The 57,671-nt window shown below is 69.6% G+C and carries 50 protein-coding genes and 4 pseudogenes (2 of these 54 cut by a window edge); 22 read left to right on the top strand and 32 right to left on the bottom strand.

The genetic code is table 11. From position 1 onward, the window contains the following. Window positions 1–2,029 carry the 3' portion of a formate C-acetyltransferase gene (gene pflB / locus KXC43_RS36370; RefSeq protein WP_221380755.1) on the top strand. Its footprint begins 212 nt before the window's first position, so only the last 2,029 of its 2,241 coding nucleotides appear in the window; its start codon lies off the left edge, out of view; the stop codon is at window positions 2,027–2,029. Next, entirely contained in the window at window positions 2,029–2,781 is a 753-nt protein-coding gene (gene pflA / locus KXC43_RS36365) for a pyruvate formate-lyase-activating protein (protein WP_221380754.1), read from the top strand. Before pflB ends, pflA begins: the two co-directional genes overlap by 1 nt. Window positions 2,782–3,018: 237 nt before the next feature. Here pflA and KXC43_RS36360 read toward each other — a convergent pair whose 3' ends face one another. Further along, window positions 3,019–3,351 (bottom strand): WS/DGAT domain-containing protein, encoded by a 333-nt coding sequence (locus tag KXC43_RS36360; protein WP_221380753.1) that lies wholly within the window; start codon window positions 3,349–3,351, stop codon window positions 3,019–3,021. Between the two features lie 125 nt (window positions 3,352–3,476). On the opposite strand from KXC43_RS36360, the gene KXC43_RS36355 reads away from it, so the two are divergent. Continuing rightward, complete coding sequence (locus tag KXC43_RS36355) at window positions 3,477–4,451, top strand: Acg family FMN-binding oxidoreductase (RefSeq protein ID WP_221380752.1); 975 nt, start codon at window positions 3,477–3,479, stop codon at window positions 4,449–4,451. Window positions 4,452–4,936: 485 nt separating this feature from the next. On the opposite strand, the gene KXC43_RS36350 is transcribed toward KXC43_RS36355, so the two are convergent. From KXC43_RS36350 to KXC43_RS36310, 9 genes and pseudogenes are all read right to left on the bottom strand, one after another. Further along, a complete protein-coding gene (locus KXC43_RS36350) occupies window positions 4,937–5,200 on the bottom strand; it encodes a hypothetical protein (protein ID WP_308129421.1) in 264 nt (87 codons plus the stop codon). A 26-nt stretch (window positions 5,201–5,226) separates the two neighbouring features. After that, window positions 5,227–5,511 (bottom strand): annotated as a pseudogene (locus KXC43_RS53340) (hypothetical protein); the annotation flags it as partial. A gap of 161 nt (window positions 5,512–5,672) precedes the next feature. After that, window positions 5,673–7,331 carry a thiol reductant ABC exporter subunit CydC gene (gene cydC / locus KXC43_RS36340; RefSeq protein ID WP_221380750.1) on the bottom strand — a complete coding sequence of 553 codons (1,659 nt, stop codon included), beginning with the start codon at window positions 7,329–7,331 and terminating at the stop codon, window positions 5,673–5,675. Next, on the bottom strand, window positions 7,328–9,019 hold the full coding sequence (gene cydD, locus KXC43_RS36335; RefSeq protein WP_221380749.1) for a thiol reductant ABC exporter subunit CydD: 1,692 nt from the start codon (window positions 9,017–9,019) through the stop codon (window positions 7,328–7,330). Before cydD ends, cydC begins: the two co-directional genes overlap by 4 nt. After that, window positions 9,016–10,011 (bottom strand): cytochrome d ubiquinol oxidase subunit II, encoded by a 996-nt coding sequence (cydB, locus tag KXC43_RS36330; RefSeq protein ID WP_221380748.1) that lies wholly within the window; start codon window positions 10,009–10,011, stop codon window positions 9,016–9,018. Before cydB ends, cydD begins: the two co-directional genes overlap by 4 nt. Before the next feature lie 19 nt (window positions 10,012–10,030). After that, window positions 10,031–11,425, bottom strand: a complete 1,395-nt coding sequence (locus tag KXC43_RS36325; protein ID WP_221380747.1) for a cytochrome ubiquinol oxidase subunit I — start codon at window positions 11,423–11,425, stop codon at window positions 10,031–10,033. Between the two features lie 94 nt (window positions 11,426–11,519). Next, window positions 11,520–13,694: pseudogene (gene adhE, locus KXC43_RS36320) on the bottom strand (bifunctional acetaldehyde-CoA/alcohol dehydrogenase); the annotation flags it as partial. Window positions 13,695–13,775: 81 nt separating this feature from the next. Continuing rightward, window positions 13,776–14,465: a CBS domain-containing protein gene (locus tag KXC43_RS36315; protein WP_221380746.1), complete on the bottom strand. Its 690-nt coding sequence runs from the start codon at window positions 14,463–14,465 to the stop codon at window positions 13,776–13,778. A 31-nt stretch (window positions 14,466–14,496) separates the two neighbouring features. Beyond that, window positions 14,497–15,504: a universal stress protein gene (locus KXC43_RS36310; protein ID WP_221380745.1), complete on the bottom strand. Its 1,008-nt coding sequence runs from the start codon at window positions 15,502–15,504 to the stop codon at window positions 14,497–14,499. A 258-nt stretch (window positions 15,505–15,762) separates the two neighbouring features. Between KXC43_RS36310 and KXC43_RS36305 the strand changes: the two genes are divergently transcribed. The 4 genes from KXC43_RS36305 to KXC43_RS36290 all read left to right on the top strand — a co-directional run bounded on the left by KXC43_RS36305 (window position 15,763) and on the right by KXC43_RS36290 (window position 20,413). Then, entirely contained in the window at window positions 15,763–16,353 is a 591-nt protein-coding gene (locus KXC43_RS36305) for a DoxX family membrane protein (RefSeq protein WP_221380744.1), read from the top strand. Window positions 16,354–16,357: 4 nt separating this feature from the next. Continuing rightward, window positions 16,358–17,317 carry an ABC transporter ATP-binding protein gene (locus KXC43_RS36300; protein WP_221380743.1) on the top strand — a complete coding sequence of 320 codons (960 nt, stop codon included), beginning with the start codon at window positions 16,358–16,360 and terminating at the stop codon, window positions 17,315–17,317. Beyond that, complete coding sequence (locus tag KXC43_RS36295; RefSeq protein WP_221380742.1) at window positions 17,310–18,920, top strand: ABC transporter permease; 1,611 nt, start codon at window positions 17,310–17,312, stop codon at window positions 18,918–18,920. Before KXC43_RS36300 ends, KXC43_RS36295 begins: the two co-directional genes overlap by 8 nt. Before the next feature lie 86 nt (window positions 18,921–19,006). Then, on the top strand, window positions 19,007–20,413 hold the full coding sequence (locus KXC43_RS36290; protein ID WP_221380741.1) for a DUF4389 domain-containing protein: 1,407 nt from the start codon (window positions 19,007–19,009) through the stop codon (window positions 20,411–20,413). A gap of 363 nt (window positions 20,414–20,776) precedes the next feature. Here KXC43_RS36290 and KXC43_RS36285 read toward each other — a convergent pair whose 3' ends face one another. Further along, complete coding sequence (locus tag KXC43_RS36285) at window positions 20,777–21,421, bottom strand: response regulator (protein ID WP_221380740.1); 645 nt, start codon at window positions 21,419–21,421, stop codon at window positions 20,777–20,779. A 132-nt stretch (window positions 21,422–21,553) separates the two neighbouring features. Here KXC43_RS36285 and KXC43_RS36280 point away from each other — a divergent pair, with 132 nt between their 5' ends. The 8 genes from KXC43_RS36280 to KXC43_RS36245 all read left to right on the top strand — a co-directional run bounded on the left by KXC43_RS36280 (window position 21,554) and on the right by KXC43_RS36245 (window position 30,215). Next, window positions 21,554–23,278, top strand: a complete 1,725-nt coding sequence (locus tag KXC43_RS36280) for a GAF domain-containing sensor histidine kinase (RefSeq protein WP_221380739.1) — start codon at window positions 21,554–21,556, stop codon at window positions 23,276–23,278. An 81-nt stretch (window positions 23,279–23,359) separates the two neighbouring features. After that, window positions 23,360–24,319 (top strand): Acg family FMN-binding oxidoreductase, encoded by a 960-nt coding sequence (locus KXC43_RS36275; RefSeq protein ID WP_221380738.1) that lies wholly within the window; start codon window positions 23,360–23,362, stop codon window positions 24,317–24,319. 347 nt (window positions 24,320–24,666) lie between these two features. Continuing rightward, complete coding sequence (locus KXC43_RS36270) at window positions 24,667–25,647, top strand: Acg family FMN-binding oxidoreductase (RefSeq protein WP_221380737.1); 981 nt, start codon at window positions 24,667–24,669, stop codon at window positions 25,645–25,647. Between the two features lie 344 nt (window positions 25,648–25,991). Further along, window positions 25,992–26,210 (top strand): SHOCT domain-containing protein, encoded by a 219-nt coding sequence (locus tag KXC43_RS36265; protein WP_221380736.1) that lies wholly within the window; start codon window positions 25,992–25,994, stop codon window positions 26,208–26,210. Window positions 26,211–26,298: 88 nt separating this feature from the next. After that, a complete protein-coding gene (locus KXC43_RS36260; protein ID WP_308129420.1) occupies window positions 26,299–28,794 on the top strand; it encodes a cation-translocating P-type ATPase in 2,496 nt (831 codons plus the stop codon). Between the two features lie 149 nt (window positions 28,795–28,943). Next, complete coding sequence (locus KXC43_RS36255; protein WP_221380791.1) at window positions 28,944–29,180, top strand: universal stress protein; 237 nt, start codon at window positions 28,944–28,946, stop codon at window positions 29,178–29,180. 10 nt (window positions 29,181–29,190) lie between these two features. Then, the gene (locus tag KXC43_RS36250; RefSeq protein WP_221380735.1) at window positions 29,191–29,355 is read left to right on the top strand and encodes an acetate--CoA ligase family protein; all 165 of its coding nucleotides are present in this window, start codon (window positions 29,191–29,193) and stop codon (window positions 29,353–29,355) included. Further along, the gene (locus KXC43_RS36245; RefSeq protein ID WP_221380734.1) at window positions 29,352–30,215 is read left to right on the top strand and encodes a universal stress protein; all 864 of its coding nucleotides are present in this window, start codon (window positions 29,352–29,354) and stop codon (window positions 30,213–30,215) included. The genes KXC43_RS36250 and KXC43_RS36245 overlap by 4 nt, the downstream gene beginning before the upstream one ends. Window positions 30,216–30,261: 46 nt before the next feature. On the opposite strand, the gene KXC43_RS36240 is transcribed toward KXC43_RS36245, so the two are convergent. Beyond that, the gene (locus KXC43_RS36240) at window positions 30,262–31,185 is read right to left on the bottom strand and encodes a TerC family protein (RefSeq protein ID WP_221380733.1); all 924 of its coding nucleotides are present in this window, start codon (window positions 31,183–31,185) and stop codon (window positions 30,262–30,264) included. A gap of 205 nt (window positions 31,186–31,390) precedes the next feature. Between KXC43_RS36240 and KXC43_RS36235 the strand changes: the two genes are divergently transcribed. After that, window positions 31,391–31,696, top strand: coding sequence for a helix-turn-helix transcriptional regulator (locus KXC43_RS36235; RefSeq protein WP_221380732.1), 306 nt, complete (start codon window positions 31,391–31,393; stop codon window positions 31,694–31,696). Window positions 31,697–31,726: 30 nt separating this feature from the next. Here KXC43_RS36235 and KXC43_RS36230 read toward each other — a convergent pair whose 3' ends face one another. From KXC43_RS36230 to KXC43_RS36160, 15 genes are all read right to left on the bottom strand, one after another. After that, complete coding sequence (locus tag KXC43_RS36230) at window positions 31,727–32,338, bottom strand: CBS domain-containing protein (protein WP_221380731.1); 612 nt, start codon at window positions 32,336–32,338, stop codon at window positions 31,727–31,729. Window positions 32,339–32,342: 4 nt separating this feature from the next. Beyond that, a complete protein-coding gene (gene gap, locus KXC43_RS36225) occupies window positions 32,343–33,359 on the bottom strand; it encodes a type I glyceraldehyde-3-phosphate dehydrogenase (protein ID WP_221380730.1) in 1,017 nt (338 codons plus the stop codon). A 29-nt stretch (window positions 33,360–33,388) separates the two neighbouring features. Continuing rightward, entirely contained in the window at window positions 33,389–33,727 is a 339-nt protein-coding gene (locus tag KXC43_RS36220) for a cation transporting ATPase C-terminal domain-containing protein (protein WP_221380729.1), read from the bottom strand. Further along, a complete protein-coding gene (locus KXC43_RS36215; protein WP_221380728.1) occupies window positions 33,724–33,900 on the bottom strand; it encodes a hypothetical protein in 177 nt (58 codons plus the stop codon). The genes KXC43_RS36220 and KXC43_RS36215 overlap by 4 nt, the downstream gene beginning before the upstream one ends. Window positions 33,901–34,015: 115 nt before the next feature. After that, window positions 34,016–34,855: a cytochrome P450 gene (locus KXC43_RS36210; RefSeq protein WP_221380727.1), complete on the bottom strand. Its 840-nt coding sequence runs from the start codon at window positions 34,853–34,855 to the stop codon at window positions 34,016–34,018. Between the two features lie 378 nt (window positions 34,856–35,233). Beyond that, entirely contained in the window at window positions 35,234–36,223 is a 990-nt protein-coding gene (locus tag KXC43_RS36205; RefSeq protein ID WP_221380726.1) for an alpha/beta hydrolase, read from the bottom strand. Window positions 36,224–36,355: 132 nt separating this feature from the next. Further along, window positions 36,356–37,375, bottom strand: coding sequence for an alcohol dehydrogenase catalytic domain-containing protein (locus tag KXC43_RS36200; protein ID WP_308129419.1), 1,020 nt, complete (start codon window positions 37,373–37,375; stop codon window positions 36,356–36,358). Between the two features lie 244 nt (window positions 37,376–37,619). Then, the gene (locus KXC43_RS36195; protein WP_221380725.1) at window positions 37,620–38,612 is read right to left on the bottom strand and encodes an AraC family transcriptional regulator; all 993 of its coding nucleotides are present in this window, start codon (window positions 38,610–38,612) and stop codon (window positions 37,620–37,622) included. Window positions 38,613–38,692: 80 nt separating this feature from the next. Continuing rightward, window positions 38,693–40,030, bottom strand: a complete 1,338-nt coding sequence (locus KXC43_RS36190; protein ID WP_221380724.1) for an MFS transporter — start codon at window positions 40,028–40,030, stop codon at window positions 38,693–38,695. 101 nt (window positions 40,031–40,131) lie between these two features. After that, window positions 40,132–41,616, bottom strand: a complete 1,485-nt coding sequence (locus tag KXC43_RS36185) for an NAD-dependent succinate-semialdehyde dehydrogenase (protein ID WP_255645426.1) — start codon at window positions 41,614–41,616, stop codon at window positions 40,132–40,134. Further along, entirely contained in the window at window positions 41,589–42,494 is a 906-nt protein-coding gene (locus tag KXC43_RS36180; RefSeq protein ID WP_221380723.1) for a LysR family transcriptional regulator, read from the bottom strand. Before KXC43_RS36180 ends, KXC43_RS36185 begins: the two co-directional genes overlap by 28 nt. Before the next feature lie 188 nt (window positions 42,495–42,682). Next, window positions 42,683–43,546: a helix-turn-helix transcriptional regulator gene (locus KXC43_RS36175; RefSeq protein WP_255645425.1), complete on the bottom strand. Its 864-nt coding sequence runs from the start codon at window positions 43,544–43,546 to the stop codon at window positions 42,683–42,685. Window positions 43,547–43,808: 262 nt separating this feature from the next. Further along, window positions 43,809–44,981 (bottom strand): LysR family transcriptional regulator, encoded by a 1,173-nt coding sequence (locus KXC43_RS36170; protein ID WP_221380721.1) that lies wholly within the window; start codon window positions 44,979–44,981, stop codon window positions 43,809–43,811. A gap of 221 nt (window positions 44,982–45,202) precedes the next feature. Further along, on the bottom strand, window positions 45,203–46,051 hold the full coding sequence (locus tag KXC43_RS36165; RefSeq protein ID WP_221380720.1) for an enoyl-CoA hydratase/isomerase family protein: 849 nt from the start codon (window positions 46,049–46,051) through the stop codon (window positions 45,203–45,205). A gap of 30 nt (window positions 46,052–46,081) precedes the next feature. After that, the gene (locus tag KXC43_RS36160) at window positions 46,082–47,614 is read right to left on the bottom strand and encodes an amidohydrolase family protein (RefSeq protein WP_221380719.1); all 1,533 of its coding nucleotides are present in this window, start codon (window positions 47,612–47,614) and stop codon (window positions 46,082–46,084) included. Here KXC43_RS36160 and KXC43_RS36155 point away from each other — a divergent pair. Continuing rightward, window positions 47,502–48,107 carry an SDR family oxidoreductase gene (locus KXC43_RS36155; protein WP_308129418.1) on the top strand — a complete coding sequence of 202 codons (606 nt, stop codon included), beginning with the start codon at window positions 47,502–47,504 and terminating at the stop codon, window positions 48,105–48,107. The two genes, KXC43_RS36160 and KXC43_RS36155, sit on opposite strands and share 113 nt — an antisense overlap. Before the next feature lie 442 nt (window positions 48,108–48,549). Next, window positions 48,550–49,410, top strand: a complete 861-nt coding sequence (locus tag KXC43_RS36150) for an NAD(P)-dependent oxidoreductase (protein ID WP_221380717.1) — start codon at window positions 48,550–48,552, stop codon at window positions 49,408–49,410. On the opposite strand, the gene KXC43_RS36145 is transcribed toward KXC43_RS36150, so the two are convergent. Then, entirely contained in the window at window positions 49,388–50,371 is a 984-nt protein-coding gene (locus KXC43_RS36145; RefSeq protein WP_221380716.1) for a LysR family transcriptional regulator, read from the bottom strand. The two genes, KXC43_RS36150 and KXC43_RS36145, sit on opposite strands and share 23 nt — an antisense overlap. Before the next feature lie 315 nt (window positions 50,372–50,686). Between KXC43_RS36145 and KXC43_RS36140 the strand changes: the two genes are divergently transcribed. Both KXC43_RS36140 and KXC43_RS36135 read left to right on the top strand, forming a co-directional pair. Continuing rightward, the gene (locus KXC43_RS36140; RefSeq protein ID WP_221380715.1) at window positions 50,687–52,084 is read left to right on the top strand and encodes a class II fumarate hydratase; all 1,398 of its coding nucleotides are present in this window, start codon (window positions 50,687–50,689) and stop codon (window positions 52,082–52,084) included. A 95-nt stretch (window positions 52,085–52,179) separates the two neighbouring features. After that, entirely contained in the window at window positions 52,180–53,061 is an 882-nt protein-coding gene (locus tag KXC43_RS36135; protein ID WP_221380714.1) for a LysR family transcriptional regulator, read from the top strand. A gap of 184 nt (window positions 53,062–53,245) precedes the next feature. Here KXC43_RS36135 and KXC43_RS36130 read toward each other — a convergent pair whose 3' ends face one another. Next, on the bottom strand, window positions 53,246–55,078 hold the full coding sequence (locus KXC43_RS36130; RefSeq protein WP_221380713.1) for a serine/threonine-protein kinase: 1,833 nt from the start codon (window positions 55,076–55,078) through the stop codon (window positions 53,246–53,248). A gap of 1,058 nt (window positions 55,079–56,136) precedes the next feature. Between KXC43_RS36130 and KXC43_RS51675 the strand changes: the two are divergent. Continuing rightward, window positions 56,137–56,399: pseudogene (locus KXC43_RS51675) on the top strand (transposase); the annotation flags it as partial. A 69-nt stretch (window positions 56,400–56,468) separates the two neighbouring features. Here the strand turns inward: KXC43_RS51675 and KXC43_RS53335 are convergent. After that, window positions 56,469–56,651 carry a hypothetical protein gene (locus KXC43_RS53335; protein ID WP_369076972.1) on the bottom strand — a complete coding sequence of 61 codons (183 nt, stop codon included), beginning with the start codon at window positions 56,649–56,651 and terminating at the stop codon, window positions 56,469–56,471. Between the two features lie 40 nt (window positions 56,652–56,691). Next, window positions 56,692–56,964: pseudogene (locus KXC43_RS53330) on the bottom strand (CHAT domain-containing protein); the annotation flags it as partial. Window positions 56,965–57,052: 88 nt separating this feature from the next. Between KXC43_RS53330 and KXC43_RS36115 the strand changes: the two are divergent. Further along, on the top strand, window positions 57,053–57,325 hold the full coding sequence (locus KXC43_RS36115) for a hypothetical protein (protein WP_221380710.1): 273 nt from the start codon (window positions 57,053–57,055) through the stop codon (window positions 57,323–57,325). 157 nt (window positions 57,326–57,482) lie between these two features. On the opposite strand, the gene KXC43_RS36110 is transcribed toward KXC43_RS36115, so the two are convergent. Beyond that, a protein-coding gene (locus KXC43_RS36110) for a winged helix-turn-helix transcriptional regulator (RefSeq protein WP_438870935.1) crosses the window boundary here: on the bottom strand, window positions 57,483–57,671 show its 3' portion. It continues 234 nt past the right edge of the window; only the last 189 of its 423 coding nucleotides appear in the window; the start codon falls outside the window, past its right edge; the stop codon is at window positions 57,483–57,485.

The following is a 57,671-nucleotide window of genomic DNA, read 5'->3' as shown; positions in this document are numbered from 1 at the left end:
CACGCACACCCCCTCCACGATCACCGCGCACGAGCCGGGCTACCTCGACCAGGATCACGAGCTGATCGTGGGCCTGCAGACCAGCGCCCCGCTGCGCCGGGCCATCATGCCGAACGGCGGACTGCGCATGGTGGAGGCCGGTCTCAAGGCGTACGGCTTCAGGCTCGACCCGACCGTGAAGACCATCTTCAGCCAGTACCGCAAGACCCACAACGACGGCGTGTTCGACGCCTACCCCGCCGACGTCAAGGCTGCACGCCGCTCGCACATCATCACCGGGCTGCCCGACGCGTACGGCCGCGGCCGCATCATCGGCGACTACCGGCGCGTCGCCCTCTACGGCGTGGACCACCTGATCGACGAGCGCCGCGCGGTCAAAAGCTCGCTCGACGGACGACTGTCGTCGGAAAAGGTGATCCGCGACCGGGAAGAGCTCGCCGAGCAGATCCGGGCGCTGGAGGAGCTGCGGTTCATGGCCGACCGCTACGGCCACGACATCTCCGGCCCCGCCACCACCGGACGCGAAGCGATTCAATGGTTGTACTTCGCCTACCTGGCCGCGACCAAAGAACAGAACGGCGCCGCCATGTCGCTCGGCCGCACGGCGTCCTTCATCGACGTCTACCTGCAGCGCGACATCGCCGAGGGCCGACTCACCGAGCAGCAGGCGCAGGAGCTCGTCGACGACTTCGTCATCAAGCTGCGCATCATCCGCTTCCTGCGCACGCCCTCATACGACGAACTCTTCTCCGGTGACCCGACGTGGGTGACCGAGGCACTCGGCGGCATCGGCTGCGACGGCCGCCCGCTGGTGACCCGCACCAGCTTCCGCTACCTGCAGACCCTCTACAACCTCGGCGCGGCACCCGAACCCAACCTGACCGTGCTCTGGTCCCCGCGCCTGCCCGAGGGCTTCAAGCGGTTCTGCGCCCAGGTCTCGATCGACACCAGCGCCATCCAGTACGAGAACGACGAACTCATCCGGCCCGACTACAGCGACGACACCGCGATCGCCTGCTGCGTCTCGGCCATGCGCGTCGGCAAGGACATGCAGTTCTTCGGCGCCCGCGCCAACCTCGCCAAGACCCTGCTCTACGCCATCAACGGCGGCCGCGACGAGCTCACCGGCGAGCAGATCGCGCCGGCCGCCGAGCCGATCACCGAAGACGTGCTCGACTACGACCGCGTGATGGTCGCCTTCGACGGCATGCTCGACTGGCTCGCCGAGACCTACGTCGACGCGCTCAACGTCATCCACTACATGCACGACAAATACGCCTACGAGCGCCTCGAGATGGCCCTGCACGACTATCCCGTGCATCGCTTCCTGGCCACCGGCATCGCCGGCCTTTCGGTTGCCGCGGACAGCCTCTCCGCCATCAAGCACGCGCATGTCAAGGTGCTGCGCGACGAGAACGGCCTAGCCGTTGACTACGCGGTGGACGGCGACTTCCCGGCCTTCGGCAACAACGACGACCGCGCCGACGCAATCGCCGTCGACCTGGTCGAACGATTCATGGCCAAGATCCGCCGGCAGCCCACGTACCGGAATGCCGAGCCCTCGTTGTCGGTCCTGACGATCACCTCGAATGTCGTCTACGGCAAGCACACCGGCAACACCCCCGACGGCCGCCGCTCCGGCGAACCCTTCGCCCCTGGCGCCAACCCGATGAACGGCCGCGACACGCACGGCATGGTCGCCGCCGCCCTCTCGGTCGCGAAGCTGCCCTACCGGTCCGCCCGTGACGGCATCTCACTGACGATCACGGTCACGCCCGACGGCCTCGGCCACTCCCGCGACGAGCGGATCGGCAACCTGGCCGGTGTGCTGGACGGCTACACCGACGGCGGCGGCTTCCACATGAACGTCAACGTGCTCGACCGGAAGACCCTCGAGGACGCCATGGCACACCCGGAGAACTACCCCCAGCTGACGATCCGGGTCTCCGGCTACGCGGTGAACTTCGTCAAGCTCACCCCGGAGCAGCAGCGCGACGTCATCTCCCGCACCTTCCACGGATCGCTGTGATGACTGCCGTCGTCTCGGCGCCGGTGACCGGCTCGCTCCACTCCTTCGACATCTCGACCGGAGTGGACGGGCCGGGCACCCGGTTCGTGGCCTTCCTCGCCGGATGCCCGCTGCGCTGCCTCTACTGCCACAGCCCCGACACTCAGTACCGCCGCTACGGTCGACACACCTCGGCCGACGACCTGATGATCGAGATCCGGCGGTATGAACGCTTCCTCAAAGTCGCCCACGGCGGCGTCACGCTCAGCGGCGGCGAGCCGTTGCAGCAGCCCGCCTTCACCCGCGAGGTGCTGCGCCGCTGCCACGACATCGGCCTGCACACCGCGCTGGACACCAGCGGCTTCCTCGGCGACCGTGCCGACGACGCCCTGCTCGACGCCACCGACCTGGTGCTCCTGGACATCAAGTCCGGCGACCCTGGCACGTACCGGAAGGTGACCGGGACCGGACGGCTGGAGCCCACCGTGCGCTTCGCCCACCGCCTCGCCGACCGCGGCAAGCCCATCTGGGTCCGCTTCGTGCTCGTTCCGGGCCTCACCGACGAACCCGCCAACGTCGACGCCGTCGCCGCGATCGCGGCCGGCGTGCCCACCGTCGAACGCGTCGAAGTGCTGCCGTTCCACCGGCTCGGCGCCCAGAAGTACGCGGCCCTCGGCCTGCCGTTCCCGCTGGCCGACACGCCTGCGCCGGACGAGGCGCTGCTACGCCGGGCCCGCGCACAGTTCCGCAACCACGGCCTGACGGTCTACTGACGACGCGACAACGCCTGTGCACCACGAGGGCCTCGCAGGTCCCGGCCGAGCTCGCCATGACGTGAATCCGTTGCACAGTGACGATCCTGTGGTTCGGGTCGGGCTTTCGTTGGGTGCTTCGATACTACGGCTGGTCACCTTTCGTCCCCGTCCAGTCCAATCGGACTGCACGGCGTTTACCCCCGCCGGAGGTGAGCCGACCACGCGAAGCTACGGGCGGAGGCCGCCTGACCACGCTCATCGCGCTCGCATCTCGTGCTTCCGGGCCAGGACGGTCAAGGTCCTTCGGACAGCGGCGGCCAGCGCGTCGTACTCGGGCACGATGCCGGGATCGGCGATCACGCTGATGGTCAGTTTGCCCGCGTAGGACAACGCGGCGAAGGTGACACCCGTATCGCCGGGGGTCGCCACCATCGGCACCAGCTGGCCGATCCGGTGGCGTACCAGTGCACGGCAACGGGACGTCGGTCGCACAAGGGAGATGAGCTCGGCCAGCTGCGGACGCACCCGCCCGATGCCGAGTTCGCGCAAGCCCGCCACCGCACGCCGCAGGCCGCCGGATGACTTCATCGTTCCAGCAGCACGGCGCCGTCGGGCGGGGCCGATCGACTCCCGCACCGGCTCGGTGAACTCGGGTCCAACGACTCTGCCGGTCCCGGTCTCGACCGCATAGCGTCACTGCAGGAGGTAGGTTCATGAACGCGTCCGTCCTTGCCACACCGGAGCTCATGCGCTGCGTACATGCGGCGACCCTGGCGCCCTCCCTGCACAACAGTCAGCCGTGGCGGTTCGCGCTGACGGGCGAGGCGATCGAGGTGTACGCGGACCGCGATCGGCAACTCGACGTGCTCGACCCGGACGGCCGGGAACTCATGGTCAGCGTCGGCGCGGCCGTCTTCACGCTGCGGCTGGCGCTGCGCCGGGCCGGCCGCATGCCGGAACTGGCCGTCCTGCCCGACCCGGACCGCCCTGACCTGGTGGCCGTGATCCGGCCCGGCCAACCCGCCGAGCCGTCCGCGGCGGTGCTCGAACTCGCCGACGCGATCGAGCGACGGCACACCAACCGGCAACCGTTCCTGCCCAAGGTGGTACCGGCCGACGTCCTCGAGGAGCTACGCGCGGCGGCAGGCCACGAGGGCGCAGCGCTGACCGTGGCCGGGGCGGCGAGCCGTACCATCATCGCCGGTCTGGGCCGGGAGGCGGAGCGACGCCTGCGTGCCCGCGACGGCTACCGCGCGGAGATGGGCAAGTGGACCCGCCCCGCGGCTCGCCGCCGCGACGGCGTCCCGACCGCCGCGTACGGCCCGTGGGACGCCCTGGAACGGCTACCGATGCGCGACTTCGGCATCGTGCATCCGCAGCGGCAACGTCGCGCTGAGAAGTTTGAGAGCCATCCGACCATCGCCGTGCTCACCACCGGCGGCGACGACCCGGCCGACTGGATCCGGGCGGGCCAGGCCCTGCAGCGGGTGCTGCTCACCGCGACCACGCGGCATCTGGCCACCACCCCGATCAGCCAGCCGGTGGAGATTCCGGGCATCCGCGAGGTGCTCACCGACCGGCGCGCCGGCCGGTTCGCGCAGATGGTGATCCGGCTCGGTTACGGCCAGCCGGCACCGGCCACGCCTCGGCGTCCGGTCGGCGAGGTCGTCCAGCAGGCCGCATCCTGAGCTACGGTCCGGGTCCTCACTGGAGCCGGAGAGTCCACGCCCGGTCGACGGAGTTCACACCGCCCGAGCGTCCATCCCCAGTCGGCGAGCACGACGGCGTCAGTCCCGCTCGAGCATCCGGCCGACGACAGCAGGGCGGCCGAAGGCCGGACGGTGCTGAAGGAGCTCCTGAGGTCCCGCCGGGCCGGCTGGTCCCGGGACCACCGGTCCGCTGGTCGCCGGAGAGCTGGACCGCGCCCGGAAGTGGGCCGTGGAGCTGGCCGCTTCCCTGCTGGATGCCCGGCATCCCGCGTGAGCCGACCGGCACGCCGCCGTGCTGCTGTCCCGATCAGACTGAGGGCAGCAACTCGGCGGTGTCGATGACCCGGCTCAGCGGCGAGCACACCTCAACTCTCAGCGGGTGCTTCTCCGCAAAGGTCGGCAGCGTCAGACACGTGGTCGACCACGTGTCTGACGCTGCCGCGCATACATGGCATTCACAACTTTCAGACGTCCGCGGCGCCCGTCTCCGGCGGCACCGCGAGAGGGTGGCGCTCGTCGTCTCGAGCAGCGACCTTTGCCATGGCTCGGATGTACTGACCGCGGTTGATCTCATCGGCGGTCAGCTGCGCGACCAGAACACCCTCCAGGCTTTCCGGCCGCGACGGTACGGTGGCCGCCAGCTCTTTGGCCTCGGCGACGTCGCGATGCTTTTTCGCTTCGTCATACCAGTCGAAGACGGCAGGCAGCGCGCAGATCGCAATGAGCACTAGGAATACCGTGAGAGCGAACAACATCATTTCTCACCTCCCGGCTTCCATGCTCGCCGCTCCAGACGGTGCGCGGCAGGGACGAAAGTCCCTCCCGCGCACGCCGATCTGCCCTGGCTCGATCCGCTCGGCTTCCGCGGCTCAGACGTGCTCCGCCAGCCGAGCGGATCGGTCGGCTCGCGCGGCGCGCGAAGCTTGCCGACCTCGCCTCGCATGTTCGCCAGATGCACGATCTCGTCCTCGCCTTCGCCAACCCGCACGACGTGTCCGGTCACCTGGAGGATCCGCACCGTCACGTTGCCTTCGAACGCGAGCGCCGAGCCGGCGACCGTTACGGGTGAGGTGACGACTTGCCCAGCGCGTTCAACGTCGTGCGGCCCTTACCGAGGACGACCGTGGTCACCGGTCCGCGAGCCGTGTTCGCGCCGCGGACGGAGGAACGGAAGTCCGCGGTGGTGACGAAGTCGCTGACTCATACCGGCGCCGGAACGCGGTGACGGCCGAGGTCGACGAGCCGGTCCACGTGACCGGCGATGTCGGCCCGGTGGGTGATGACCAGGACGGTGCGGTCGCCGGCCGCGGCCAGCAGGTCGTCGAGGAGTGCGACGGCGGTCTCGTCGTCGAGGTGCTCGGTGGGCTCGTCGAGGATCAGCACCTGGAATCCGGCCAGCAGCGCCCGGGCCAGCGCGAGGCGGCGCCGCTGGCCGCCGGACAGTGCCCGGCCGTGCTCGCCGACCAGCGTCTCGACCCCGTCGGGCAGGGTGTCGATCCAGTCCAGCAAGCGGGCCTGCGCGAGGACACCGCGCAGCTGCTCGGCGGTGGCGTCAGGCCGGGCGACGCGCAGGTTCGCCGCGATGGTGGTGTCGAACAGGTAGGCGTCCTCGGGCAGGTAGCCGACGACCTGCCGCACTTGTTCGGGAGCGATCCGGCGCAGGTCGATGCCGTCGAGGGTGACCCGACCGGCAGTGGGGTCGAGGAAGCGGACCAGCAGCGCCGCCACGGTGCTCTTGCCACTGCCGCTGGGACCCACCAGCGCGACTCGGGCGCCGGGCAGCAGCTCGAGGTCAACGCCGTGCAGCACGGTGCGGCCCGGCGTCCAGGCGGCGGCGACCGCCTCGAGGCGCAGCGTGTGCGGGCCGTCCGGGACGTCGACCGGCGCGGGTGGGGCGGTGACCGGCGCCGGTGTGGACAGCACGTCGGCCAGTCGGCGCAGCGAGGCACGGGCGGCCGCGAAGTGCTGCGCCGCAGCGGGCAGAACGGCGGCGGTCTCGAACACCGCGAGAGGGGTCAGCACGACGACGGCCAGCAGCTCGCCGGAGAGGGCGCCGGAGCGGACCGCGACCGCGCCGGCGGCGAGACCGACGAGCAGGCAGATGCCGGTGGCCAGCGCGGTGACGGCGGCGGAGACGCCGGCCAGGGCGCTGGAGCGCTGCTCGGCCCGGCGCAGCTTCGCATCGGACTCGGCCAGCCCGGCGAGCCGGCTGCCGGCTGCGCCGTACGCGAGCAGGTCCGGCAGTCCGTGCACCAGGTCGACGGTGCCGGCGGCCAGTTCGGCGCGCAGCGGCGCCCGGCGCCCGTCGGCGAGGCGTGCGGCGCGGGACTGCAGCACCGGCACGACAGCGCCGACCAGCAGCAGCCCGCCGGCGAGGGCCAGTCCCGCCACCGGCGAGTACGCACCGACCAGCAGCACGGAGCCGAGACCGACGAGGGCCGCGACCGCATACGGCAGCAGCACCCGGGTCAGCATGTCGAGCACGGCGTCCACGTCGGCGGACAGCCGTTGGGCGAGGTCGGCGTGGCGGTAGCCGGCGAGCCCGGCCGGGGCCAGCTCGGCCAGCCGGGCGAAGACGCGGGCCCGCAGCCGCTCTAGGACCCGCAGGGCCGCGTCGTGCCCGGCCAGCCGTTCGGCGTAGCGCAGGACGCCGCGGCTGAGGCCGAAGGCGCGCACGGCGACGATGGCGACCATCAGGTGCAGCACCGGCGGGTGCAGGGCGGCGCGGGAGATCAGCCACGCGGAGACGGCCATCAGGCCGACCGCCGCGCCGGCCGCGCCGGTTCCGGCCAGGACGGCCAGCACCAGTCCCCCGGCGGCGGGCGAGGCCGCGGTCCGCAGCAACCGGATCCAGCTCATCGGACACCCACCGGCTGCGGGACCACGTCGACGACGCGGTCGGCCAAGGCGATCAGTTCTGGGCGGTGCGCGGCGATGACGACCGTACGGCCACGGGCGAGGTGCCGGATGGCGGCCATCACCTCGGCTGCGGTGCCGGCATCCAGGTTGGCGGTCGGTTCGTCGAGCAGCACGATCGGAGCGTCGCGCAGGAACGCGCGCGCCAGGGCGATCCGCTGTCGCTGCCCGGCCGAGAGCCCGGCGCCGTTGTCGCCCAGCGCGGCGTCGTAGCCGTCCGGCAGCTCGGCGATGAAGCCGTCGGCGCCGGCGAGTCGCGCCGCGGCCGTCACATCGGGGGCGGGTGCGTCGGGCAAGGCGCCGGTGAAGCAGTACGCGAACGCCGTAGGCGGCGCAGGGGTGCGCGTGGGCGGCCCGCCGAGGGCGATGTTGTCGCGGATGCTGCCGGCGAACAGGTACGGCCGCTGCGGCACCCATGCGATCGTGGACCGCCAGGCGGCCGGGTCGACTTCGCCCAGGTCGACGCCGCCGACGGTGACCCGGCCGTGGTCCGGGGCGACGAAGCCGAGCAGGACGTCGAGCGCGGTGGACTTGCCACAGCCGCTCGGCCCGATCAGGGCCACGATCTGGCCGGGTTCGATCGTCGCGGACAGGCGCAGCGCGTCCCGGTCGCGGTAGCGGACCACCACGTCGTCGAAGACGATCGTCCCGGTCGGCGCCTGCGCCGTCCCGCGTGCGGGCGCCGGGGTTTCGAGGATCGCGAAGGCCTCCTCGGCGGCCGCCAGCCCTTCGGCGCTGGCGTGGTAGTGCGCGCCCACCTGACGCAGCGGCAGATACGCCTCCGGCGCCAGGATCAGGACGAGCAGCGCCGTGGTCAGGTCGAGATGGCCGGAGACCAGGCGCAGGCCGATGCCGACCGCGACCAGCGCCACCGACAGCGTGGCCAGCAGTTCGAGGACGAGCGAGGACAGGAACGCGACGCGCAGCGTTCGCATGGTGAGCCGGCGCTGCTCCGTGCTGATCCGCCGGATCGTGGCCACTTGGGCGCCGGCTCGGCCGAAGATCTTGAGTGTGGTCAGGCCGGCGACCACGTCGAGGAAGTGGTGCGAGAGCCGGCTGAGCAGGCGGAACTGGCGGCGGTTGGCGGCTTCGGTGTGCAGGCCGACCAGGGCCATGAAGACCGGGATGAGGGGCAGGGTCAGCGCGATGGTGATGGTGGCGGTCAGGTCGGCCGGCAGCAGCCGGGCCAGCACGACCGCCGGTACCAGCGCCGCGAGCACTAGTTGGGGCAGGTAGCGGGCGAAGTAGGCGTCGAGGGCGTCGAGTCCCCGGGTGATCAGCGTCGTGACCGCCCCGGTGTCGCCTCCGCGGGCCGGCCCGACGGCCGCCAGGTGCGCCAGCAGGCGGCTGCGCAGCTCGCTCTTGACCGACGCGGAGGACCGGACCGCGACGGTCTCCTGTGCCCACGCGACCACCGCCCGGCCGGCGACCACGGCGGCGAGCGCGACCAGAGTCGGCGTCAGCGTCCGCAGATCGGCGCCGTCGAGGAACACTGCGGTGATGCCGTGCGCCAGCAGGGTCGCTTGGGCGACGATCAGCGCGGCGAGCACCACCCCGAGGGCGACGGTTGCAGCCAGGTAGACGCGGGTACTGCGGGCGTACCGCAGCAGCCGCGGGTCGAGGGGCTTCACGCGGGGATCCGCTCGATCGTGAGCCGCTTGCGGAACACCCAGTAGGTCCAGCCCTGGTAGGCCAGCACGATCGGGGTGAAGGCCACCGCCACCCAGGTCATCACCTTCAGCGTGTACGGCGTGGACGACGCGTTGTCGACGGTCAAACTGTTGGCCGCGGCGATGCTGGACGGCATCACGTCCGGGAACAGCGTCACGAACAGCCCCGCGACCGCGAGCACGAGCGTCACGCCGGTGGCCAGGAAGGCCCAGCCTTCGCGGCGGAATCGGGTGGCGAACGCCGCTCCGGCCAGGGCGAGCGCCGCGGCTGCGAAGATCAGCCAGCCGATGAGGTCGTGGTGGGTCCCCGCAGTCCAGGCCAGGAACCCGCCGGCGACCAGGATCGCCACCGGCGCCAGCCGCTCGGCGAGCCGGCCGGCCCGCTCGCGCATCTCGCCGTCGGTCTTCAGGGCCAGGAACACCGCGCCGTGCAGCACGAACAGCGTCAGGGTGGTCAGGCCACCGAGCAACGCGTACGGGTTGAGCAGGTCGAAGAAGCCGCCGACGTACTCGTGATTCGCGTCGAGTTTCACGCCGCGCACGATGTTGCCGAAGGCCACGCCCCAGAGGATCGCCGGGACAAGGCTGCCGCCGATGATGCAGAGGTCCCAGCGGCGCCGCCAGGTGTCGTCGTCGCGCTTGCCGCGGTACTCGAACGCGACGCCGCGCAGGATCAGCGCGACCAGGATGAGCAGCAGCGGCAGGTAGAAGCCGGAGAACAGGGTGGCGTACCACTCCGGGAAGGCGGCGAAGGTGGCCCCACCGGCGACCAGCAGCCAGACCTCGTTGCCGTCCCAGACCGGGCCGATCGTGTTGATGAGCAGGCGGCGTTCGCGGTTGTCGCGAGCGAGGACCGGCAGCAGGATGCCGACGCCGAAGTCGAAGCCTTCGAGCAGGAAGTAGCCGGCCCAGAGGGTCGCGATGAGCGCGAACCAGACAGTCGTGAGTTCCATGTCAGAGTCTCCGTGGGCGTCAGTAGGCGAAGGCGAGGGGGCGGTCTTCGGAGTCGTCGTCGCTCGCCGGTGGCAGCTCCGGAGCGCCGGCCCGGGCGTACCGGACGAAAAGCCCGACCTCGACGACGGCGAGCACTCCGTAGAGCAGGGTGAGCACGATCAACGAAGTGGCGACCGACCCGGCTCCGACCGAGGGTGAGACGCTGTCCGCGGTCTTGAAGACGCCGAAGACCGTCCACGGCTGGCGGCCCATCTCGGTGAAGATCCAGCCGAACGAGTTGGCCGCCAGCGGCATGCCGATCGAGGTGATCGCGGCGAGCCACAGCCACCGGTTGGTGGGTGCCCGGCCGCGGCGGGTGGCCCAGAGCGCGGCGAGGGCCACGAGCATGGCGAGCCCACCGAAGCCGATCATGAGGCGGAACGACCAGTAGGTGACCGGCACATAGGGCGTGTAGTCGCCGGGTCCGTACTTCTCGGCGTACTCGGCCTGGAGGTTGTTGATGCCCTCGACCTCGCCGCCCGGGCTGCCGGTGGCCATGAACGACAGCAGCGACGGGATACGCACGCTTGCCATCTCCTCGCGCCCGTCGAGCGACCCGATCGTGAAAATCGAGAAGCTCGCCGGCTTGGACGTGTCGTACAGCGCTTCGGCCGCGGCCATCTTCATCGGCTGCTGCTCGGTCATGATGCGCGCCTGCAAGTCACCGGTGATCAGCACGCCGACCCCGGCGATCAGCACCACCCAGGCGCCGAGCTTGAGGCCCGGGCGGAACACGTCCTCCTGGTTGCGGCGCTTGAGGTGCCAGGCGCTCACCGCGAGCAGCACGGCCCCGGCGGTCAGGAAGCACGCCGTGATGGTGTGCGGGAAGGTGACCAGCGTCGTGGAGTTGGTCAGCACCGCCCAGATGCTGGTGAGCTCGGCCCGGCCCGATACGGGGTTCACGGTGTAACCGACCGGGTGCTGCATCCACGAATTGGCCGCCAGGATGAAGTACGCCGACAGCAGCGTGCCGATCGAGGCCAGCCAGATCGTGGCGAGGTGCAGGCGCTTCGGCAGGCGATCCCAGCCGAAGATCCACAGGCCGAGGAAGGTCGACTCGAGGAAGAAGGCGAGCAGCCCCTCGATCGCCAGCGGGGCTCCGAAGACGTCGCCGACGAAGCGCGAGTAGTCGCTCCAGTTCATGCCGAACTGGAACTCCTGCACGATGCCGGTGACCACGCCCATCGCGAAGTTGATCAGGAAGAGCTTGCCCCAGAACCTGGTGGCGCGCAGATAGTGCTCCTTGCCGGTCCGCACCCAGGCGGTCTGCAGGCCGGCTACCAGAGCGGACATGCCGATGGTGATCGGCACGAACAGGAAGTGGTAAACGGTGGTGATGCCGAACTGCCATCGGGCCAGATCGAGCGCGTCCACGAGCGGGTCCTTTCCACGGATGACACCGAGTCTGTTGATCGCTCCGCCCGGCGGTCAGGGCCGAAAGTCCCGTCCGGTCCCGACCGTGGTCCCGTCAGCCGTCGTAGGCGTCCCTCATCAACTGCTGCATGTCGTCGAGCATCGGCATCCGCGGGTTGGCCGGCGCGCACTGGTCCTCGTACGCGTTGAGGGCCTGCCGGGGCAGGGCGACGAGGAAGTCGCTCTCCTCGACGCCGAGCTTGGCGAACGACGGTTCGATACCGACCGCGTCGCGCAGCGTCTCGACGGCCCGGGCGAGGGACTCGACCGCCTCGGCCGGTGTGGCGGCGGGCAGCCCGAGCATCCGGGCGATGTCGGCGAAGCGTTCGGGCGCCCGGTAGCTCTCGTACTTGGGCCAGCCGGACAGCTTCGACGGCATCGAGCCGTTGTAGCGGATCACGTGCGGCAGCAGCACCGCGTTGGTGCGCCCATGGGCGATCTGGAAGGTGGCGCCCAGCGTGTGCGACATGGCGTGCACGATGCCCAGGAAGGCGCTGCCGAACGCCATCCCGGCGATTGTGCCGGCGTTGTGCATGTGCTCGCGCGCTCCCGCGTCCCCGGCCACGACGGACTGCTCGAGGTTCGCGAAGATCAGACGGATGGCATGCAGGGCGAGCCCGTCGGTGAAGTCGCCGGCGTAGACCGACACGTACGCCTCGATGGCGTGCGTCAGCGCGTCGAAGCCACTGTCGGCCGCGATTGCGCGAGGAAGGCTCGCGGCGAGTTCCGGGTCGACGATGGCGACGGTGGGGGTGAGCGCGTAGTCGGCCAGCGGATACTTCTTGCCGGTGACGTGGTCGGTGATGACCGCGAACGGCGTGACCTCCGCCCCGGTGCCCGAGGTCGTCGGAATGCACACCAGCTGCGCCTGCGCCCCCAGCGCCGGGAACGCGAACGCCCGCTTGCGGATGTCGAAGAACTTCTCCCGCATGTCGTCGAAGTCGACCTCGGGGTGCTCGTACTTCAGCCACATCACCTTGGCCGCGTCCATGGCCGAGCCGCCGCCGAGCGCGATGATCGTGTCCGGCCGGAACGAGCGCATCAGCGCCGCGCCCCGGTCCACGGTCGTCATCCGCGGCTCCGGTTCGACATCGTCGATGATCTGCAGGGTCACCCTGCCGGGGCGAGCCTGCAGCACCCGGTTGATCCGGTCGACGAAGCCGAGCCGGGTCATCGTCTCGTCGGTGACGACGGTGACCCGCTGGACGTCGGGCATGTCGGTGAGGTAACGGATCGCGTACGGCTCGAAGTAGATCTTCGAGGGGACCTTGAACCACTGGAGGTTGTTGGTCCGCCGGCCGATCCGCTTGACGTTGATGAGGTTGACCGCCGAGACGTTGTTCGACACCGAGTTGCCGCCGTAGCTGCCGCACCCGAGGGTGAGCGACGGGAGGAACGCGTTGTACATATCGCCGATGCCGCCTTGCGAGGCCGGCGAGTTCCAGATGATCCGGACGGCCTTCATCCGGCGGCCGAACTCCTTGACCAGGTCGTCGTCCTCGGTGTGGATGACGGCGCTGTGCCCGAGGCCGTGGAACTCCACCATCTGGGCGGCGTAACGCAGGCCCTCGTCGTGGGATCGGGCGCGCAGCACGGCAAGCACGGGGGCGAGCTTCTCGCGCGTCAGCGGCTCGATCGGACCCACCTCGCCCACCTCGGCGAGGATGATCGACGTCTGGGGCGGCACGGCGAAGCCCGCCTGCTCGGCGATCCAGGCCGCGGTCCGGCCCACGACATCGGGGTTGAGCCGGTCGCCGTCGCATCCGGTGCCCCCGGCCGCAACGCCGAAGATGAACTGTTCGAGCTGCGCCTTCTCGGCGGGCGTGGCGACGTACGCGTGCAGGTTGCCGAACTCGGCGAGCGCGTCGTCGTAGACGGTGTCATCGAGGATGACAGTCTGCTCGGAAGCGCAGACCATGCCGTTGTCGAACGACTTGGACAGCACGATGTCGTGCACGGCCCACTTGAGGTTCGCGCTCGCCTCCACGTACGCCGGAACGTTGCCCGCGCCCACGCCGAGCGCCGGTTTGCCGGCGGAGTAGGCCGCACGGACCATGCTGTTGCCGCCGGTGGCCAGGATCGTCGCGATGCCGGGGTGGTGCATGAGCGCGGTGGTCGTCTCAACCGACGGCTGCTCGATCCACTGGATGCAGTGCGCGGGCGCGCCCGCCGCCACAGCTGCGTCGCGCACCACTCGAGCCGCCTCGGCGCTGCACCGCTGCGCCGCCGGGTGGAAGGCGAAGGCCCTGGGCCACGAGACCGTCCACCGTTACGGCGGCAGTCATCACCTCTCCTCTCCCTGTCGCCGCGGTCACGCGACGCCGAAGAACATGCCCGCCGTCAGCGCCTCACGGTCGTCGTAGGCGAACTCGATCGTGGAGATCACGTCCACGACACCCGGGATGCGCCGGGTCAGACGGGTGGCGATGTCGACGGACGAGCCACGGTCGACCTTGCCGCTCAAGGTGACAACGCCGTGCACGACGGCAGCAATCACCTTCGCCGAGTCCTCGACGAGGAACTGGTTGATCACTTCGTTCTCGACGTCGGCCAGGATCTCGTCGTCCGGCCGCAGGTGCACCTTGAGCAGGTCGCCGCGGGACACGATGCCGATCAGGCGACCCAGGTCGTCGTTCACCGGCAGGCGTTTGACGTCCTCGGTGTCCATTTGGCGCGCCGCCGCGGCGATCGCGGTTCCGCTCAGGACGGTGACCGGGGGCCTGCTCATGAGGTCCGCCACCGTCCGCAAGCCCGCCTTGGCCCGCTCGCCGCGCCGGCGCCGGGACTCGAACAGCCGCGGTGTTCCGTCACCCTCATACTCGATCTTGCGCAGCAGGTCGGCCTCGGACACCACGCCCACTACGTGCTGGAAGGCATCGACGACGGGCACGGCGCTGAAACGGTGCCGGGTCAGCACATCGACGACGTCCCGATAGGTGGCAGCGCTGTCCACGGACACGACTGCTTCGGTCATCACGTCGTTCACGGTCCAGTTCTTCATGTCGTCCTCCTCGTTCGGTCTCAACCCGACGCTAGGACCGATCTGTGGACCAGGGCAGAACCGACGGTCCCGCCATAACGGGACCTTCGACCCCGTAGGCCGCGCCTTTCCCAGGGGCGTTGGGGCTGATCACGGAAGCCGTGAGCGGATCCGGCATCATCGACGTCGATGGCGGAACGAGCAAGGTCGGGCTTGTGCGCCGCACGCCCGCGGTGGCTTGTCGCGCGCTGCACAGAAGTTCGGCGAAGCTGCCGCTCCGGCCGATCCCGGCCACCATCAGACGACCACGCCGCAGCGCGCGTTCGATGGTGTACGCCCTCTCGAAGTCATTGACCACGAGACGCTCGACCGCCACGTCGGGGAACCGCGTGGTCCAGCGCGCCAACGTCTCGGCCAGGGCTTGCGCGGCAACCGCCCGTTCCTCGGCGTACGCGCCCGGTCGCACGGCCGGCGGGGTGCCGTCGGCAGCGCCCGGCCTGGCCCACATGTGCAGTGCGACAAGCGGGGCCTTCACCAGCGCGGCGCGCTCGAAGGCGAAGCCAAGCGTGGCGTCACTGTCCGGCCGGGCCGAGGTCGCCACCACGATCGGCCCCTCGGACGGCACCGCCCCGCGATAGATCAACAGCGGGCAGGCACTGTGGTACGCCAGATAGGCAGTGGTCGACCCCCAGGCCGGTCGGGTGTACGCCTCGTCGCGATGCCCCAGCACGAGTAGGCGAGCGTGGCCTGAGGCCTCGGTCAGCAGATTGGCGGCACCGCCGTCCAGGAGTTCGGTGCTCACTGGCACATGCGCCTGGATCAACCGGGCCCGGCCGGCCACCAGATTGAGGAGCCGTTGCGCGTCGGCGCGCGACGGCACGGTCCCTCGGCCGCGGTAGGCGCCGGTGTACCGGCCGGGCCAGACATGCACGATGATCAGCGGGACCTGATACCGGGCCGCTTCCGTCACCGCAACGTCGACCAGCGCCGGACAGATGCGCGAGCCGTTCACGCCGACCATGACCGGCCGGTTCCGGGGTGTCGAGACATCGCTGCGCATAGTCGCAAGTTAGGCGCCCGGCGGCGGCCCACGGCACAGGCGGTGGACACCATCTGCCGGGCCGTTCGGCCCTGACGTCCATGTCCGTGTCCGACCGCCGAGACGATGGCGGAACCATCAGCGACCGCCGTGGTGGCGCCGGCCTCCGGACAGCCGACAACGGGACCTTCGTCCCCTCCAGGTCGAGCCCATGGCCTCGGGACTCCCACCCGCGACCGGTGCAGGCTCAAGGTACAGACATCGATGAAGGAGGACACCATGACAACCATCGGCCGGGGTACCGCCACTCACCTGGAGCACGTCGAGGCCCCCGGCGCCATGCTCACCAAGACCGCCGCGCGGGCGCTTGCAGTGCTGCGCATCTCCACCGGCTTCGTCTTCCTGTGGGCATTCTTCGACAAGCTGTTCGGCTGGGGATTCGCCACCACCTCCGAGCGCGCCTGGATCAACGGCGGCTCACCCACCAAGGGCTTCCTGGCCAACGTCGAAGTCGGCCCGAGCTGGCTGCAGACGTTCTTCCACAACATCGCCGGCGACCCGTGGGCGAACTGGGCCTTCATGCTCGGCCTGCTGGCCATCGGCCTCGCCTTCACGCTGGGCATCGGCATGCGTCTGGCCGCCGGCGCCGGCGCACTCATGATGCTGCTCATGTGGGCCGCCGAATGGCCGCTCGACCGGACCACCGCCGCCGGTGAGCCCAGCGGATCGACCAACCCCGTCGTCGACTACCACATCATCTACGGCCTCGCCGGCGTCGTCCTGGCCCTGACCTACGCCGGCCACACCTGGGGCCTGGGCAAGTGGTGGGCCTCCCTGCCCCTCGTCCAGAAGAACCGCTGGCTCATCTGACGCCATGCGCACTCATCGACGGGACACCACCGTCCGGCCGCGCCCGCCGCGACCGGACGGTAGCGCGCCCCGCATCACCGTCGAGGACCTGACCAAGGCGTATGGGCGGGTGCGCGCCGTCGACGGGGTCAGCTTCACCGTCGGCGACGGTGAGATCTTCGCGTTGCTCGGCCCGAACGGCGCCGGCAAGACCACCACTGTGGAGATCCTGGAGGGCTACCGCACGCGGGACTCCGGCTCCGTCGACGTGCTGGGATTCGATCCATCGACCGGTGGTTCGGCCTACCGCGCACGGATCGGAGTCGTGCTCCAGTCCGCCGGGTTCGAGGAGGAGTTCACCGTTCGCGAGCTGGTCCGGCTGCAATGCGGGCTGTTCCCCCGCCGACACGACCCGGACGAGCTGATCGACCTGGTCGGCCTCGGCGACAAGCGGACGACGCGGGTGAAAGGCCTGTCCGGTGGCCAGCGACGCCGCCTCGACCTCGCGCTCGGCCTCGCAGGGGCCCCGGAGTTGCTCTTCCTGGACGAGCCGACCACCGGCTTCGACCCGGCAGCCCGGCACCACGCCTGGGACCTCGTGACACGGCTGCGTGAGCTGGGCACGACCATCCTGCTCACCACCCACTATCTCGAGGAGGCACAACGCCTCGCCGACCGGGTGGGCGTCCTTCGCGGAGGGCGGTTGCTGACGATCGGCACGCCGGACGAGCTGCGGGCGAAGAGCGGGCTGCCCACCCTGATCAGCTTCCGGCTGGCGTCGTCAGCCGACCTGCCGGCGACGAGCACTGCGCCGGAGATTCATGGGGACCATGTGCGGGTCGTCTCCCGCGACCCGGTGACGGACACCTGCCGGCTCACGCGGTGGGCGGAGGAGCACCGCATCCCGCTGCTCGACTTCGCCGTCGCGCCGCCGACGCTGGAGGACGCCTATCTCGCGCTGACCGAGGAGGCACCCGATGACTGACGTGATCGTCCGGCCGCCGAAGCCGGTGCCGGCGCTCACCGGTCACGCCGTCCGCGCCTTCCTCCGCAACCCGCCGGCCGCGTTCTTCACGCTGGCCTTTCCTCTCGCCTTCCTGATCATCGTGGGAGCGATCGTCGGTGACGCGACCACCGGAGAAGGTGCGCGGGTGACCCAGTTCCTCGTCGCGCCGTTCGCCGTCTTCGGTGTGGCGCAGGCATCCTTCACGATGGTCGCGGTCGACACGGCGGTACTGCGTGAGAGCGGCGTCCTGTTGCGCCTGCGCGCCGCACCCGTACCGGCCGGGGCCGTGCTCGCCGCGCGTCTGTGTGCCTCGGCCTTCGCGGCCGGCTCCGCCGTACTGCTGCTGGCGTTCGCGGGCGTGCTGGCGTACGACGTCGAGATCGTGTGGAACAAGCTTCCGGCGCTGCTGGTCACGCTGGCGCTCGGCGTCGCCTGTTGCGCCGCGCTGGGCGTCGCCCTGGCGTCGTCGGTCCGGACCGTGACGGCTACCCAGGCGCTGGCGCAAGGCATCCTCATCCCGCTGGCATTCGTCTCCGACGTCTTCATCGTGGATGCCGACCTGCCGCGGCCGCTGGAAATCATCGGATCTGCGCTGCCGCTCAAACACCTCGCCCTGGCGACAGCCGAGACCTTCCACCCCGGCGGAGGTGCCGGCTTCTCGCCCGGTCATCTGGCCGTGCTGGCCGCCTGGACAATCGCGGGCGTGCTCGTCGCGCGACGCAGGTACGGCTGGAGACCTCGCGGACTCGGTGCCGGGCCTGCCGTGGCGGAGACGACCGATCCGGTACGGACGCGCCTGTCGGCGCCTCAGGAGCGGCACCGTGATTCGCCGGTCGCCCTGCTCGGCGGCCAGATCTCGTACGCGCTGCTCGGCATGCGCCGTGACGTGCTCTCCGTGTTCTTCGCCGTGGTCTTCCCCGGCCTGCTCCTCGCCCTCTTTCCCACCGTGTTCGGCGACGCCCGGATATCCGGCCTGACCATGGCGCAATACCTGGTCGCGAGTCTGACCGCGTACACCGTGGCGGTCACGGCCTATGTCGACATGCCGGAGGGCCTGGCCGGTGCCCGTTCCGCCGGCGTGCTCAAGCGGCTTCTCGGCACTCCCCTGCCCTTCGGCGCGTACGTCGCGGGACGGATGTGCGCAGCCCTGCTCACCGCCCTGCTGAGCGGCGCGCTGCTCGGCGTGGTGGGCATCGGCTTCCTCGGCGTACGCATCGAGCCGGCCCGCCTGCCCGCGGTGCTCCTGACCGTTCTTCTCGGCTCGTTGTGCTTCTCCGCGCTGGGGCTGGCACTGGCCGCGCTCCTGCCGCGTGCGCGGTCGCTGGTCGCCGTCACGCTGGGAACGCTGCTGCCGCTCTGCTTCCTGTCGGACATCTTCGTGGTCGGTGACCAGCCACTGCCCCGTGCCGTCACCACCGTCGCCGACGTCTTCCCGCTGCGGCACCTGCTTCAAGCTCTGCTTGCCGCGACCCGGCCGGACGGGACAGGGAGCGGATTCGCCTGGGAACACCTTGCCGTGGTCGCCGCATGGGCACTGGTCGCGCTCGCCGTGGCGCGGCGCCGGCGAGCGGGGCTCATCTGATCCGTTGGGCCCCCGGCCCGGAGGGCTTCCGGCCCTGGAAAGCGCGGCCCCGCGGAGTTGTGCTGAAGGAAACCCCGGGAGGTGTCATGAACCGCTATCCCGTACGGGTCGAGGCAAGGCACGACGAGCCGCTGAGCCGATGGCTGTGGCTCGTGAAGTGGATCCTGCTCGTCCCGCACTATCTCGCTCTGCTGGTGCTCGCGACCGGCTCGGTGGTGCTCACCCTGGTGGCCTACCTGGCGGTGCTGTTCACCGGCCACTACCCCGCCCCGATCCGTGCGTACAACCTCGGTGTCCTGCGCTGGAGCTGGCGGGTCGGCTACTACGGCTACCAGGTGCTGGGCACCGACCGGTACCCGCCGTTCACCCTTGCCGACGTGCCCGACCACCCGGCACGCATGCGGCTGGACGATGGCGCTGACCCGCCGCCGCGCTGGCTGCCCCTGGTGGCGTGGCTGTTCGCCATTCCCCACATTCTGATCGTCGTCGCGCTCAACGGCTCCGTGACGTGGACACCGGCTGCCCCCATCGGGGTGGTCTCGGCCGCCCTGCTCATCGCCGGCATCGTCCTGCTGTTCACCGGCCGCTTCCCGCGCGGGCTCGCCGACCTACTCATCGGCATCGCCCGGTGGAACCTGCGCGTGCTGACGTACTTGACCCTGCTCACCCCGCGCTACCCGCCGTTCCGGCTGGACCAGGGCGGGACGGAGCCGGATGGCGGGCCGGACGACCTGCCGACTCGGGCTGTTCACCCGCATACCACGTCGACGGCAGGTTCGGTCGTGGCGCTGGTGGCCGGCGTGCTCCTGCTGGCCCCGGCGGCCGGCATCACCATCGGCGGCGGCATCCTGCTTGCCGTGGACGGCCGGCGCGACAGCGCCGGTTACGTGACCTCACCCGCGGTGTATCTGGCCAGCGGCACCTCAGCGATTACCGCGGAGAACCTGACCATCGTCGACGCCGATGCCTGGACCCGCAGCATCGCCGACGTCGGCGGGCTGCGGCTCAGCGCCGACTCCCCCACCGGACGCCCAGTGTTCATCGGCATCGCTCCGCAGCGATCGGTCGACGCCTGGCTCAGCGGGACCGCGCACGACCAAGTCACCAGCTTGAACGAAGAGACGCCGAACTACGACCGGGCCACCGGCGACGTCCGCGAGGTCACCGGCCCCGCCACGCAGACCTTCTGGCTCGCCTCTGCGACCGGGCCGGACGCGACGCTCGAGTGGAACGTGGTGGACGGCGAGTACGCCGTGGTCGTCGCCAACGCGGACGGATCTCCCGGCATCACCGCGGGCGTCCGGGGCGCGTTCCAGGTGCCGGCCCTGGGCGCCTGGGGGGCCGGCCTTCTGACCGTCGGGATCATCCTCGGCCTGCTGGCCATCGGCCTGATCGTGCTGGGCGGAGTGGGCCTCGGCCGCCGGCACAGCGACCCGCCGCCACCGGTCGGTCCGGCGCCCCAGCCCATTCCGCCGGTCACCGCCGGCGTCTGACCGCCGCGCCGTGTCCCGGCATCGTCCACGGTGCCGGGACACAGCCACTTGAGAGGTGCCACGATGATGACCCGGAAACGGTATGGCATCCAGGACTACAGCACGCGTGTCTCCTACCGGCCGCCGGCCAGTTGGTACCGGCGTCTGAGTAACCCTCTCGGCGTCGCGCTCACCTCGGGGCCGGCAGCCAACGAAGCGGCGCCGCCGCAACCGCGCCGGGCAGCCGCAGCGCGCACACCATGTTCGGCGGTCACACAATCAGCCTCCGGCGGATCGTCATTGCCTTCGGCGTCGAGCGGAGTCTGCACGAGCACAACAAACCCGGAGAGGTCACCCTCAGGTCCAGTGGCCGCATCCTCCTGGTCAGCCGTGTGGATGCTCCCCCAGCAGGCGGGTGGCGAGCACCGCTGCCTGTGTACGCCGCTCGAGGCCGAGCTTGGCCAGGAGGCTGGAGACGTAATTCTTGACCGTCTTCTCGGCCAGGAACATGCGGCCGGCGATCTCCCGGTTCGTCAGCCCTTCGGCGATGAACTCGAGGATCTTGCGCTCCTGATCGGTCAGCGAGGCGAGTTCGCGCGGCTGTTCCACGCCGTGCCGGATGCGCTCCAGCACCCGCTGGGTGACCGCCGGATCCAGCAGCGACTGGCCCGCCGCCACCCGGCGCACCGCGTCCAGCAGGTCGTTGCCGCGTATTTGCTTGAGCACGTAGCCGGAGGCGCCCGCCATGATCGCGGCGAACAGCGCCTCGTCATCTTCGTACGAGGTCAGGATCAGGCCTTTGATCGTCGAGTCCACTGCTCGGACATCGCGGCACACGTCGATGCCGTTGCCGTCGGGCAGCCGGGCGTCGAGGATCGCCACGTCGGGACGCAGCGCGGGGATGCGCGCGGTCGCCTCCTGGGCGAGACCAGACTCGCCGATCACCTCGATGTCGCCGTCGGCCTGCAGCAGGTCGACCAGGCCGCGACGCACCACTTCGTGGTCGTCCAGCAGAAAGACACGGATCATTTGTTCTTCTTACCGTGTCGGGCCGACCAGCCGTAGGGACCAAAGTCCCGAATGCGCAACCGCGGCGCCGACGGAACATCCGCAGCGGACCGCTCTGTTCGCGAGCCACCGCGAGCCCCTAGTCTGACCGTCATGGTGGAACGCACTTCGGGAGACGACCGGATCGATCCGCCTTCGCTCGGCCTCCGCCCCCTCTCCCGCGTACGGCTCGACGAGCTCCTGCAGGAGATGCTCGACCGGGTCGGCGAGGTGATGACCAGCCGGGAGCGACTGCGCGCCCTGCTGGACGCGGTCGTCGGCATCGGCACCGACCTCGATCTGCGCAGCACCCTGCAGCGCATCGTCGAGGCTGCCTGCGCGCTCGTCGGCGCCCGCTACGGCGCCCTCGGCGTGCTGGGCGCCGATCGCACCGACCTGTCCGACTTCATCACCCACGGCATCGACGCGGCCGCGCACGCGAAGATCGGGGATCTGCCGCACGGCCGCGGTGTGCTGGGCGTGCTGATCACCGACCCCAGTCCGGTGCGGCTGCCCGACATCACCCAGCATCCCGACTCGTACGGGTTCCCGCCGAATCACCCGCCGATGCACAGCTTCCTGGGCGTGCCGGTCCGCACTCGCGATCAGATCTTCGGCAACCTCTACCTCGCCGAGAAGCAGGGCGCCGACGAGTTCAGCCTGGACGACGAGGAGATCGTCATCGCGCTCGCCGCCGCGGCCGGCGTGGCGATCGACAACGCGCGCCTCTTCACCCTGGCCCAGCAGCGTGAACGCTGGCTCGCCGCCACCGCCGAGATCACCAGTGTGCTGCTCGGCACCGTCCACCGGACGGAGGCGCTCCGGCTGATCGCCCGTCGTGCGCGCGAAGTGTCCGGCGCCGAGCTGGTGCTCGTCATGCTGTACGACGACGCCGACGCCCGGTACACGATCGAAGTAGCCGACGGCGCCGACCCCTTGTGCGGCGAACTCACCGGCCGGATCGTCGCCGTGGACCCGGACGCCGCAGCCGGGTTCGGCCGGGAGAAGTTCCGAGCCGTTGAAAATCTTCGGGCCGTTGCCGAGTGGCCGGGGCCGGTGCCGGAGAGTCCGGCGATGACGGTGCCGCTCGCCGGCCCCGACACCCTGCACGGCGTGCTCATCGTCACCCAGCCCGCCGGCCAGCCGCCGAGTGACGAGGACGCCGCGCAACTGTCGACCTTCGCCGGGCAGGCGGCCCTGGCTCTCGAACGGGCCCGGGCCCAGGAAGAGCGGCAGCAGCTCGTCGTCCTCGAGGACCGCGAGCGCATCGCCCGCGACCTGCACGATGTTGTCATCCAGCGGCTGTTCGCCACCGGCATGCACCTGCAGGGCGCCGTGCATCAGGCCGGGAAACCCGAGGTCGCCAAGCGCATCAACGCCGCCGTCGACGACCTGGACGCCACCATCCGCGACATCCGCCGCTCGATCTTCGAATTGCGCACCCCCACCGGCCCGTCCCTGCGCTCGGAACTGAACGAGACGGTGGTCGCGGCGAGTGAGGCCCTCGGATTCCGGCCCGTCCTGGACACCTCCGGACCCGTGGACAGCGCCATTCCCGACGACATCAAGCCCGAACTGGTCGCTGTACTGCGCGAAGCACTGTCGAACATCGCCCGGCACGCCGGCGCCACCGACGCCCGGATCTCGCTCCGAGTGGCCGGGAGCGAGGTTGTTCTGCACGTGGAGGACGACGGCATCGGCTTCGACCCGGCCCGCGCCCGCGGTGGCGTCGTCAATATGGGCGAACGCGCTCACGACCTGGGCGGCAGCTTCGAGATCGGTGCCGCCCGCGAAGGCACCGGGACAATGCTCACCTGGCGGGTCCCGATCAGCGGCTGAAAACGGGACCTTCGACCCTGAACAGTCACCCGCAGTACGCGGCACGGTGGTGGGGAGACCGGACGACGGAGGTTCCCCACCATGACACCGCTCGAGCAGGCCGCCCGCGCAGCACAGCACGCGCCGTCGGTCTTCAACACCCAGCCGTGGAACTGGCGGCTCGCCGATGACGTCCTGGAGCTGTTCGCCGACCCACAACGCCGCGTCGACAGCATCGACCGTGACGGCCGGCTGCTGCTGCTGAGCTGCGGCGCCGCGTTGCACCACGCCCGCACCTACCTGGCCTCCGCCGGCTGGTCGGTGACCGTCGAGCGCCTGCCTGAACCGGCTCGGCCCCAGCTGCTGGCCCGCCTGCGCCTGGGCCGGCCGGTGCCACCCGATCCCGAGGCCGTCCGGATGGCCGCGGCGATCGCGCACCGGCGCACCGACCGGCGGGCGTTCGACGACCGGTCGGTGACCGACTTCGAGCTGACCAAGCTACGCCGCTTCGTCGAAGCCGAGGGCGCCTATCTGCACACCGTGCGCCCCGACCAGATCGCGATGCTCGCGATCTCCACCGACCTCGGCGCCGCGGCCGAACTGAACGATCCGGCCTACCGGGCCGAGCTGCACCGGTGGACCACCCGGCCCAGCCAGGCCGGCGACGGCGTGCCGCCGGCCACCGCGGTCAAGCCCGAGCTGCGCCGCGTGCCGGTACGTGACTTCTTCCCGGACGCCACAGCCACGCTCGGGGCCGGTGCGGCCCACGACCAAGGCGCCGCCTACGTCGTGCTGTTCGGTCCGGATGACGAGCCGATAGACCTGCTCCGGGGCGGCGAGGCGCTGTCCGCGCTGCTGCTGCTGGCCACCGCCGACGGGCTGGCCACCGCTCCGCTCAGCGATGCCGTCGAGGTCGAATGGCCCCGCCACCTGCTGCGCGGCCTGGTCTCGGACATCGGCGAGCCATACCTGGTCGTCCGCATGGGCTACCGCCACGACCGTCAGCCGGTTCCCGCCGCGCCGCGACGCGACCCGGCCGACGTCATCACCGTCACGAGGTAGGTGGCCGTCATGGGCGCCTCGATCGCAGCCGGCTTGGGCGGCGCAGGAGGAACCGAAGCGCTGGCCTGGGCCACCGAGCAGGCAGAGCGGACCGGCTGGCGGCTCGTTCTCGTGCACGTCTGCGTACCCGGCTCGCCGCTCGACGGGACGACGCGGGCCGGCATCGAGCTGATCGATCCCCCCACGCGCCCGTCCGAGCCGCCGTCGGCGCCAGGTTGCTGGTGTCGACGACAAACGACGCGGGGTGATCGGCCGGGTTCGTACCGGCGACGTTCCGCGACCGTGGCCGCGGAGGCTTCCTGCCCGGTCGCGGTCGTCCCGCTGGAGCAACACGAAGGAGACCCGCTGTGAACGGCTACGGCGAGGCGGAGTTGCAGCTGGCCGCGGAAGCGGGCATCCGCGCCCCCTCCATGCACAACAGTCAGCCCTGGCAGTTCCGGCTGCACGACGGCGCGATCGAGGTCCTCGCCGACCCGTCCCGGCAGCTCGCTGTCGCCGACTGGTCCGGCTGGGCTGCCCGCCTCGCGTGCGGCGCCGCCACCTACAACGCCCGCCTCGTCCTGGCCGTGCACGGCCGGCCCGCCGAGGTCCGCCTGCGTCCCGACGCGGCACAGCCGAGCCTCATCGCCCGGCTCGCCCCGGGACGCGAACGCCCACCGAGCTACGCCGAGCAGGACCTCTATGCCGCGATCCCGCGCCGGCACAGCAACCGGCAGCCGTTCTGGCCCGACCCGGTGCCGGCCGAAGCCCGGGTCCGCCTGATCGAAGCGGCCACCAGCGAATCGGCCTGGCTTGACCTGCTCGTCGGCATGACCGCCCTCACCGGCTTCGCCGAGATCGCCGGCAGCGCCGACCGGGTCCTGCGCCGCGACGGCCGCTACCAGGCTGAACTCATTGGCTGGACGCACGCCGGCCAGGCGCCGGACGGCGTACCCGTCACCGCCGGAGCACCGCTGGCCGAACCGCAGGACCTACTCCCCCAGAGGACCTTCGGTGACCGACGCCGCGCGCCCGGCCGCGACTACGAGCCGGAGCCGCTCATCGGCATTCTCGGCGTGCCCGGCGACTGGGCAGCCGACCAGATCACCGCGGGCCAAGCGCTGCAGAAGGTGCTGCTCACCGCGACCGACGCCGGCTTGTCGGTCTCGATGATCTCCCAGCCGATCGAGGTGCCGGCCGCCCGCGACCAGCTGCGCCGATCACTCGGTCGCACAGGCTACCCGCAACTGGCACTGAGGATCGGCTACGGCACCCCCAGCACCGCCACGCCGCGACGGTCGGTCACCGACGTCCTGCTCCCGCGGACCAGCGAGGAAAGCGATTCCTGAAGTCGACGACGGTCGAAGCAGGTTGACCAGCACACCCTCGCGGCTTCCGGGCTCGCCGGTCGGCGACGGGTCGCGGCGGTCGTCCTGCTCAGTCTCGAACGTAGTGCTTTCAGGCTCAGTACGGGGCCAGACGAAGCAGACGCACGAGGCGAACAGTGCCACGGTCAGAATCAGCAGGAGGACCATCTCGGCTACTTCCGCTTCATGCTTACCCATCGAAGCTCCGCCTTCAAGTACACAAGGTCCATCGGTCAACGCGACCGGGAGCGAGATCGGTGGATCGCACTCCCGTCGCATTGGTCTCCTCAGTGCTTGCCGCGTACAACGACCACGGGGCAGTGTGCATGGTGGACGCAGTGTTGGCCTTCGCCATCCTCCTGCCCACGGTGCTGCTGACAATCGGTCTCCTCATCGCAGGGATGCAGCGGGGACCATCCGAACCAGCGCCGGCCGACCCGATCCGGGGCCCGGAACGAATGCTCGCCGAGCGGCTCGCCGGAGGCGAGATCGACATCGAGGAGTACGAGCGGCGCCTGCACGTATTGCCCGCCGCTCAACGCTGATCCGGGTCCCTCCCACGCGGGACTTTCGGCCCTGCCGTGCGGGTCCTCGGTGCCGGAATGTGGAGATGAGATCGATCGGAGGATCAGCGTGGAGAACACTGTCGTCGGTACCACCCCGGCCGGACTCACCACTGCGGAGGCGACCGAACGACTGGTGACAGACGGTCCCAACATGGTCGCGCCGCCGGCACCGCGCCGTCTGGCCGGCCGGATCGGTCGTCAGCTCGCCGACCCGCTGGTGGCCCTGCTGCTGGCCGCGGCTGTGGTCACCACGATCCTCGGTGACGTCCCGGACACCGCCGTCATCGTCCTCGTCGTCACGATCAACACGCTGATCGGTGTGCTGCAGGAAATCCGGGCGGACGCCGCCATCGCGGCGCTCGACCGGCTCGCCGCACCCACGGCGCGGGTCGTCCGTGACGGTCACGACGTGGTCTTGCCGGCCGCGGAGCTGGTGCGCGACGACCTCGTGCGCCTCGAGGCCGGCGATGTCGTCCCGGCCGACCTGCGGCTGACCGAAGTGCAGCGGGCCGCGTTCGACGAGTCGGCACTGACCGGTGAATCCGTGGCCGTGCACCGCGCTACCGGCGAGGTCGCCGGATCCGGCACGGTGCTCACCTCCGGCCGCGCCGCCGGTCTGGTCACGCACACCGGCGACGCGAGCTCTCTCGGCCGGATCGCCGCCCTCGTCTCCCGTACCAAGCCCGCACCGACGCCGCTGCAGCGGCGCATCGCGAGCCTGGGCCGCATCCTCGGTCTCACGGCGATCGCCGTGTCCGCCGTTGTCTTCGCCGCCGGGTTGCTCGCCGGCCAGCCCGTGGCCCGCATGGCCATCACCGCGGTCAGCCTCGTCGTGGCCGCCGTGCCGGAGAGCCTGCCGGCCGTGGTGACGCTCGCCTTGGCGTTGGGCGCCCGCCGGATGGCTCGCACGAAGGCGATCCCCCGCCGACTGCACGCGGTCGAAACGCTCGGCTCAGTCACCGTCATCGCGTCCGACAAGACCGGCACACTGACCCAGAACCGCATGTCGGTACAACTGGCTGTCACCGCGGACAGCGACCGGTACACGGTCTCAGGCATTGGTTACGCGCCGGAAGGCGACATTCGGCCGGCCGGGGAAACGCCGGATTCGCTGCTCCTGCTCGCCCGCGCCGGACTGCTCTGCAACGACGCGGATCTGATCGCACCCCGCGGCGAGCACACCGAGTGGACCGCTGCGGGGGATCCGATGGAAGCAGCGCTGGTCGCCTTCGCAGCCCGGTGTGGTCTCGACACCACCGGCGAACGCTCCGCCCTGCCCCGCGTAGCCGAACAGCCCTTCGACCAGGCAACCCGCCGGATGACGACCGTGCACCGGCAGCACGACGGCAGCTACCTCATCGTGCGCAAGGGCGCGCCGGAGAACGTGCTGGATCCGCGGGCGGATGCAACCCTGCTGGGTGCAGCCGCCGAGCTGGCCGCCGACGGCCTCCGTGTGCTGGCCATCGCCACGGCGATCACCGCCACGCAGCCGGACCCGGCGAACCCTCCCCCACTGCGGGCCGGCGGGTTGGTCGGTATCGGGGATCCGCTGCGCCCGAGCGCCCGGCAGACCGCCGCGGCGTTCGAGGCCTCCGGCGTACGCCTGCTGTTGATCACCGGTGACCACCCGGCCACCGCCGCCGCCATCGGCACCCAGCTCGGCATTCTCGAGTCTGGTGACCGCGTCGCCGTGGGTGACGCCGGACCGCCGACTGATCACGACATCGAGCACGCCCGGGTGTACGCCCGTACCCAGCCCGAACAGAAGCTCGACATCATCGCCGCGCTGCAGCGACGCGGCGAAGTCGTCGCCATGACGGGCGACGGGGTCAACGATGCGCCCGCGCTGCGCCGCGCCGACATCGGCGTCGCCATGGGCAGTGGCACCGAGGTCGCCCGGCAGGCCGCCGAACTGGTTCTGGTCGACGACAACCTGGGCACCGTGGCCGACGCCATCGGCGAAGGGCGCCGCATCTACGACAACATCCGCCGGTTCCTGCGCTACGCGCTCTCCGGTGGAATCGCCGAGCTGATGGTCATGCTCGCCGGACCGCTGCTGGGCATGCCGCTGGCCCTGCTGCCGGCGCAACTGCTCTGGATCAACCTGCTCACGCACGGCATCCCCGGTGTGGCTCTGGGCGCCGAACCGGCCGACGCCGACGTCCTGAAGCGCAAGCCCCGCTCACCGCAGGAGTCGGTGCTCGGCGATGGGCTGCTCACCAGCGTGCTGGCCGGCGGTCTGTGCCTGGCGACGGTCGTCCTGACCGCCGGGGTCGTCGCCGGCCGGATGGACCTGCCGTGGCAGTCGGTCATGTTCGTCGTGCTGGGGCTCGCCCAGCTCGGGGTCGCCCTCGCGGTACGGGCCAAGGCGGCACCCGGCGTCCCGCGCAACTGGTCGCTGCCCGCCGCCGTCGCGGTTTCCGGGCTCCTGCAGGTCGCCGGCGTCCTGCTGCCACCGTTGCGGACGCTGCTCGGCACCGAAACGTTAAGCGTTCCCGTTCTGCTGGCGTGCGCCGCCGTCGCGGTGATCCCGGGGCTTGCCCTGCGCCTGGTCCGCCGCTGACCGAAGGGACCTCCGGCCCGTCACGAGAGGACCTGCCGCCCTGCCCCGGCGCATCGACGAGTCCGACGATGAAGGAGAGACCGAGAGGGGTACGGCCATGAACACCGAGCCCGTCGTCGTCGCCACCGACGGCACCGAATCGAGCACGGCTGGAGGAGCAGCTAGCTCCCTGGCGGGCGAAGTATCCGGCTGTGCCGGTCCGGACTGTGGTGACCCACGAGAGCGCCGCCTTCGCCCTCGAACAGGAGTCGCGACGTGCCCGCCTGGTTGTCGTCGGCAATCGTGGACACAGTCTGCTCGCCGGCGCTTTCCTCGGCTCGACGACCGTGCAGCTGCTGCACCACGCCACCTGCCCCGTCTTCGTCGCCCGGCCGCGGCCGGCCTGAGAAGGCCGCCATGACCCTCGACATCGAACTCGACATCAACCCCGTACTCGCCGGGCCCGACGGCGTCGTCGCCGTCGACGCGAAGCTGCGGCTGGCGCCGGTCGGCGCCGAGCCGGACCCGATGCTGCGCGCCCTGCGCCCGGCAGATATCTCCCGAGAGGAGACGCCATCATGATCACCCGAAGAATCATCGTCGGCTACGACCGTTCCGCCGACGCCAAGGCTGCCGCTCGGTGGGCGCTCGACGAAGCCACCCGCACCGGCGCATCGGTGGAGTTCGTGTACGCCTACGAATGGCCGACCTGGCTGCCGGCGACCTCGACGGTGCCCGCCCCGGCTGCCTGGCCGGACGGCGAAACCGACCGCGCCATCAAGGGCGCACTGCACGAAGCCGTCGCTCTGGCCAAGCAAAGCCACCCGACTGTGCCCACTCATCTCTCGATCGTCAGCAACAGCGCCGCCCTCGAGCTCATCGGCCGTTCCGAGGACGCGGCTCTGATCGTGCTCGGTTGCCGCGGACACAGCGCCGTCGCCGGCCTGCTCGGCTCGGTCAGCGTGGCCGTCAGCGCCCACGCCAAGTGCCCCGTCGTTGTGGTGCGCGGTGATTCGACCGCGGAAGCGCCGGTCGTGGTCGGTGTCGACGACTCCGCGTCGGCTCAGCTCGCCCTCGCGTTCGCCGTCGAGGAAGCCGTCGCCCGCAACGTCGCGCTACGGGTGGTCCGCGCCTGGCGGCCGGTCACCGGCCTATGGGAGGAAAGCCCGATCGTCACCCGCACGGTGACCGAGGAGGAACGACGGCCGTTCGACGAGGTCGTCGCCGGTTGGCGGGACAAGCACCCAGAACTGAGGATCACCGCCGAGGCCGTGGTCGAGCATCCGGCGGCCGCGCTGCTCGAGGCGAGCAAGGATGCGCAGCTGCTGGTCGTCGGGACGCGGGGACGTGGCACCGTACGCGGAATGTTGCTGGGCTCGGTCAGCCAGCATCTGCTGCGTCACTCGGCCTGCACCGTGGCCGTGGTCCACGGCAAGCAGTGAAGTCAGGTGGGCGGCGCCGCGGCGCCGCCCACCTCTTCTCAGGGACTCAAATGCGGTCGGCAGTGGTGCTGCGCAGACTCCAGACGATCGACACAGCGATGGTTCCGACGATCACGCCGAGGGTGAGCGGAATCGGAAGCTTGCCGACCGGCGTCTCGGAAAGGATGAGTTTGACGCCGGCGAAGGCCAGCAGCACGGCCAGGCCGTAGTGCAGGTGAACGAACCGGCGCAGTAGGCCGGCCAGGCAGAAGTACAGGCTGCGCAGGCCGAGGATCGCGAACGCGTTCGCCGCCCAGACGATGAACGTGCTGGTGGTGATGGCCAGGACCGCGGCCACCGAATCGATCGCGAAGATCAGGTCGGTGGCCTCGACGGCGATCAGCACGACGAACAGCAGAGTGGCCACGCGGCGGCCGTCGATGCGGATGACGAACCGGTCGCCGTGGTAGGCCGGGTCGGTCGGCACGATGCGGCGCACGAGGCGGACGACGGGGTTGCGCTCCGGTGGGCTCTGCTCGCCGTGGCGGAAAGCCATCCGGTAACCGGTGTAGACGAGGAACGCTCCGAAGACGTACGCCGTCCAGAAGAACGTCTCGAGCAGCTCCGCGCCGACGAAGATGAACACCAGCCGCATCACCAGAGCCCCGACGACGCCCCAGAACAGCACCTTGTGCTGCAGTGCGGGCGGCACCGCGAAGGCCGAGAAGATCAGCGCGAAGACGAAGACGTTGTCCACGGAGAGCGCCTTCTCGATCAGATAGCCGGCGTAGTAGGTGCCGGCGACGTCAGCGCCCTGCCACCACCAGAGCACCGCGCCGAACAGCAGACCGGTGCCGATCCACACGGCCGACCACGTCGCCGCTTCCCGAAAGCCGATCACGTGGTTGTCGCGGTGCAGGAACAGGTCGACCGCCAGCATCACAGCGACGGCACCCATCACCAGAACCCAGGCCCACCAGGGCACGGACATGCGGAGCTCCCTCCGACCAGGCCGGCCACGTGGGCCGGCATCACTGGTCGACGGTCTCCCCGTACCACCACGCTGGTGGCCGCGTCACCGGGCCCCGGACGGCCGGGTCCGTACTGACGGCGACGCGCCGCACATCGGGTACTCCCCCTCGAACTACGAAGCATTATTCACGAAGTACAGTTCGTATGACAAGGGAGGCGTACGGATGCCGGCATGGACGTTTCTGACCAACCACGCGCACGTGCTGCTGGCTATCGCCCGCAACCCGGATGCGCGGCTCCGCGACGTCGCCGAGACCGTGGGAATCACCGAACGGGCGGCGCAGGCCATAGTGGCGGACCTCGAGCAGGCCGGATACCTCGAACACACCCGCGTGGGACGTCGCAACCGCTACACCGTCAACCCGGCCGGCCATTTCCGCCACCCGGCGGAGGCGGACCGGCGAATCGGCGACCTGCTTTCCCTGTTCACCCCGGCACCGTCAGCCGAAGCCGATCAGGGCCACCCGTGATCGGGCGGCCCTGATCGGAACGTTCCACGGTCACGACACCGAAGCTTCCGTGCGCACCGCCGCCACACCGGGCACGGTGCGCGCCAGCACTGTCACCACGGCCTGCTCGGTGTCGTTGGCGTATGCCCCGGTCACCGTGGCGATCCCACCATCGACGGCAACTGTCCACACTTGCCGGCCGTCGGCGTACTCGTCGAGCCGATGCTGCACCTCGCGGGCAATGACCTCATCGCTGCGCACCATCGCCCGGAGGATGTCCCGGCGGCTGATGATGCCGACCAGCGCGCCGTCGTCGAGCACCGGGATACTGCGCACATCGTTCTCGAGCATGGCTTCGGCGACCTCCGCGACGTCAACGTCCGGATACGTGGTCAGTGGGTACGGCGACATCACCTCGGACACCATTCCCGGTCGCCCGGCCGGGTCGGTGTCCGGGATGCGGCGCACATGGGCTGTCGGATCCGTCGGAACCCGATGCCACAACAGGTCACTCTCGCTGACCATGCCGGCCAGCTTCCCGTCGCCGTCGACCACAGGCAGTGCGGTGACGGCCTTGGCGGCCATCAGCTGGGCGGCGCTTTCCACCGAGGCGGTCTGCACGACGGTGTGCACGGGGCCGGACATGATGTCCTTGGCGCGCATGACGTCACCTCCCGGCCATCTGCAGGGTCAGGTCGACCAGGCGGTTGGTGTAGCCCCACTCGTTGTCGTACCAGCCGAACACCTTGGCCAGCCGGCCCTGCGCCTGCGTCAGCCCGGCGTCGAAGACACACGACGACGGGTCGCCGACGATGTCGGTCGAGACCAGCGGAGCCTCGGCGTAGCGGATGATGCCGTGCATCGGCTGTCCGGCGGACGCCGAGGCGGCGACGGCCTCGTTGATGCCCGCGGCCGTGACCTCCGTGGCGAACTCGAGCGTCAGGTCGCTGATCGAGCCGTCGATCACCGGCACCCGCAGCGCCACCCCGTCCAGCCGGCCGGCGAGCTCGGGCAGCACCAGGCCGACGGCCTTCGCGGCGCCGGTGCTGGTCGGGATGATGTTCACACCGGCGGCGCGGGCCCGGCGCGCATCCTTGTGCGGCGCGTCGAGCACGTTCTGGTCGTTGGTATAGGCGTGCACCGTGGTCAGGTAGCCGCGTTCGAGCGTGAAAGCCTCGTGCAACACCTTGATCAGCGGGGCGACGCAGTTGGTCGTGCACGACGCGGCGGACACGATCTGGTGCTGGTCCGGGTCGTACGTGTCGGCGTTCACGCCCGGCACGAGCGTCGCGTCGACACCCTTGCCCGGCGAGGAGATGAGCACCCGTCCGGCGCCGGCCTTGAGGTGCAGCGCGGCGTCGTCGCGGGTGCGGAGCTTGCCGGTGGACTCGATGACCAGGTCGACGCCGAGGTCGCCCCAGGGCAGCGCGTCGGGGCTGCGCTCGGCGAAGGTCGGGATGCTGTGCCCGCCGACGACGAGCTTGCCGTCCTCGACGCTGACCTCCGCGTCGAGGCGGCCGAACGTCGAGTCGTACTTGAGCAGGTGCGCCAGCGTTCCCGCGTCGTACAGGTCGTTGATGGCGACCACTTCGAGCCCGGCACCGGCCAGGTTCTTCTCGGTCAGGCTGCGCAGGTAGTTGCGGCCGATCCGGCCGAAGCCGTTGATGGCGATGCGGTAGGTCATGGTCGTCCTTCCCGTCCCTCGTTTCCCCCTCAGCCTTTCGCGGCAGATCCGGTGTCGGCAGGGCCGAAGGACCCGGGCCGGCGGGACCGAGCGCGCCGCAGGCCCGCTCGATACAGCTCGTCCGCTCCCCAGACGAGCAGCGGCGTGGGCAGCAGCAACAGAAGCTGACCGGCGCTCAACCCGGTGGTGCCGAAAATCGACTGCAGAGGCGGGAGGTAGATCAGGCCGGCAGCGAACACCAGTTCGAAGGCGATGCCGGTCAGCAGCAGTCTGTTGGTCCACAGACCGATCGACCGCAGTGAGGCATGATCGGTGCGGGCGGCGAACGCGGTGCCGATCTGGCACCCGACGATTCCGGCGAACGTCATCGTGGTGGCTTGCTGATAGGCGTGGTGCAGGACAGTGCCGGCAGTGTTTCCGTGCCCAGGTCGATCGCGAGGATCTGCAGCACGGTCAACGGCAGGGGAATCGCGCCGCCGGACAACGCAAAGATCAGGAACGGCACGACTTCGGGTACGGCGTGGGCGAAGATGTACAGCACGAACTTGCGGACGTCGTCGAAGACACGGCGCCCCGCGTCGACGGCCCGTCACGCGTCCCCGACAGCCGGCCACAGCGTGACCGATCCAGCACGAAGACTCCGCTCCGCCTTTGTGTCAATCAGCGATCGTGGCGAAAGACAAGAACATCTGCTCGGGGGCCCCGGCTACGACTCCGACCGTTTCCTTGATCATGGTGCCGGGCACGACGGCTAAGCCTGTCAGGCGGCGTAGCAGGCGTTCGACGGCGACCTCGATCTGGAGCCGGGCGAACTGCTGGCCAAGGCAGCGGTGTATTCCCACGCCGAAGGCGAGGTGGGGATTCTTCGGCCGGTCGAACCGGATTTCGTCAGCATGCTCGAATTTCGCCTCATCGCGGTTGCCCGATTGCCAGTGCACCGCCAGCCGGTCGCCTTTCTTGAGCGGGCGTCCCAGCAGCTCATTGTCCTGGGTGACGGTGCGGCCCATGACCGACACCGCCGATGTGTAGCGCAGCAACTCATCCAGGTCGTGCCGAACCCATTCGGGCCGGCGCAGCCGCTGCTCGAACCCGGGAAGTTCGGCGAGGTACCGGCCGATGTGGGCGATCGTGCCGCGGGTCGTGTCCAAGCCACCGAGCAGCAGGACAGTGACGACGCCGAGTTGCTCGACCAGGGACAGGCCACGGCCGCCGTCGACACGGGCGGTGACCAGTGACTGAAGCACATCGTCACGTCCGGTTGTGTCGGCGGACCGCTCCGACAGGATCTCCGCGGCAACGCCTGCGACTCGCTCGTAGGCACTCTGGTCTCCCGTGGCCACGCCGGTGACCGCTTCGATCGCGCGCTTCATCCGGGCGTCGTTGTCGTCGTCGATCACGACGCGGGCCAGCGATCCGGCAGTGAACGGGATGGCGAACTGGCTGACGAACTCGATCCGGCCGCTGTCGATCACGTTGTCGATCAGCGAGTCGGCCAACCGTTGCATTTCCGGCACGTACCGCTGCAGGAACGACCGTGAGAAGTACGGGTTGAGGAACTGGCGGAAGTCACGATGCAGCGGGGGGTCCAGGTCCAGCGGTGGCAGAGCGACCGGGACGTGCTGCACGCCCGGTGTCGACGAGCTGAAGATCTCAGGATGCTCGCCGATCGTGCGCAAGTCGTCGTATCGGGTCACCACGTACTGGCCACCGTCGTAGCGGGAGTGGACTACTGGGCACTCTTGGCGTGACCAGGCGAGTTCGGCGAGGAGGCGCTGGCCGTCCTCGCGGCTGAACCAGTCCAAGCGCTCGAAGAAATCGAGGTGGGGATCAGTCATGACAGGATTGCTGTCCCTTCGAGATTGTTCTGCTATCGCTCAGATGCGGTCGAGCTGTGCATCAGGTACGCCGGAGCCGAGCGCCTCGCGGAGAAAACCGATCGCCTGGTTGATCGCGGCATCGGCGGCGTGTGTCGGGCGCAGCGCGTTCAGCATCACGAAGTCGTGAATGATCCCCTGGTAGCGGACGGCGGTGACCGCCACACCGGCGGCTCGTAGCTTGCTCGCGTAAGCCTCACCCTCGTCGCGCAACACGTCGGCCTCGGCGGTGATCACCAGCGCCGGTGGCAGGCCGGCCAGCTGCTCAACGGTCGCGCGCAACGGTGACGCGGTGATCTCGCCACGCTGACGGTCATCGGTCGTGTATTGCTCCCAGAACCACTGCATGGCATCGCGGCGCAGGAAGTACCCCTCCGCGAACTGGTGGTACGACTCGGTGTCGAAGCCGGCGTCGGTGACCGGATAGAACAGGACCTGTGCGGTGAGCGCAGGGCCGCCGCGCTCCTTGACCATCAGTGTGAGCGCCGCGGACATGTTGCCTCCGACCGAATCACCGGCGACAGCGAGGCGCGATGCGTCGAGGCCGTGGGCGGAGCCGTTCTCGGCGACCCATCGCGCCACGGCGTAGATCTGCTCGATCGCGACCGGGTAGCGAGCCTCGGGCGAGCGGCTGTAGTCCGGGAAGACGACTGCGGCTTGTGTACCGGCGGCCAGTTCGCGCACGAGTCGTTCATGGGTGTGGAAGTCTCCGAACACCCATCCTGCGCCGTGCACGTAGAGGATGACGGGCAGAGCCCCCGTGGTGCCCGCCGGCCGTACGATCCTGACCGAGAACGCTTCGCCCGCGGCGGACAGGCCCATCTGCTCGACGTCAGCGGCGGGTCGGTCCACCTCGCCGCTCTGAACCTCATCGACCAACTCACGGCCCTTCTGCGGACCGACCTCGAACAGGTACGGCCCTTCGGCCGTCGCGTCCGCAAACGCCCGCGCCGCCGGTTCGAGCACGACATCGCTACTGATGATCTCCATTGCAGCCTTCTTCTGGTCGCGGTACTGAAAGGTCATGAGCCGAATGAGCTTGTGCGGGTCGGGTCTGTTCGCCCCACGCGGTCCGCGTCCGCCGGCCTTGACGGCCCCCGGACGCGGAGCGGCTGTTGCCTCTCAGTAGGTGACAACGGCCTTGAAACGAACGTCGCCGGCGACGACGCGGTCGTATGCCTCGGCGATGCTCTCCTTGGCGAACACTTCGATCCTCGGTTTCACGTCGCCTCGGGCGACGTATCCGAGGGCTTCCTCGAGGTATTCGTAGCCGTTGTGCGCGGATCCGATGATCTGGTGGCTGTTCGAGACCAGCGACAGTGCGGGGACGTACATGTCGTCGAACGCGATACCCATCATGACCACCTTGCCCCACGGCTTGAGGCCGGTCATGGCGTCGTTGACGACACCGTGGTGGCTGGCGGTGTGCATGATCAGGTCAGCGCCTCCGGCGTTCTTCAGCGCCGTTCCGTCGGCGACGACCTGGTCGGCGCCGAGGTCCAGGGCTGCCTGCTGCTTGTCCGGCGAGTGGGTGATCGCGGTGACGTGGTAGCCGGCCGCCTTCGCGTACTGGATCGCCAGGTGGCCCAGCCCGCCGATACCGACGACGGTGACTCGCGCGTTGGGCTTGAGGTCGGCGCGGCGCAGGGCGGCCCACACGGTGAAGCCGGCGCACAGGGTGGGCGCTGCGTCCTCGTACGAAATGCCGTCGGGCAGCCGGACCGTGCCGGCGGCGTCCACGACCATGTAGTCGGCGTGCGCGCCGTCAACGGTGACACCGGTCAGGACCGGGCTCGCGCAGTTGGCGGCGGTCACGAAGCTCTTGGGGTGTTCCTCGCGGCAGAAGTCGCACCGGCCGCAGCCCTTCTGCACCATGGGCATGCCCACCCGGTCGCCCACCTCGCGGGTGGTCACGCCGGCACCGACCGCGACCACCTCACCGACGCCCTCGTGACCGAGCACCAGCGGGAACGGACGGTACGAAAGCTTGTTCCGGGCCATCCAGAGGTCGGTGCCGCAGATCCCGCAGGCGCGCACACGCACGAGAACCTGTCCGGGAGCGGGCTCGGGAATGGGACGGTTCTGCAACTCCCAAGCGGCGTCGGGTTTGGTGATGACAGCGGCTTGCATGAGACCGGTCACGGTCAGACTCCCATCGTTCTCGGAATTTGTTTGGTGCGGTTGGCCGTCGCTGGGGGAACTGTGCGACCGCCCCGGCCGCCGTGTCATCACCTCAGTCGGCCAGCTGGTAATGCCGAGGCCGCTGGGACGAGCTCTGAGCTGGGAATATTCGGTATTGAGCGCGTGGCGACCAGTTGTGGTGAGATGTGGCTCGTCCGCACGCGGCCGACCGTTGCGTAGTGTTCGGAGGCGGCGTTAAGGTATTTCAGAAGCCGGTCATGCACACCGGAACGGCAGTTGAGGCGGCGGCCCCGGGGTGGGCATTGGCGAACTTCCGTGGGGTGGCGCCGAAATGCCGCTTGAAGTCCTTGATGAAGTGCGATGTGCTCGCGTACCCGACGTGGTGGGCGGTCTCGTCGACGTTGTGTCCGCCGGCGGCGAGCAGGTGGGCGGCGCGGTTGAGGCGCATGCGTTTCAGATAGCGGTGCGGCCCGGTGCCGAAGGCCCGGCCGAATGCGGCGTTCAACGCCGACGCGCTGACCATGGCATGCTGCGCCAGTTCGATGACCGTCACCGGCTCGGCCAGGTTCGATCGCATGTAAGCGACGGCCCGCGACACCGGGTCGCTGCTTCGCTCCGCCCGGGCCACCGCGCGGACCAGGTCCCCGTTGCTTGCCGTTGTCATGAGCCGGTAGACGATCTCTCGCAGGTACATCGGAGCCAGGACCCGCCGGTCTCCGTCTTCGATCAGTGATCGCAGGAAGCGCAACACGGCCGAACCCAGCGTGGCGTCGGCGGACGGCTCCGCCGTGGCCTGTGCGGTCAGCGAGGCAGGCACCGCCGGTGGGAGGTCCGCGCTGATGGAGCTGACGACGGCCGGATCCACTGCCAGGTCCAGGCAGAGGTAGGGCCTTGCCGGCTCGGCCCGCACCACCTCGGTCCGCACGCCGGTCTCGCCGAGAAAGAACAGAACGTGGGGTGCGGCGGCAGCATATTCACGCTCACCGGTGGCGACCCGTTGCCCTCCTTGGACCACGAAGCAGATCGTTAAGCAATGCGCCTGACATCGCCACCGCGGCCGCTGCGGCGAGGAAAAACGGTAGGCGGTCAGGCCGGGCCAGGGTGTCGTATTGGCGCCGACCTCGGACGTCATCGCCCGGACCTCGCCGCGCAAAGTGGTCAGATCGCCCGGGTGGGGCCAGGCCAGAAAATTCAGGCCAGGCAATGCCGCCTGACTCAGTCGCGCAGCAGATGACATGGCGTCCATGATCTGCGACCAGACTCGGGCTCGGGGGGATCTGCCAGGCCCCGGCTGGCGACACCGCGGCCGCCGGCGGATCAGCCCGACCGCGGCGCGGCGAGCTCTGCTTCGGCGGGTAGCTCCGGCCGCGCCGGGCGAAGCCCGTAACCGGGAGCCAGGTAGGTGGCTAGACCGCCGATCAGTGCTGCGGCCAGCAGGTACCCGGCGACAGCCACCGACGAGCCGAGCGTGGTGAGCAGCAGGGCCGCCACAATCGGTACCGGCGCCGAGGTCACCGCGCCGCCGAGGTGATACGCGACTGACGAGCCCGTGTAGCGGACCGGCACCGGGAACAGTTCGGCCGTGAACCGCGACACCGGCCCGTACGCCAGCGCGTGCATGACCGGAAGGGCCAGCAGATAGGACAGGAACACCCCAGCGGCGAGGCGGGACTCGAAGAGCAGGAAGACCGGGAACGCGCCGACGGCGACGACGCCGCAGGCGCCCAGAAGGACGCGACGGGTATCGAACCGGTCGGCCCAGTGCGCGAACAGCGGCAAGGTAACGGTCTCCACTGCGGCGGCAGTCAGCAGGGCCGACAGCACAAGGCTGCGGTCCAGGCCCAGCCCGGCCGGACCGTGGTGCAGCAAAAACTGGGCGGAGAGGTAGAAGACGGTGTTGGCGGCCATCCCACAGAACATGCCGGCCAACAGCGCCCGCTTGTGCGATCTGACCAGCGTCAGCGCCGGCCTGCGAGCGACGTCACCGCGCTCGCGGGCGGCGAGGAACGCGGGCGACTCAGTGAGCCGAAGCCGGATGTAGAGCCCGACCGCGACCAAGACGGCCGAGCACAGGAAGGGAATCCGCCATCCCCAGCTGAGCAGGTCGTCCTCGGGCAGCAGAGTCACCAGGAAGAAGGCGCCGCTGGACAGGAACGCACCGGCGGGAACGCCGGCCTGCGGAAGGCTGGCGTAGAGGGCGCGCCGGTGCGGCGGGGCGTGCTCGAGCGAGATGATCACCGCACCGCCCCACTCGCCGCCGACGGCGAAGCCCTGCGCCAGCCGCAGGATCAGCAGCAGAATCGGGGCCCAGATGCCGATCGTGTGGTAGGTCGGGAGCAGCCCGACGGCGAACGTCCCCGCACCCATGGTGACGATCGACAGCACGAGCATCTGCTTGCGCCCGGTGCGGTCACCGAAGTGCCCGAAGACCAGGGCGCCGACAGGCCGGGCGAGGAACGCGACGGCAAGGGTGGAGAAGCCGGCAAGGGTGCCGGTCACAGGATCGAGCGTGGGGAAAAACAGCGGGTTGAAGACGAGTACGGTGGCCGCGCCGAAGACGAGGTAGTCGTACCAGTCGATGGTGGTTCCCACCGCGGCGGCCAGGGCGATCCGCAGCGGGGTCGGTGGCTTTCGCGGGGCTGGAAGGTGAGACATCGTCGGCTCCGGAAACGTGACAACCGTAATCACTGCAGCCTAGGAGCGGGGAGGCGCGTGGATGTAGCCAATTTGACGCGAGAAATAGCGGTCTTGGCTTGTCATTCAGGGATGTCGATGGCGATGTACTTCTCTTCCAGGTACTCGGTGATTCCGCTGTTGCCGCCCTCGCGACCCAGACCGGACTGCTTGACGCCGCCGAACGGGGCACTCGCGTCCGACACCAGTCCCCGGTTGAGGCCCACCATGCCGGACTCCAGCTGCTCGCTGAGCCGGACAGCTCGGGTCAGGTCGCGGGTGTAGAGATAGCTGACCAGCCCGTGCTCGGTGTCGTTGGCCTGCCGGACGGCCTCGGTCTCGTCGGTGAAGGTCTGGATCGCCGCGACCGGCCCGAAGATCTCCTCCCGGGTGATCGCGGCGGCCGGGGACACATCGGTGAGGACCGTCGGCGGATAGAAGAATCCGGAACCGGACGGCACCACGCCACCGGTAAGCACCTGGGCGCCGTGCCGGACTGCATCGTCCACCAGAGCAGCCACCCGCTCGCGTTGCCGGCCGTTGATCAGCGGGCCCAAGTCGGTCTCCGGGGCGGTTCCCGGGCCGACGCGCAGCGCCCGCATCCGATCGGTGAATTTGGCGACGAACTCGTCGGCGACCCCGGCGTGCACGTAGAAGCGGTTGGCAGCCACGCACGCCTCGCCGATGTTGCGCGTCTTGGCGGTGATCGCACCCCGCACGGCGGCGTCGACATCGGCGTCCTGACATACCAGGAACGGGGCGTTGCCGCCCAGCTCGAGAGACGTCCGGAGCACACGGCTTGACGCCGCGGCCAGCAGGATCCGTCCGACCTCGGTGGAGCCGGTGAAGGACAGCTTGCGCAACCGATCGTCGCGAATCAACGGGCCGGTCACCTCGGCCGGGCGGCTGGTCGGGATCACGTTGACAACCCCATCCGGTGTTCCCGCCTCGGCCAGGACCCCGGCGAGCTTCAGCGTGGTCAGCGGGGTTTCCTCGGCCGGTTTGACGACGACGGTGCAGCCGGCCGCCAGCGCCGGGGCGATCTTGCGGGCCGGCATGGCGAGCGGGACGTTCCACGGCGTGATCAGCAGGCAGGGCCCCACCGGCTGGCGCATCACCAGCACCCGCGCCGAGCCGTCCTCGCTCACCTTCCACTGCCCGTCGATGCGCACGGTTTCCGCGGCGAACCAGCGGAAGAACTGGGCGGCGTACGCCACCTCCGTGCGCGACTCGGCCAGCGACTTACCCATCTCCAGGGTGATCAGGCGGGCGAATTCGTCGGTGCGCTCCATCAACAGGTCGTGGACGCGGTGCAGGATCTCGGCCCGGCGACGGGGCGGGACCCGGCTCCACGCGGCACCGGCTGCGGCGGCGCTGTCCAGCGCCAGGATGCCGTCTTCGGGCGTGGCGTCGGCAACCTTGCTCAGGACCTTGCCGGTCGCTGGATCGGTCACCTCGAAGGTAGCGCCGCTGGCGGCGTCTCGCCCGGTCCCACCGATGATCAGCTGGGTTGGCAGGTAGGGGACCGAGAGGTCATTCGTCATGGCGTACTCCTCATCGTCGCCCATTGGCGGAATCCTTCCGAAGCGGATCCCAGCGTCCTGCGTTTCGAGGCCAGCAACCCGATGTGCCGGTATGCACGCGGCACGATCGGTACCTCCACCGACCCGGCCAGCGGGCCGCCGTGCCGGGCCGGTAACACCGCCACTCCCAACCCCGCGGTCGCCAGCCCGCGCACCGTCTCCACCTCTTCGGTCTCGAACACGTAGCGCGGCTGCGTGCGCGCCGCCAGGAAGAGGTCATCAACACTGCGGCGCATCGCGATCCCCGGCGACAACCCAACAAAGCTCTCGTCACGGCACTCGTGCAGTCGCACGGATCCGTGGCGGGCCAACGGATGCTCCAACGGCATCACCAGCACGTACGGTTCCCGGAACATGTCCACCGCGACGATATCGGGATCCGAGGGCCGCACCACGCTGAGTGCCACATCCACTGTGCCGTCGTGCAGCGCCGCCACCAACTGTTCATGCGCCGCCTGCACCAGCGTCAACCGCACCCGCGGATGAGCCAGCCGATACCCCCGCAGCAACTCCGGAGCACGACTGACCCCCAAGGTCCGTAAGAAGCCGAAGATGACTTGACCGTGACCTGGATCGGTGGCGTCGTATGCACGCGCCACTCCCGCCGCCAGCACGGAGTGAGTCCTGCGGACGCTTTCGGCGAGCACCCGGCCGGCTGCGGTCAGTTCGATACGCTGACCGGCCCTGCGGGTCAGCGGGACACCGACCGCCTGCCTCAACGCGGCGATCCACTGGCTGGCCGTGGACTGCGGCAACCCGATCGAGGCGGCCGCCGCGCTCAGGTGCTCCCGCTGCGCCATCGCGACCAGCAGCGCCAGCTTCGGAATCAGTTTGGACGCGACCTCCGCCGGCTGTGGGACCATGGACGGACAATAATCGCGGCCCGCGCCGGCGCAGCCCGAAGCACCTGCGGTGAGGCTGGATCCGACTCCCTTTCGCCCTCCCTCGGCTGGGCTTATTCAAATCTGGCCGGGGCATTTCACTGAATGCTGCGGCCACCGTCCGCGATGCGATGGCGCCGGCGCTCGGGCGCGCCGTGGCAGCGGCCCGGCTACGACACCGCGCGCTGATCTGTCTGGCTACCGGCATGCGATGCCGGCATCGGGCTCAGCCCGGCGTCGGCGACCACCTTCAGAAGCCGGAGCCGTTCCTCGTGGCCGGACTGCGGGGTCATCACGATCAGCAACGGACCCACCTCCCCGGACAGCGCATACGCGTCCCACTCGACGGCGATGTCTCCCGCCCGCGGGTGCCGGATGACCTTGGCGCCATGAATGTTCTCCCGGACGTCGTGCCGGGCCCACAGGTGCCGGAACTCGCCACTGCGGATGCCTAGCTCGCCCACGACCGCGACCGCCCGAGGATGGGCCGGATCGGTGGCCACAGCAGCCCGCAAGATCCCGATGAAGTCCAGCGCCATGGCCTCCCAGCCCGGACACCGCTCGCGGAACCCTTCGTCACGGAACAGCGCCGCGAGAACATTACGCTCACTGGGCGGTCGCCGGGTGGGGTCACCGAGCAACGCCGCGGCCAGATCGTTCCACGCCAGAACGTCGAGATGCCGGGTGACGACGAACGCCGGCAGATCAAGGGAGCCCAGTAAGACCTGCGCGTTTCGGGTCACGTGATCGGGCGGCCGTGTGATCTGCCGCGCGGGTCGACGCGCCAACCGCCCGAGATGCAGCACGTAACGCCGCTCCACCGCGCCGAGTTCAAGTGCGTCGACGATCGAGTCCAGCACGGCGTCCGACGGCCGCACATTACGACCATGCTCCAGCCGCTTGTAGTAATCGGTACTCAACCCGGCCAGCGCCGCGACCTCCTCGCGGCGCAGCCCGCCGACCTTCCTCCTCGGGCCCGGTTCCAGTCCCAGCTCCTGCGGCGTCGTCCGCTCGCGCCGGGAGCGCAGGAACAACCCGAGTTCTCGGGCGGCCTCATGCCCGCTTCCCATCCGTGGCGCATGCCTCACGATCGACCGGCCATCAGGCACCTGGGCGAACGCGATGACCGGCCGATTCCGGCCTTCCGGTCGCCGGGTAAGGACGAGTCCGCTTCAGCCGGCATGTCACGGCAAAGATCAACGCCCCCCCAGATGCTCTGGTCGAGCTTTTGTCGCAGCAATCGCATGGTTGTTCCTCCGTTCATCGTCGATTCGTGGCTGTCGGTGCCGACAGACCTCACGCCGAGCTGCCGGAACCCTTCAACACGACCGGCGCCGGGCCACGGCCGTTGGCAGCATGTCGGATCGCCCATCGGTGGAATCCTTCCGCGGGTGGCTCCAGAGTCCGCCGCCTCGACGTCAACAAACCGATATACCGGTACGTGCGCGGCGCGATCGGCACCTCCACCGACCCGGACAACGGCCCACCATGGCGGGCCGGTAGCACCGCCACCCCCACACCCGCGGTCGCCAGACCCCGGACCGTCTCTACTTCCTCGGTTTCGAATACATACCGCGGCCGGACCCTCGCCGCGAGGAAGATGTCGTCGACGCTGCGACGCATGGCGATTCCAGGCGACAATCCCACGAAGCTCTCGTCCCGGCACTCCCGCAACCGCACGAACTCATGACGGGACAGCCGGTGCCCAGCCGACATCACCAGCACGTACGGCTCTTTGAACATCTCCACAGCCGCGACATCGGCATCGGTTGCCCGCACCACACTGAGCGCGACATCAACCGTGCCGTCGTGCAGACCGGCAACCAGCTGCTCATGAGCGGCTTGCACCAGGGTCAGACGTACCCGCGGATGATTCAGACGATAACCGCGCAACAGCTCCGGAGCACGACTCGCCCCCAAGGTACGGAGAAATCCGAACAGCACCTCTCCCTGACCAGGATCAGCGGCCTCGTAGGCACGAGCGACACCGACGGCCATCACCGTGTGAGCCGTCCGAGCGCTGTCGGCGAGAGCACGGCCGGCCGCGGTCAGCTCGACCCGCTGACCGGCCCGGCGGGTCAGCGGAGCACCCACCGTCCGGCTCAACGCCGTTATCCAACGCGTCGCCGTCGGCTGCGGCACACCCGCCGCGTCGGCCGCAGCACTCAGATGACCACGCTCAGCCATCGCCACCAGAAGGGTCAGTTTCGACATGAGGCTGGAAGCGATGGTCGCCGACGACGGCTGCACGCCCGGGCCGGAATTCATCGAGCCCCGCATCACCAGGCGTGCCTCTCGTTCCCACAATGCCTTCGCGTCGTCGTCATCGGCCCCTCCTTCGGGCAGACGACAATAACCGTGCATGCGAGGCACAGCCGGGTTTCCGCCAGCCATGACCCAGCAGATCCCCCACGCTCCTGCCTGACAGCGGATCACGCACGACGCCATCCGCGGCTTTTCGAGGGCCACACCCCCGCCCTCCGAGGCTGCGTATCGGCCGCCTCAACCCCGCTTGAGGAAACATGGAACGGAAGATATGAGCGCACAAGGCGTCTGTCCAAGACCTGTTCCGTATGCGCCCGATGCATGAAACGCATACAGCGCTACTCACTCCGATCCCGAACCACGCCCGATCTTGACCTGCGGTTGGTGCGCCACTTCACCATCGACTGGCGTCCGGTTGGGCCGCGTCAGTGCTTGTCGAGGAAGTTTTCGAGGTCACGCTCGTTCTCAACGGTCTGCATGCCGTCAGCGAGGGCCGCGCTCAATGCCTGCTCCACCTCGGGAGGTGACGGATAGACGTGGGCGAGTGCGGCCGCCTCCGTCCGCAGGTCCTCAGGGAGGCGGTCACCGGCGGTCGCGGGATCGATGGCCGCCTTGGCTGCGCGAATCTGGGACGGCAGGCGGGAGCCGATCCGATGGGCGATCTCGTCGACCACCCGATCGAGATCGGCCGCGGGGACGGCACGGGTGATCCAGCCGTACAGCTCCGCGGTCCGCGTGTCGTACAGATCGGCGGTGAGGACGGCCTCCAAGGTACGGGATCTCCCGATGGCGCGTGCCAGCAGCTGCGTACCGCCGCCGCCGGGGATGATTCCCAGTCTCCCTTCGATCTGACCGAGCCAGGTCTGGTCGGCGGCCGCATAACGGAGGTCGGCTGCCATGGCGAGTTCGTTGCCGCCTCCGCGGAGGTACCCACGGAGTTTCGCGATGGTCACCTGCGGAAGGGCACGGATACTGGCAACCAGATGCTGCAGCGGCAGCAGACCCTCGAAGCCGGTGTCCTCGCTGCTGAGCCGGGCGAAGCCGTCAGGGTCGGCGCCGTATCCGACGTCGACGTGCGCGGCGAAGAACTCCGGTACGGCGCTGTCCAGGACGATCACCTTGACCGTCTCGTCGTCGGCGACGGCGCGAACGAAACGCTTGAGGTCGGGTATGAGGACACGGTCGAGGAGGTTCAGCGGGGGGTTGTGCATCGTGGCCGTCAGAACGCTGCCCGAGCGGCTTATGCGCAAGGACTCATAGTTGTGTGCAGTCACGTTGGCCTCCTCCTGACTGCGAGACGGTGATCAGCCGATCTCGTACGGTCCGGGCTGCTGCGCCGAGGCCCACTGTTGTTCACCGATCCGCTCGCGGAGGTGGTTCATGCTGGCCTCGGCGAGTCGGCGGGCTCGGGGGAACAGGCCGCCGAGCAGCCGGCCGTCGTGTTTGAGGACACGGCCGTTGACCATGACGGTGTCGACCTCGCCGCGCTGGGCATGGAAGACCAGCTGCGATACCGGGTTGATCAGCGGCACCATCGACGGGGTGTCGGCACGCACCATGACCAAGTCGGCGAGTTTGCCCGGTGTGATCGAGCCGAGGCGTGCGCCCAGCCCGAGCGTGTCCGCGCCGCCTTGGGTGGCGAACCGCAGCACGTCGGCTGTACGCAGGTTGTTGTTGAGCACGGTTCTGTCCTGCGCGTGCGCCCGGTAGTGGTCGATGCCCCGATCGGCGTTGAGCGTCGCGCGCATGGCCGCGAACATGTCCGCGCTCCACCACACCTGGGTGTCGCTGGACAGCGACACGGGGATGCCGTGGGCGCGGATCCGGCCGGTCGGCGGGTATCCCTGCCCCGCGTTGAGCTCGCTCTCCGCGGCGATCGACACGGTGCCGCCGGAGTCGGCGATCAGCTCGTAGTTGCTTTCCGACATGGTGCCGCAGTGCACGTACGTGTTGGTCGGCAGCAGGAACCCGTTGTCGCGCAGGTTCAGGATCTGCTCGTCGGCCATCCAGTTGCGCACTCCCGAGTGCATGGTCACCGGGAGGTGGTGCGCGCGAGCGAACTCCCAGGCCGGGCGTTCCGGGAAGGCACGCTCGGTGCCGGTGCCGTCCCAAGCCAGTTGCAGGGTCACCAGCTGGTCGGTCGAGCTGAACCGCTCCCGCTGTAGCCGGGCCACGTCCCCCTTGGTCACCCACTCCTGCGGGGGCGCGAACGAATATCCGTATGCCAGCCGGGCGCGGGCCCCGGAGTCGAACAGACCCTCGGCCTCGGCAATCGCGTACTCGTAACTGCGCAAGTCCTGGGACCAGTCGACGGTCGTCGTGACGCCGGCGTCGATCGACTCCACCATGGACAGCAGCGCTGCGGCGTACAGGTCCTCGGGCCGCCAGAACGTTGCCCAGCGCTCGTAGATCCAGCCGAAGTAGTTGGCGATCGTCCATTCCGCGCCGAGTCCGCGGATCACGGTCTGCCACATGTGCCGATGGGTGTCGATCATCCCGGGCATGACGATCGCGCCGCGCCCGTCGATCACCGCGGCGTCACCGGGAGCCGAGAGGTTGCGGCCCACCGCGCGGATCGTCCGTCCGGTCACCAGAACGTCGGTGTCGTAGCGCACGCCGAGCTTGGGATCGCCGGTCACCACGGTCGCGTTCCGGAATACCACTGGGCGACCCGTCGTGAATGCGGGCGCGGGTCGCGGGGCCGCTTCCGCCCGAGCGGGAGCGGTGGCCGTGACGACCCCGCCGGTGGCTGCGGCGACACCCGCCGCCGCGCCGAGCAGGGACCGGCGCCGCAGGTGCGGGCCACCGGCCTCGGCCTTCTCCCAGTCCTTGTCCATTTCGACCTCCATCACATATCTGGTCGTGAGCTTCAGCGTGCTGTCTGTGACGTGCCGAGACGTTAAGGACCCGATCGGGCGGTGCCTAGCGTCCGCGCGTCGAGGAGCTCGGATCGCACTCCGGGCCGTGCGGGGCTACCTGGGAAGATGCGGGAGTGGCCGGCCGGAATTCACACTTGAATATGCCGCTGCGGGCGCCGTCACCACGGACGTCACTGATCCCGAGGCGATGCGCGATCTCGTGGCGGCTGCCGAGTTGGAGTTCGGCGGGCTCGACGTCATGGTCAACAACGCCGGCCCGCCGCATCGCCTGACACCGCTCGTCGACCTCGACGTTGCGACCATGGATGCGCAATTCGCCGTCACTGTGCGCAGCGTGGCGCTCGGCTGCAAGTTCGCCGTGCCGGCCGCGTTTCTCTACCTCGTCTCGGACCAGGCCGGCTTCTTGACCGGGGTCTGCCTTGACGTGGACGGCGGCCGCAGCATCCAGTGAAGGGTTTACCGCGACCTCCGCGGCGCTGCCGCCGATCTTCGCGTGCGAGGAACTGGGCTGCGCCTATGCCCGTCTGGTCGGCGAGCATCAATTCCGAGCGGGGCCGGCTCCACCGAAGTCGGGTGGACTCTGCTGGTCACGGCCGCGAACGGTCTCTGGTCACGTCCTGCTGCATTACGGCTCGGGCCGGCCTCGCTGCTGCTCGCCTCGCCCGGGTCATCCGCGGCCATCGCCGGGTACGGATGGCCACCGCGTTCCTCGCCGGACTGGCCGACTACTCGGTCCGGTGCCTCAGGCCACGCCCCCTGAACCGATGCGTTGCGGTATGCGCGAGTCGTACCGCCGCATAAGTCCTGGAGACCGCGGCTGAGAGTGCCGGTTCGGGCTCGCCGTCGAGCCGATTCCGGTGTACCGGAAACCACGACGGGCGGACCATGGCGGCATGAAACCAACGGTTGCGGTCCTGGGCACCGGGATCATGGGTACAGGTATGGCGCGGAGCCTGCTGCGTGCGGCACTTCCGGTCGTGGTGTGGAACCGCAATCCCGCACGGAGCCGGCCGTTGGCCGAGGCCGGCGCGGTGGTAGCCGGCTCGGTGGCGGTGGCCGTCGCGGAGGCGAACGTCGTGATCACGAGCCTGTTCGACGTCGAGGCCGTCGAGCAGACGGTCCGGCCGGCGCTCGGGCAGTTCTCCGACTCGGCGGTGTGGGTGCAGGCGAGCACCGTGAGCGCGAGGGATACCGAGCGGCTCGCGGACCTTGCCCGGGAGGCGGGCGTCGCGTTCGTCGATGCCCCGGTCCTGGGCACAAAGGCGCCGGCCGAGAACGGCAGGCTCGTGGTCCTGGCGTCCGGAGACCCGGCCCTGCGCGAGGCCACGGCCGAGACCTTCGCGGCGATCGGCGCGAAGACGCTATGGGTCAGCGCGGTTCCCGGCGACGCGAGCCGGCTCAAGCTGGTCCTCAACGCCTGGGTCGGAACACTGATCGGCGGGATCGCGCAGTCCGTGGCGATGGCCGAGAGCCTGGGGCTCGATCCACGGCTGTTTCTCGACGCGATCACGGGTCAGGCCGTGGACTCCCCGTACGCGCAGGCCAAGGGTCGCATGATGATCGACCGCGATTTCACCTCGGCGTTCCGGCTGGGCGGCCTGCTCAAGGACACCGGGCTCATCGTCGACACGCTTCGCGAGGCGGGGACAGACCCGGCGCTTGCCGTGGCGGTGCGGGACCGGCTTGATGCCGCGGCGGCGCGGGGACACGCGGACGAGGACATCGCCGCGGTCATCGCGTCCTATCGGGACTGACCGGCCAGGCAGGCGCCGGGCTTCGTCCGTTGCCGGCATGTTGTGCCGCCCACTGACGGAATCTCTCCGCGGCCGGCTCCAGGGTCCGTCGCGTGGAAGCCAGCAGCCCGATGTGCCGATAGGTCCGGGGCGCGATCGGCACCTCTACCGAACCGGCCAGCGGGCCGCCGTGCCGTGCCGGCAGCGCGGCCAGGCCGACGCCCGCGGTGGCCAGGCCGCGGACGGTTTCGACCTCCTCCGTCTCGAAGACGTACCGCGGCCGGACCCGCGCCGACAGGAAGAGGTCGTCGACACTGCGGCGCATGGCGATGCCCGGCGACAGCCCGACGAAGCTCTCGTCGCGGCACTCGGGCAGGCGGACGAACTCGTGCTTGGCCAGCCGGTGCTCCGCCGGCATGACCAGCACGTACGGTTCCTTGAACATCTCCACGGCGAGCACGTCGGCGTCGGTGGCGCGCACGACGCTGAGCGCGACGTCGATCGTGCCCTCGTGCAGCGCCGCGACCAGGTCCTCGTGAGCCGCCTGGACCAGGCTCAACCGCACCCGCGGATGGGCCGCGCGGTAACCGCTCAGGATCTGGGGCGCCCGGCTGACCCCGAGCGTGCGGAGGAAGCCGAAGACCACCTGTCCCTGACCGGGATCGGCAGCCTCGTGGGCGCGGGCAACGCCGATGGCCAGCACGGAGTGGGCCGTGCGGACGCTGTCAGCGAGCCGCCGGCCGGCCTGTGTCAGCTCGATCCTCTGGCCGGCGCGGCGGGTCAGCGGCACGCCCACGGTCCGGCTGAGCGCGACGATCCAACGGGTGGCGGTGGGCTGCGGCACACCGGCGGCCTCCGCGGCCGCGCTCAGGTGGCCGCGCTCGCTCATCGCGACCAGCAGCACCAGTTTGGGGATGAGGTCGGAAGCGATGCTCGCCGAGGGCGGCTGTGCACTCGTGCCGGAATTCGTCGGATCTCGCATCGGCGACCGCCCCTCCCTGTGCTGGCGCGATGATATCGCCTCGGTGATCCGCATCTGGGCGTTCGCGAGCCGGGGTCAGGTAAACACCCGGTCGCCGATCATGGGTCCGTGCGCGCTGCCGATGCCAGTGTCTACCGTGATGCCGGTGCCGCGTCGCCCGATTCCTGATTGTTCGCCAGCCTTTATGCATAAAGCCAGGAAACGGCGGTGCTCGGCCGGTCGTCCACCCCGGAGCCCACGCCTAGCGGTTCCCGTTCTCCACCCGTCCCCTGACAATTTCGACGTATCCGGCCCGTGTCAGTCAGCGAGGAAACGATGGACAACACATCCTCAGGGTTTCGATGGGAACGGGACTTCGACGGAACGGTTCTCGTCCCCGAGAAGGCGCTGTGGGGCGCGCAGACGCAGCGCGCCGTGGCAGCGTTCACGATCAGCGGACTGCGGCTTCCTCCGCTTTACATCCACGCCCTCGGTTCGCTCAAGCGCGCTGCCGCGTACGTGAATGCGGACCTCGGCCGTCTCGATGCCGGCACCGCCCGTCTGATCGCCCGGGCGGCCGGCGAGGTCGCCGACGGCCTGCTCGACGAGCATTTCCCCGTCGACGTCTTCCAGACCGGCAGCGGAACCAACACGAACATGAACGCCAACGAGGTCATCGCCAACCGAGCCAATCAGCTGTTTGGCGCACCCCTGGGAGCGCGGGCTCCCGTGCATCCCAACGACCACGTCAACCTCGGCCAGTCGTCCAACGACGTGACGCCCACGATCGTTCACCTGACCGCCCAGTGGGCCATCACGCACCGCCTGATCCCGGCCTTCGCCCGGCTCGCCGCGGCGCTGCGGAGACTCTCCACGGCCACCGACGGCATCGTCAAGACCGGCCGCACGCACCTGCAGGACGCCGTGCCGATCCGACTCGGGCAGGAGTTCGCCGGCCACGCGGGTCAGATCGAGCGGGACGCCGACCGGTTCCGCACCGTGCTGTCCGGCCTTGCCGAAGTCGCGCTCGGCGGCACCGCCGTGGGCACCGGTGTGAACACCCACCCCGCCTTCGCGGGCGGCGTGCTCGCGAGGCTGGCCGACGAGTTCGAGGTGGAGTTGCGGGAGACAGACAACCACTTCCAGGCGCAGAACAACCTGGACACGGTTGTCTTCACCTCGGGCGCGCTGCGGACCGCCGCGGCCAGCCTCTTCAAGATCGCGGACGACATCCGCTGGATGTCCAGCGGGCCACGGGCGGGCCTGGCCGAGATCGAGGTGCCCACCTTGTCGATGGCCTCGTCGATGATGCCCGGCAAAACGAACCCGATCATCGCGGAGGCGGTCGTGCAGGCCGCGGCGAAGGTGACTGGCAACGACGCCACGATCGCCCTGGCCGGCGGTCGGGGCAACTTCGAGATCACGCTGATGACGCCGGTCGTCGCGTTCACCCTGCTGGAATCGATCGACCTGCTCGCGGGCGCCGCCGCCACCTTCACCGACCACTGCGTCGCCGGAATCCGTGCCACGCCGGCCGGACCGGCGGCGGTCGAGCGGACCCTGATGATGGCGACTGCGCTCAGCCCGCGGATCGGCTACGACCGAACCGCCGCGATCGCGGACGAGGCACGGCGCACCGGCCGGACAATTCGCGAGGTGGCACGTCAGAGTACTGACCTGACCGAGAAGGAACTGTCGGTTCTGCTCGATCCGGCGCGAATGATCGGGCCGTGACGAAGGGCGGTGAAACGGTGCACGACAGCGGTCGCTGACGGCGACGTCCGGGTCAAGGCTGTGGTGACAATACTGACTTCCTCTACCATGTGCCGATGGCGGATCTCGATCTCCGACTGGTGCGGTACTTCACCGTAGTGGCCACTCATCAGCACATCGGCCGGGCCGCCGCCGAGCTGCACCTCGCGCAACCGTCCCTGAGTCGTCAGATTCAGCGGCTCGAGGACCAGCTCGGTGTGCGGCTGTTCGACCGCACCGCACACGGCAGCCACCTGACTCCGGCCGGCCGCGCCTTTCTCGTGCAGGCGAACGAGCTACTCGGGGCCGCCCGCCACGCCGTCACGAGCGCCCGGGCAGCCGCGACGTCGGGAACGATCACCATCGGCTACATGCCCGGCCTGCCGGTCACCCCGGCGGTGCGTGACCTGCGCGAGCGCCACCCCGACGCGGAGATCCACACCCGATACCTGACGTGGGAGGACACCCGGTGCCTCGCGGAGCACCGGGTCGACGTGGTGCTCGCCTGGCAGCCGTTCGTGTTCCCGATGGAGGGTTACCGCGTCACGGTGTTGTACGAGGACCCCCGGCTGCTCGTGGTTCCCACCACACACGCACTGGCCGGGCGCACGTCCGTCACCTTGGCCGACTTCGCTGACGAACCACTGGTGGAGTTCCCGATGCCCGGCGCGTCCGCGGAGTGGCGGGCCTTCTGGTGGCCGGAGCGTCCGGACGGCGGCCGGCGCCCGGTGGGCCCGACCGTGCACACCGTGCAGGACAAGTTCGAGGTGGTCGCGTGCGGCAAGGCAGTGATCATGCATCCGCGCAGCGACCAGAGCTTCCTGATCCGCCCCGACCTGACCTCGATCCCGATCGACGACTTCCCGCCCTGCCACGCCGTCATGTTGACCCGCCCCGTCGAGGACAACAGCATGGTCGACGAGTTCCGCAAGTCGGCCCTGAGCTGTCTCCCCGGCTGACAAGACGACCAAGGCCGGGGTATTAGCCACCACAGCCGCGACAGTCCCCGAGACCACCGCACACCACTTCTGCGGCCCGCGACGGCGCAGGGCCATGAGGCCATGGCCAGGTGACGGACCAGTCGCCCCCTGTGGGCGATGCGTTCTCCAGATCGCGGTTGTTTTCGCGCGTGGCAGCCGCCGGTCAGCGGACATCGAGTTTGGCATAGAGCACGCTCGCGGCGTCGCTCTGGCCGGTGACGCCCAAGGTTATGCCACCCGACCGCAGGCCGGGATCGGAAAGCGCGGCCTGCAGCCCGAGGGCGCCGTCGATCGAGACGGTCGCGTGGCTGTCGGCGACGGCGATCGCCACCTCGTGCCGGGTGCCGGGCGCGAGGGCGGTCGACGGGGCCCGGCCGATCGACTGGGGCAGTCCATTGCCGACCGAGATGAGTTCGAGCAAGTCGGCGCAGGCGGTGAGCTCGTAGCCGTACTGGTCACTGTGCCGGAACCAGATCACCGCGCACGACCGTTCCGTCGTCAGCGTCACCTGCACGGTGATCGTCTGGCTGCCCGAGAAGCGGTCGGCCGGGCCTTGGCACTGATAGGCCGAGCCGGCCGCCGACCGGGCGCGCAGGCTTCTGCCGTCGAACGCGCAGCCGCCAGTCTCCCCCGAGCTCGGGCGGAACCGGCCGGGTCCGGCCAGCGGGTCGAAGAACGAGGGACCCGGAGCCAGTAGCGTCTCGATCGATGTGGTGGTGGACGTGCGCGGCGTGGCCGACGGCTGTTTGTCGCCGATGGAGCGGGCGTAGGCGACACCGGCCCCGACGACGGTAAGCACCAGCAACGCCACGATCGTGTAGAGCATGCGGTGGATGGTGGTCCCCGGGCCCTTACGGCCCGGAGAGTTCCCCGCCCGCGTCGGCTCGGTCGAAATCAATTCGCCCAGCAGTTGCCGCGAGTCGAACCGCCCGTTGGCGTCGTTTGCGCCCGGCCCCACGCCGCCGCGGTGCGCGCCACCCGAAGAACCACCCAACGACGACCCGGCCGGCGCAAGTAGCTCGCTCAGCGAACGGGACGCGCCCGGCGAACGCGGCGCACTATCCGAACCCGGATCACCTGGCGAGCTCAACATGCCCGCCGCGCCCCGCCCGCCGGGTGGCGAGAACTCGTCGAGCAGGTGCCGACCCTCCAACGACGTGGGCAGCGGAGGCCTCGGAGCACCGGCAGCAAGGAGTCCCTGCAGGAGTTCGGTGGCAGTCGGACGCTGACGCGGGTCCTTGGAAAGGGCTCCCAGCACGAGTGGGATCAACGAGTCGGGCAGGCCCTGCACCTCGGGCTCGACGGCCAGGATGCGGGCCACCGTCGCCATCGGGGTGTCCGCGCCGAACGGGGTGCGTCCGGTGCCGGCGTAGGTGACGACGGCGCCCCAGGCGAAGATGTCGGCGGCCGGCGTGGTCTCGCCGAGCGTCGCGTCGAGCCGCTCCGGGGCCATATAGGACACCGTGCCCATCACCTGGTCGGTGCGGGTGTGCCGGCTGGTCGGGTCGAGCGCCCGCGCGATACCGAAGTCGATGACCTTGGGCAGGCCGAGCGAGAACAGCACGTTGGTCGGCTTCAGGTCGCGGTGGATCACCCCAGCGCCGTGGATGGCGGTCAGCGCGGCGGCCACCCCGACCGCGACGCTGTGCAGGTCGCCGGCCGCCATCGGGCCACGCTCGCGGACGACCTCTTGCAGGCTGGGTCCGTCGACGTAGTCGACGATCAGATAAGGCGTCTCGTGGTCGGGGTCGGCGTCGAGGACGGCCGCGGTGCAGAAAGCCGGCACTTGCAGGACCCGGTTGACCTCGCTGCGGAATCGAGCCCGGAACTCCTCCTGATCGGCATATTCCGGGCGGATCGCCTTGACCGCCACAGTCCGTCCGTCGGTCGCGCGTCCCAGATAGACCGTGCCCATGCCACCCTCGCCGAGCCGGCCCAGCAGCTGGTAGCCGCCCAGCCGCCGCGGATCGTGTGGCCTCAGAGGCCGAGTAGCCATGTTCGCGTGCTCCCGACGTTTCCGCGCTGCCCGACGGCCTGACCGACGGCGACCGGTGGGGCGCCGTCGCCGCAACGTCACTGCGAAGGCGCAATCAAGCTACAGGACCATTCCGGGACGAAGAAAGCATTACTGGGAAGTAGGAAAGCGATAAATGCGGTTCCGGTGACGACGGTGAAATGGCGCACAGACCACGGGCCGATGTCCGGCCTGGCTCGACACTGGGGCGAGATGCACGATATGCGCTTCGCGCATTAGGTCGATACGGGAACAGGTCTGGACGGGTGCCGCGGGAACTCATGACGACGAGCGGGCTGTCACGTTCACCGGCCCGGCCCGGCCCGGCTCGCGTGGGGCACTGTCGGCCGACGGCGGTCACCGCACCGAAGGCGACAGCAATCCGTGGTCCAGAATTGAAAGCGACGCACTCAACATTGAATAGGTGCAGCTCAATTGGCGTATAACCAGCCCGTCGTCGACGCCGGGGGCCGTGCTGGACGATGACATTTGATGGATTGCGCCGCATGTTTCTCTGGCAATGATCAGCGACGGCAGCATGCTTGCCGGGGCAGCACGGTGAGAACTTCCGCCACGCCTGACCTCGAACCAAGCGGATCCAGAACCCTCGAAGGGACACGCACGTTAGTCATGACTGGCGCGGACCTTGAGTTCTTCAAGCAACTTGACCAGCCCTAACAGCAACACCCGACCGCCTCGTCGAGAAACTTGGCTGGTCACGCAAGGAGTATTCGGCATTGGAGTCGGCGGCGGATCGGAGTCGCCCTCGATTGCCGGCTGCGCCGACGCGAACCTCTCCGTTGTGCCCGGCACGGCGGTCACGCAGACGGTCGATGCGAACGTGTAGGCAGGACAACCGATCGTGCGATTGACCGGGAGATTTGATGACCACACCACAAGAGATCGACCAGGCGCGCTGGGAGATCTGCCGAGACCTGGCCCGGGACGTGCTGCTCCTCGGTCCCGACGGTGCCGATCTCAAGCTAAGTTATCTGCAGGTGTTGATCGACGAGGGTCTGCCGACCACGACGGCGCCGAGGCGGGTGGTGTTCGCCGATCAAGGCTTCACCGGCCGGCTGGTCGACCGGGCGCTCGCACCTTGGGCATGGTGATCGACATCGTGCGCAAGCCGCCCGAGCAGCGCGGGTTCGAGGTCCACCGGAAACGATGGATAGTCGAACGGACTCTGGCTTGGCTGACCGCCCATCGCCGGCTGGCCCGCGACTATGAACGCGACCCGGAGGTCTCCGAGGAGTTGATCCGCTGGGCCGCGATCAACCAGATGCTGCGCCGGGTCGCCCGCGGCAAACCCGCCGAACGCCAGCAACGCCGTACCGCGTTACAAGCCCGGCCTGACATTCCTCCAAAACACTCACTCAGCGAACGGCCGGCAGAACTCAAGCGCGCCGCACACGAAGCGCGCAGCCACGGGGCGGGCATACGGTATCGAGTTCTCGTCGACCTCTTGTATACCCGCCACGTCTCCCACGCCGTGGACCGCGAACCATTCGACCCCGTGAGAGTGGGCCGCCGTGGCGACCCCGGCGGCCTCCATCTCCACGGCGAGAACGTGCTCCAGCGCTAAACAGCCGTGCCGTCTCCGCCGCGGTGCCGTCGGTCACCCGCCGCAGGGTACCGATCACGTGCGGGAATCCGGCCACGTGGGAAGCCGTGCTCAGGTGGATGACCTCGGCCGCGGCGACCTCGCTGCTCAGCACCGTCTCGCAGGCCGACAGGAACACCAGTTCGCCGTGCGGCGCCCGGTCGGCCAGCAGACTCCGTACGGTCAGACGCCGTCGTCCAGGTGCAGCGCACTGTCCCCCGGGGTGGCCGGGTAGCTCGTCGCGTGACGGGCGACGGGCAGCCACCGGCTGGTGCGCAGGGCGGCCGGTACAGCATCGGGCGGCCGCAGCCGGTGGACACCGTGTTGTCGTTGCCACCCGAGCGGCCCGGATCGTGCGCGCGTCGGACGCCCGCAGCCGCTGTCAGGAACTCGCACAGGACGTGGCAGCTGTGCTCCGCTGGACATCGAGGGCAGAACTCGACACAACGCCGGCCGAGGTCGCCGAACGCCTGCTGGTGCCCGAAGCGCAGCTGCGCGACGTCCTGGACTACGCGGAACAGACCGGAATGCTGCACATCGACAGCCGGCCCAGCCTGCGGCTAGCCAGCGGCTCCGTGCAACGCTATGCCCACTCCGACCAAACGGCGATCTGGCTTGACGAGTAGCTCGGCGAGTACGTCAAAGCCTCCCTCTAGGAAATCGCCACCGCTCTCGCCGGACTCACCGGCGAACCACACTCTCTCGCCGAACCCCGACACCAGCCTGCTGGCTGCCGAACAGGTGCGGTCGGCAGAGGAAGGGCATGGCGACGTCTGACGCCGACTATCGCGGGATTGAGCGTTTGCCGGTGCGGTCGTGGTATTCGTTGCGGGCGGTGAGGACGTCCCCGATGTGCTGCACCGACCAATCCGAGAGCGCCTTCAACGGACCTCGCAGCGTCTGCCCGAGCGGTGTCAGCTCGTATTCCACGCGGATCGGCGCCTCCGGGTACACCGTTCGCAGAACCAGTCC

The organism is Paractinoplanes polyasparticus (assembly GCF_019710575.1).
In the GTDB taxonomy this organism is placed as follows: domain Bacteria; phylum Actinomycetota; class Actinomycetes; order Mycobacteriales; family Micromonosporaceae; genus Actinoplanes; species Actinoplanes polyasparticus.
The sequence above is the reverse complement of the archived record's forward strand: the minus strand, read 5'-3'. Positions and strand labels throughout refer to the sequence as shown.

Excerpts from the sequence above, each read along its gene's own strand:
- KXC43_RS36220 (WP_221380729.1), bottom strand. The coding sequence starts at position 33,727 with ATGACGTTCGCCGGAATCGTCGGGTGCCAGATCGGCACCGCGTTCGCC.
- KXC43_RS36135 (WP_221380714.1), top strand. The coding sequence starts at position 52,180 with ATGGCGGATCTCGATCTCCGACTGGTGCGGTACTTCACCGTAGTGGCC.
- KXC43_RS36150 (WP_221380717.1), top strand. The coding sequence starts at position 48,550 with ATGAAACCAACGGTTGCGGTCCTGGGCACCGGGATCATGGGTACAGGT.
- KXC43_RS36195 (WP_221380725.1), bottom strand. The coding sequence starts at position 38,612 with ATGTCATCTGCTGCGCGACTGAGTCAGGCGGCATTGCCTGGCCTGAAT.
- KXC43_RS36285 (WP_221380740.1), bottom strand. The coding sequence starts at position 21,421 with ATGATCCGTGTCTTTCTGCTGGACGACCACGAAGTGGTGCGTCGCGGC.
- cydB (WP_221380748.1), bottom strand. The coding sequence starts at position 10,011 with ATGGAACTCACGACTGTCTGGTTCGCGCTCATCGCGACCCTCTGGGCC.
- KXC43_RS36280 (WP_221380739.1), top strand. The coding sequence starts at position 21,554 with ATGGTGGAACGCACTTCGGGAGACGACCGGATCGATCCGCCTTCGCTC.
- KXC43_RS36185 (WP_255645426.1), bottom strand. The coding sequence starts at position 41,616 with ATGGGCGACGATGAGGAGTACGCCATGACGAATGACCTCTCGGTCCCC.
- KXC43_RS36240 (WP_221380733.1), bottom strand. The coding sequence starts at position 31,185 with ATGTCCGTGCCCTGGTGGGCCTGGGTTCTGGTGATGGGTGCCGTCGCT.
- KXC43_RS36160 (WP_221380719.1), bottom strand. The coding sequence starts at position 47,614 with ATGGACAAGGACTGGGAGAAGGCCGAGGCCGGTGGCCCGCACCTGCGG.
- KXC43_RS36300 (WP_221380743.1), top strand. The coding sequence starts at position 16,358 with ATGCGCACTCATCGACGGGACACCACCGTCCGGCCGCGCCCGCCGCGA.
- KXC43_RS36315 (WP_221380746.1), bottom strand. The coding sequence starts at position 14,465 with ATGAAGAACTGGACCGTGAACGACGTGATGACCGAAGCAGTCGTGTCC.
- KXC43_RS36130 (WP_221380713.1), bottom strand. The coding sequence starts at position 55,078 with ATGGCTACTCGGCCTCTGAGGCCACACGATCCGCGGCGGCTGGGCGGC.
- KXC43_RS36250 (WP_221380735.1), top strand. The coding sequence starts at position 29,191 with ATGACCCTCGACATCGAACTCGACATCAACCCCGTACTCGCCGGGCCC.
- KXC43_RS36245 (WP_221380734.1), top strand. The coding sequence starts at position 29,352 with ATGATCACCCGAAGAATCATCGTCGGCTACGACCGTTCCGCCGACGCC.
- KXC43_RS36290 (WP_221380741.1), top strand. The coding sequence starts at position 19,007 with ATGAACCGCTATCCCGTACGGGTCGAGGCAAGGCACGACGAGCCGCTG.
- KXC43_RS36145 (WP_221380716.1), bottom strand. The coding sequence starts at position 50,371 with ATGCGAGATCCGACGAATTCCGGCACGAGTGCACAGCCGCCCTCGGCG.
- KXC43_RS36360 (WP_221380753.1), bottom strand. The coding sequence starts at position 3,351 with ATGAAGTCATCCGGCGGCCTGCGGCGTGCGGTGGCGGGCTTGCGCGAA.
- KXC43_RS36205 (WP_221380726.1), bottom strand. The coding sequence starts at position 36,223 with ATGGAGATCATCAGTAGCGATGTCGTGCTCGAACCGGCGGCGCGGGCG.
- cydC (WP_221380750.1), bottom strand. The coding sequence starts at position 7,331 with ATGAGCTGGATCCGGTTGCTGCGGACCGCGGCCTCGCCCGCCGCCGGG.
- KXC43_RS36230 (WP_221380731.1), bottom strand. The coding sequence starts at position 32,338 with ATGCGCGCCAAGGACATCATGTCCGGCCCCGTGCACACCGTCGTGCAG.
- KXC43_RS36295 (WP_221380742.1), top strand. The coding sequence starts at position 17,310 with ATGACTGACGTGATCGTCCGGCCGCCGAAGCCGGTGCCGGCGCTCACC.
- KXC43_RS36305 (WP_221380744.1), top strand. The coding sequence starts at position 15,763 with ATGACAACCATCGGCCGGGGTACCGCCACTCACCTGGAGCACGTCGAG.
- KXC43_RS53335 (WP_369076972.1), bottom strand. The coding sequence starts at position 56,651 with ATGGAGGCCGCCGGGGTCGCCACGGCGGCCCACTCTCACGGGGTCGAA.
- KXC43_RS36190 (WP_221380724.1), bottom strand. The coding sequence starts at position 40,030 with ATGTCTCACCTTCCAGCCCCGCGAAAGCCACCGACCCCGCTGCGGATC.
- KXC43_RS36180 (WP_221380723.1), bottom strand. The coding sequence starts at position 42,494 with ATGGTCCCACAGCCGGCGGAGGTCGCGTCCAAACTGATTCCGAAGCTG.
- KXC43_RS36140 (WP_221380715.1), top strand. The coding sequence starts at position 50,687 with ATGGACAACACATCCTCAGGGTTTCGATGGGAACGGGACTTCGACGGA.
- gap (WP_221380730.1), bottom strand. The coding sequence starts at position 33,359 with ATGACCTACCGCATCGCCATCAACGGCTTCGGCCGGATCGGCCGCAAC.
- pflA (WP_221380754.1), top strand. The coding sequence starts at position 2,029 with ATGACTGCCGTCGTCTCGGCGCCGGTGACCGGCTCGCTCCACTCCTTC.
- KXC43_RS36275 (WP_221380738.1), top strand. The coding sequence starts at position 23,360 with ATGACACCGCTCGAGCAGGCCGCCCGCGCAGCACAGCACGCGCCGTCG.
- KXC43_RS36235 (WP_221380732.1), top strand. The coding sequence starts at position 31,391 with ATGCCGGCATGGACGTTTCTGACCAACCACGCGCACGTGCTGCTGGCT.
- KXC43_RS36310 (WP_221380745.1), bottom strand. The coding sequence starts at position 15,504 with ATGCGCAGCGATGTCTCGACACCCCGGAACCGGCCGGTCATGGTCGGC.
- KXC43_RS36265 (WP_221380736.1), top strand. The coding sequence starts at position 25,992 with ATGGTGGACGCAGTGTTGGCCTTCGCCATCCTCCTGCCCACGGTGCTG.
- KXC43_RS36355 (WP_221380752.1), top strand. The coding sequence starts at position 3,477 with ATGAACGCGTCCGTCCTTGCCACACCGGAGCTCATGCGCTGCGTACAT.